Consider the following 56811-nt stretch of genomic DNA (forward strand, 5'->3'; position numbering starts at 1 on the left):
AGGGCGCGAAGCGGACATCACGAATGCTGAATTTGAAGAAGCTTGGGCTGCTGGACGCGAGCATCCTATAACCGGTTGTAAGTTCTTGCCGGTAGAGGTGCTACTATGTCCAACTCACTAACATCGATGCAGTCGGACCGTGTTCAGAAGATCGTATTAACAAACGATCGGATGAGCTTGCGCGCGTTTTGGGCAAACACTCAATCCCACGAGCATACTTTCCGCAAAGTCTTGCGTCGGATGGGTTTCGAACAATCCTTCCCAATAGAACTGGCAGGCGGTCACCGGTTCACAAATATAGCCGTAAGTGTGCTCGACTTCCAGCAGGCATCTGGATCGGGACCTCGGCTGCTCATTCCGATAGATCCCCAGTCCCATCCGGACGAGCGCGCGATTGAGGCATCGCTTGCCCGATCCATCGGACTGATGCTCGCGGACGCGGCGATGTACGATCAGATCTGGGTCGATACCTACAGCAAACTCCTGCCCCGGTTTGCAAAGAGGCCGGAAGCTTCCTTGGAGCGGATGGATTTCGCGGAAGGGCCTCATGACGGCCTTATGCTGCATGCCGAGTTTCTTCGGCTCGATCACGATTTTTCGACAACCCGATCGAGGCGGATTGCTTCGGATATCGAAGAGCTGATCGAGGCGATTGACTTCGACCTTCGCGAACATGATCGCAATGTCGCTGCCCTGACAGTTGACGAATCGGGATCTCATCAAAGAAAGATTACAGGTCTTACCGCCCATGTTCTCGAGCTCGCTGGCATCAGCCCGGACGACCTGCCGCTGCTCTTCAATGACGATGGTGATCAACCCTTCACATCGGTCGATGGCTCTCTCCCGTTTTCCGCGGGGCGGTTCTATTGGTTGAGAGGAACGCTCGAGTGCTCGCTCGAATTGCGCGAAAGCCGGTGCTGGATCGATGGCAAAAGGGTCATACTTTCGTACCCTTCCAATCTACCTGCGACAACCCTTTCGTCCTGTGTCGGACGGCCACTATATACCTTGCTACAGATTGAAGGGTTGCAATTCGACGCGACTATAAAAAAGGCCCACGCGGCAAGGGATTGCATTGTAGTTGAGATCGAGATGCCCAAGGATGAATTCCCAGATTAATTCGGTTGAGAAATAAAGAATAAACTCCGTTGACAATCATGCAATACGCGGCCGTTCGATCACGAACAGGTTGAATTCAGCTACGCCTGGTTAGATCCCGGCTGTGAAAAAACGCCGAATTTCTGAAGTTAGACCGTTGCCGGACTGCCCACTGTTGAAATGGGCGTTTCGTGAAAGCATACATTTCCTCACATTAATCGCGGCTGCTCGAGGCAGCAGCGATCAGGCTGTTCGCGGGTGAGGGGGAGACGAGCTCGGACGATGTCTAAAGCAGTGTTCGACACAACTAAAAGCGGCAGTGCCTCCCGCGCCGCTCCGGTTGTGGCCTCCTGCGCGGCTGCCGCATGCCAAATAGATTTGGCTAACGGCATCTTCAGGCATGCGGCCAGAAATCGGAACTGGAAGAGCATGCTGAAACGTTGCGCTTACCGGCGCCGGGCGCGCTCCCTCGATCTCGCATTCGAACGGGCGCTCGACGCGGTCGAAAAATGGATCGGCGAAATGAAGATCAGATAGGCAATAGAAGGCAACATAGCAGTCGCTGCGAGACAGGGCACAAGCAGGCTTTCCGCTAATGCAACGAAATATATCTGAAAAGCTGATCCGTTGTGTCCATATCTCTGTTGAAGGAGGCTGCAATGCGAAAAGTGCGCGAAAAGATCATGGCCCGGGCAATGATCAGCAGAAGCTGTGCGAACTTCCTTTCCGACGTCGATGTCAAGCCGGGGATCGCTCAGTCCGGAGGTGCCTTGAACAAGCATCAGCACCATAAGATAAGGTTTCGGTCCAAGTACGACTGTTGGTCAGAAACGGATATCGTGCTCGAAAAACGGGGCTCGTTATTAGCTGGATCTATGGAGCATGCACGGTTCGCAAAACGAGCAACGCTCGACCTCGAGTACAGGTGGTTTCGCTTCCGTGAAAGCAGGAATGGCTTTTCCATGCTTGCAATCTGGGACAAGGAGCTTCCCGCGACGATCTGTGCTGCGGGCTCCTCGGGGAACTACCGTTTGCTTGAACTGGTAGATTTTTCCGATTTCAAACCCTTGTTCTTCGTGCGTTCGAACCCGGTAGTCCATTCCTTGAAAAATGTTACGAGAATGCGCCGTAACCCCGAGATGCAGAGGTCTGGAGGGGAGCGACGGCGATGTAAAGCTCTTCTCGTTACCATGAAGGATGAATGGTCGAAGAGTTTTTGGGGCTATTGGTCTCCGGAAAAGGGCTACCTATCGACCATGGACGCTCCTTGAGCGAGAGCGAGAGCGCGACGCGAGAACAATTAGTGCATAATTTTATGTAAGTGCCTGAGAATGAATCCGGCAGCCCGATTATTCGTGCAGTTCTTAATCGAATAAGTCGACGTCAGCATGCGATCTGTTGATTTCCATCGATTGCATTTTTCGCAATGAGCGGTTGGTCGCATTGCACCAGGTTGTGTCCGGCTACACTCGCACGGATAAATGCTGTGGAAAGCGGTCGAGAATGGCGGGAAGTGGGCCTATTGTGTTGAAAAACTCGGCCTGACCCGATCCGCAGCCGATTTTCCGTAATAATCATTCAACGGGAGAAGGTGTCTTGAGGTAATGATGCAGGCATGAGCTCTTATGAGTTTTAATATTTCCCCCCGAAGGTGCCTGCGGAGTTTTTCAACACAATAGGGCCGGAAGCGGACTGTCAGCTTCGCAGCTAAAAAAGGTCCGGACAGACGTTCCTGCCAGGCACAAAACGATGTCGATCATCGCAAAAAACCGAAGGAGAAGCGGAGACGATATGGGGCGGTATCGGCCTGATCAGATGCTCAAGTCTTGCCTTCAGCAAACGCTCCCGGAAATTCGATACGGGTGTGAAAGCCTTCGTCGCTGCCCGTCTCGATGGTGCCGGATAAACGCGCGGTCATCGCTCGGATCATACGCCAGCCTAGGGAATCCGATCGCTCGGGCTTGACGTCTTCGGATAGGCCGACGCCATCATCCTTCACGGTCAAGACCCAGCGCTTCATGTTGTCCTCGTCGCTTTCCCGCTCGAAACTCACGTCGATGCGCCCGTTCTTCCTATTCTCGAACGCGTGTTTGTAGGCGTTCGTGATAAGTTCGTTGACGATTAGCCCCAAATCGATTCCTGCACTGCCGGAAACGCTAACCTCATCTCCGAACACGGAGATCGCGATGTCGAGCTCATCGTTGGAAAACGCATCCTGCGCGTGATTCGCCACGGTTTCGAGCAAGGGGACGAGCGCAATCCGGTCGGCCAGATTGGCGCGCTGAAGTTCCTGATGGACCTTGGCAACCGACAGTACGCGCGATTCGAGTTGCGCCATCGCCTGGCGTGTCTCTTCTGATTGCGCACCTCGCTTGCTGAGCTGGATGAAGCTCACGATAAGAGCGAGGTTGTTGCCGGTGCGATGATGGACCTCATCGATTAGCAATTCGCGTTCGGCCATGGCTTCGGCCAGTTCGCGGTTCTGCCGCGACAATTCGGCCAAGGGATCGGTGGAACTGAGTTCAGCGATACTGGCCATCACTCGCTCGCCAAGCTCGGATTCCTCCTCGGAGGCCGATGGTAGTTTAAACGCCAGTTCCGCTCGCGTCCCGTTTTTTGAGGTGTCCAGGTCGAACTTGTCGGCTAGCCGCTGAACGCCCGTGAGACCGAGCCCCATCCCTTGCGCGCGAGTGCCGCCAGATTGAGCCTTGAAGGGTCGGCGTCCTTTCACGAAATCCGCGCCTTTGGGCAGGCCCTCACCTTGATCGATGACCCGCACCACCAGCCAGCAGAGGTCGGTTTCCGGTCGAATGGCGAAATGCGCCCGACCTCCACCGCCATATTGCAGGGCGTTGCGGGCGATCTCGAGCACGGCGGTGACGACGCGCGTCTTGGCGAAGCTTGCCAGCCCGCAGGTGTCGGCGATCACACCAGTGACTTGGCGGATGCGAGCGATGTCCGGCTCGGCAGCAATCCTTACGCTCAGCAAATCCATTCTAGAGTGTCCTCGCCTGCGATACGCGAGACACGATAATGCTCGCATCGTCCCGCCCGCGAAGATTGTTGGCCATTAGGTCCGCCGCAATCACGGGGGCGCTGCGCTGTAGGAGAGTAGCTTGCGTGTCGAGTGAGCGGAGCGTGTTGAGCCCATCGGAATGCATAACGAGTATCGCGTTCTTTTCGAGCTCTACTGTCTCCTGATGCGGCGTCGTCAGGCGTCCTCCGAGCAAACCGTCGCGAACAACGAGCCGACGCACCGTTTTGCCCTGCACAATTAGCGTGCTGATGTTGCCGATACCTGCATAGCGCAGGCGGCCATGTGACCGATCCAGCGCAACGACCGCGCCTACCGCCCCACGCGTATCCTGCAGAGCATTGCCAACCTGCAGCAGAATTTCGGCAGGGTCATCACCTTTTGCGGCAAGAAAGGATTTCTTCGCTGCGGCCGCAGCCCCAGCGGCTTTGACCCCGTGCCCTAGCCCATCGGCAATGAAATAGAAGCATTCGTCATGGCTCGATCGCACCGCGACGATATCACCGCAACGCCGCTCTCCCGGAAAAGCGAGCTTGAAACCCGCGTGATCGACCGGATCGGCCTGCCGTATCGTCTGCCGCCGGAACTCTGCGGCAACGACGGTGCGGCCCGGCTCGCTGAAGATATCTAAACGATCTGACAGACGTTTAATCGCTCCGAGCCCGGTTCCGGCAGAACCCTTCGTCGTCTCTCCGTCGCGCATCATCCGGTCTACACGGCCGATCCCCGGGCCCTCGTCGTGCCCCACGATGTGGAGACGTTCGAGCGCGGGCGCGCCGAAGATTTCGACCAGGATCTGCCCGCCCCCTCCATGGCGAAGGATATTCTGCGCGATCTCGGTCGCCACGATCGCCGCGTGCTCGACCTTGGTCGAGTGCAAGCCCATCGCGTTCGCAGTGCGACGAGCTCTCCGCCGTGCTTCCGCGACGGCGCTCGTTTCCCTCACTTTTAACCAACCGATCATCGCAGGCTGCACGCTCCGATCATTCGCACCGTGGTGCCCTTTCCCGGCGAACTATCGATAGCGAACGTTTTAGAGAGGCGTTTGGCTCCGCCGAGCCCGCGCCCCATGCTTCCTCGACGTGTTGTGAACCCATCAGCCATTGCGGCATCGATATCTTCGATACCTTTTCCGCAATCACGACATTCGATCCCAACCTGACGCTTATTGGGCATAGCGTAGATCGCCAGCGTCCCACCGCCCGCATGGGTCAAGGCGTTGCGCACCACTTCGCTCACTGCGGTCACGAAGCGCGTCTGCATTAACTCGCTACTGCCGCACTCCTTCATTGCGTCTGCGACCCGCGACCTAGCCCGCACCACATCACGATCCTGTTCGAGTTCGATCGTCGCGATCCTATCAGCCTCGTCGAAGACCATCGATCAGGCCGGACTGGCGCATCTTGTCCAACGCATGGGACAGGGTGAGCGCCGTATGGTTTTCGGGAAGATACATGCCGAGTTCGACCAATGTCATTGCTACAGCCGGACGCATGCCGACCACGTAGGTTTCAGCATCTAGTAGACGGGCGACGCTGGTCAGCTGGGCGAGCACGCGGCCAACGAAGGTATCGACGATTTCCAGTGCCGAGATATCGACCACCACCCCGCGACACTCGGTATCAGCAATGCGCTTCGACAGCGCCTCCTGCAGGTCGATGATATCGGTATCGGTGATATCGCTGGTGATCGAGACCAGCAGAACGCCTTCTACGGCATAGATCGCGGCGGCATTCACTTCGCGTTCCGCTTATCGTCGTTGATCGGGCGGATCGCCACACCGACCGAGGTCAGCGCGTCCATCAGGGCACTACGTAGCGACGAGCGTGTGCGGACTTCGCCTACATCCACGCCCAGTTCGACCATCGTCTGCGCGATCTTCGGGCTAATTCCGCTGATGATGCAGCGCGCGCCCATCAGGCGTACGGCGGCGGCGGTGCGCAGCAGATGCTGGGCGACCTGAGTATCGACGGTCTTGACGCCGGTAATATCGACGATGACGACTTCGGCCTGCCGCTCGACAATAGCCTGCAACAGGCTTTCCATCACCTCTTGTGCACGCAGGCTGTCCAACGTGCCGATCAGCGGCAGGGTTAGCACCTTGTCCCACAGTTCCACGACCGGCGTGGACAGCTCCATCATCTCGTCGCGCTGACGCTCGATCACCTGCTCGCGTTCGGCGATAAAAACCTCGTTCGAGTAGATCGCGAATGCATCAATCGCCTTCGAAAGAAGCAGAACCTCTTCAATCAATCGTTCCGGATCGCTTTCGAGCTTTTCGGTGAGACGCTCGAACAGCGGGGTCTTGAGCGCCAAGATGAGCGCCGCCATTTCTCCCGGCAACACGCCGCGCTCGACACGCTCGTGCGTGATCTCCGACAAAATACCGCGCAGGTCGGCCCAGTGTTCGTCCTGCAGGTCGAACTCACCATCCTTCGAAGCGTCGCGCACGCCAAGGCGGAAGGATCGCAGCAGGCTGGCCGCCTGGTCGCGCTCTTCTTTTTCGGAAAACAGGTCGATGCGCTTCGCGCCGTCCTCGTCGGCCTGCTCAATCCAGTCAGCCAGGATGCCTTCGGCATCTTCTTTAAGGACTTCGAGGGTGGTTTCGAGTATTTTATCAGGCATATCCACTCCAGATTTCCGCTTCGTTCAAGCGCTTAGACAAAACGGCTCGAAGAGGAAAGGTTGACGAACTTGCTTCAGCTTTTGGGCCGCAAGCAGTCAGTCCGTTTCTATTCGGCGAAGCGCAGAAAGCGGACATTCCGATCAATCCAATCGCGGACCTGCCGCTGATCCTTACCACCTAATGAAAAGCGTCCGTTCATTGTGCATCCACCGCCCACCAGGTAACGGAAGCCGATGAAGTTCATTAATCTCAATCGCGCCTCAGCTTTTCCGCTTAGCTGATCTTGCCGGTTTTCCGGCTCGTGAAGCGGCAATGCCGCTCGATTCTACGCGCCTAATTGAGAGATATCATGGAAACTAAACTCGATCCTGCGCTTGGCGCAGATGAGATAGCGCGCTTCGTTCGCGACGGCTTCGTTCGGGTGGATGCGGCATTCTCGGCAGAGACTGCCGCAGATGCTCGCGCCATCTTGTGGGCGGCCACAGGATACGATCCTGCTGACTCGGCGACCTGGGCTCAGCCCATTGTTCGGCTCGATCAGTTCGATCAAAGTCCATTTCGCAAGGCCGCGAACACAGCCGTTTTGCATAGCGCGTTCGACCAGCTTGTCGGTAAAGGTCGGTGGCTGCCCCGGGATGGGCTCGGCACATTTCCTGTCCGGTTCCCCTCTTCCGAAGAACCGGGAGACGATGGCTGGCACATCGATGTCAGCTTCGGTTACGAGGAACCGGACTTCATGGATTGGCGGGCCAATGTGCAGAGCAAAGGCCGCGCCCTGCTCCTGCTGTTCCTGTTTTCGGATGTTGGTGCCGACGATGCCCCCACCCGCATTCGGGTCGGATCGCATATCGACATAGCGCAACAACTCGCGCCCGCCGGGGAAGCTGGCCTCACCCTTCGCGAACTCGCATCGGACGGATTTGCGGGATCCGCCCATTGCCGGGAGGAACTGGCAACGGGTCCAGCCGGCACGGTATATCTATGCCATCCATTCCTGGTGCATTCAGCACAGAAGCATCGTGGAAAGGAACCGCGCTTCATGGCGCAACCACCGCTGCTACCGCGCGAACCGATCTGTCTCGAACGGCCAGACGATGATTACTCCCCGGTCGAGCAAGCTATCCGGCGGGCTTTGGTCAAGTGACAGGCATATTTTGAAGAGTTGGTCCGTCCGCTAGGATGGAAAAGTTCCATGTAGCGGACGGACTGCTTCACACCCATGTTGCTGCTGTCCCGACGATCTTCGGACGATCCTGAAACCGGGCGTCAGCGGCGGATCGGGTCTTTGGTCCGGAATTGGGCCGCTAGCGGTCTGTCCGGTTTTGAACATGATTTGAGTTGAAGCGGACATCCATCCGTGCAGATTTAAGACCGATTACTTGTCTACCGGCGACTGATGCACTGCTGAAAGCTTCGCGAGATAACGCCCGCCGAAGCGCAAGACCAGTCGGCGCAGGACGAAGAAAAACCCGTTCGATGGCACGAACATCTGCGATTTGAGCCACACGGTCTTGCGCTGTTTTTCAATGTGGGGGCGCAAGCCCCTTCCCAACTTTTCAGCGCGGCGGGCACATTGCCGTTCTGAGCGGCAAGGGCTTCACCCAGTTGCTGCCCGCCCATCAACCCGGCTGTCGCGCCCATGCCGGAAAACAGCGTGAGGCACCATGCGCTGTCCCCCACCAGCACCACGCGGCCCTTGTGCCAGCGGTCCATCTCCACCGTGTGGACCGAATCGAACAGATAGTCGGGCGCGTTGGACAGATCCTCCAGCGCTTTCTCCACGATGGAGTGGGGCTCCACATCGGCAAAGACATCGCGCAGCGTTTCCACCGCAGGCCGTTCGAACTGCGCATCTACATCCTTGGTGCGATAGGCAAAAAACGCCGTCGGCGTATGATCCTGCAGCGGGAAGACCCAGAGCGAGCGTTTATCCTGATTGAGGATTACTCCGTCGCGCTGGCGGAATGTCTCCATCTGTTCTTCTACCTGATAAGCGCAGATCACCGCATCCAGCGAATGCATGAACTTCTCGTGCGGGCCGAACACCAGCTTGCGCACGGTGGAGCGCAGGCCATCGGCACCGATAACCAGGTCGAAGCGCTCGATCGTTGAACTACCGTCTTTCGTCTCCAGCGTCACGTCGATGACGTCGCCCCGCTCGACAATGGCGACGGGGCTTGTGCCGAACCGGATTTCGACCTGCCCGTCGACGCCGTTCCACAACCCTTCTTCGATATCACCGCGCAGCAGCGTGGCAGGCCGGGTCGGCTGGTCGGCGAACCCGGCTACGCGCACACGTCCGCCGTCTTTCGTCATGTGCCAATTCTGCGAGGCTTCGGGCGTGCGGATATGGAAGCCGGGTAACACTCCCAGCCTTTCCGCCGCATCCTTGCCCGCATCCTGCAGGCCGATGAAATAGCCTCCGGTGCGTCGTTCTGGCGCGCGTTCGACGATGACGGGTTCCCACCCGGCTTTCTTTAGCGCGATGGCGCTGGCCATTCCGGCGATGCCGAGGCCGACGATAAGGGCGCGTTGGGTCATGATTGCTGTATCCTTCCTGTCGGGGGTGAGGGGCGAAAAGCCCCTGCATCCGAATCGATATGAACACTGTATAGATACCTCGCGCGCTTTTGTCTAGACACTGTTTAGATTGCGTGCCAGATTGCCCTCATGACCAAGACGAAACGCGACAGCTATCATCATGGCGACCTGCGCAGCGCGCTGATTTCCGCCGCGGAAGAGATCATCGCCGCAGAAGGCGTGGAAGGCTTCACGCTGCGCAAGGCAGCGCGCAAGGCGGGCGTATCCCCCGGCGCGCCAACGCATCATTTCGGCAGCATGGCGGGCTTGCTGACGCAGGTGGCGCGGCGCAGTTACGAGGCACTGGGCAAGCAACTGGCAGGCGCGGCAGAGGGGCTGGAAGGCAACGCGGCGCTGCGCGCGCTGACCGCCGTCTATGTTAGGTTCGCGCGCGACTACACGGGCCGTTTCCGCCTGATGGGCCGCACCGACTTGATCGAATTGGAGGACGATGACCTGCGGGCTGCGGTCTATCGGGCGATGCGCCCGCTCGCCGCCGCCGCTGCCGGAACACGCGGCCTCGGCGTGCCGACCCCCGAGTTCGAGCGACTGGATCCGCGCCTGATCGCCGCCATCGCCCCCGCGCACGGACTGGCGCATCTGGCCACCGAAGGACGGCTGGCCGCGACAATGCGGTCGGGAGAGGTGGACGCGCAGGCGCAAGACGCGTTGGTGGACGAGGTTTTGCGCGCGCTGTGGCCTTGAAGCAAACCGCCCAAACCGATAGCCGCTACGCAATACTGATCACGCTGAACGCGAGCGAGCCATATGCTACGACTTCGGTTTCTTGCTGTGCCTCGATATCTGACGCTGGAGGCGCGCGCGTGTCCTACCCGCCTGCTCGGGCAAACAGGACAGCTCTCCAGCGCAGGAAGTTACCTGTACTACAATGGTGAGCACGTCTGCTGTTGAAAAACCGCCACTCGCGCGCCAAACATTCCCCCAAAATGCGTAAGATCCTCGCCTTTTTCCACGCTTTGCTGGCAACCGTACTGCTCACTTGCGGCGTCGCAGCTTTCGCCGCGACGTCGATTCTTCCGTCGTCCGGGGACGCCGCCGAGGCGCAGGTGGCGATGGATCCCTTCGGGCGGGAAACGCCGCGATCGACCGTGACCAATCTGCTGGGCGTGCTGGCGAGCGAAGATCTTGGTGCCCTCGATCCCTATCTCGACCTGCCTGCCGGTATGGATCGTGCAGAGGTCGTGCCGCGCCTGCGCGCTGCGCTCGATGCGGGCGGGACGCTCGCCACCTATCAGGAACTGGCCAACGAGCCCAACGGGCGGCTCGACGATGGCCTCGGCCCGACACGCGAACAGGTCGGGACACTCGCCGGGGGCGAGATACCCATCCTGCTGACACAGAGCAGCGGCACGGACGGGCCTGCCATCTGGCGGCTGTCGGCGGAAACGCTACAGGCGCTCCCGGATATCGAACCGCAGGCGATCCCGGAAGAAGAGGCTATCGTCGCCGGTGCCCCTGCGCTGGATTGGGTCAAGCTGCTGGGACTATTGATCGCCGTCTTCATCGCGACCCGGTTGCTGGCCGCGCTGGTCCTGCTCGGTCTGCGGCAGGTCCTCTCGCGCGATGGGGCGGTGTACCGGGTCCTCGATGCCGCCCTGCCGCCGCTGGCGCTGGTTGTCACCATCGTCGGTTTCCGGCTGTGGTCGGACGCTGCGCCGATCTCGATCGTCGCGCGTCAGGTCGTGCTGCGCTATCTCGGCATTGCAGCGTGGATCGTGTTCCTGTGGTTCCTGTTCCGCCTGGTCGATGCGCTCGCCCGGTGGCTGTCGCTGCGCATGACGCGGCGCGCGCGGTACCAGAGCGCGTCTGTCACCGTCTTTGCCCGCCGGGTTATCAAGGCCGGACTGTTGGTCCTGGGGGCGCTCGGCATCCTCGACACGCTCGGCTTCGATGTCACCGCTGGTGTGGCGGCGCTCGGCATCGGCGGTCTGGTCTTGGCGCTGGGTGCACAGAAGACGGTCGAGAACCTGGTCGGCACCGTATCCGTGCTGGCCGACCGGCCGGTGCAGGTCGGGGATGTGTGCAAGGTCGGCGATGTGCTCGGCACGATCGAGGATATCGGGATGCGGTCGACCCGGATCAGGACGCTGGAACGAACCGTCGTCACGATCCCCAATGGCGATTTTTCCTCACGCCAGATCGAAAACTATACCAAGCGCGAACGTTTCCTCTTCAACGAGACGATCGGCCTCGAATACGCCTTGGATGCGGCCAAGCTGCGTGAAGGGATTGGCCTGATAGCAGAGGCGCTCGCACAGAACGAGTACATCGCCCCGGAGCCGCGCCGGGCGACATTACGTTATTTTGCAACGGACTCGCTGGCGATCGAAACCTTTGCCTACATCATGACCGCCGATTTCGACGAAAGCCTGAGAATCCGCAACGATCTCATGCTCGACATCTACGAGCGATTGGAACAGGCAGGCATCGGGTTCGCCTTCCCGACACAGACCCTTTACCTGCGCAAGGACGAAACCGGGCAAGGGTGACGCGGTATGGTGGCGGTCACGCAACGCTATCCGGCTGACGGTTCGCCGAACATGATCTGCCTGAAGACCTTCACGTAACTTTCTTCCGGCTGGGTGCCGTCGCCCGATCGCAAGACCGCGGTATGCCAGAGTATGAGCAAGGTTTCGGTGATGACATCGGCGGGCAAGCGGAGTGGCTGCCCAAACTGGGCGGCCAGGCCTTCGATCAGAACCCGGAACTGGGCCGTTACACGCGCCTCCGCAGCCTTGTACTGCGCGCGGAATTCCGGGTTGCGAAAGGCATAGAGCTGCAATTCCAGCGCCAGCGCCGCCCAGGCCTGGCGATCGGGGATGCCGGCTAGCCACGCAGCAAGCGTTTGCATGGCCTGGTCGATATCGGCTTCCGGGATCGAGGCGGCGAGGTCTTCCAGTCGGTCCCGCTGTTCGGCCAAGTGACCTTCCATGACTTCGAGCAGCAGCAACTCCTTGCTCTCGAAGTTCGAATAAAAGGCGCCTTGCGTAAATCCGGCGTCGGCGCAGAGCTGGCGCACGGAAAGTGCCGGGATGGAATGGGCGATCATCAGCCGCTCGGCCGATTCGATCAGCTTGGCGCGTGTTTCCGCCTGGCTTTGCCGACGCGATTTGGTGGTGGTTTCGCCGCTCATGGTGCTCGATCCGTCTCAAAAGTTCTGATTTTCGGAACCAAATTTTCAGATATCACTTGATATTTCAAATGCCCGGCCAGAGGATCGGTTTCCCGTCGATCCTTTTCAGCAGGCAAAACAGGCAGGAGTTGTTGCCCATGCAGCCCATACGGTTCACCCCTGATGTCGAGCAAGTCGATCCCGACGAACAGCGGCTGACGCGCGAGATCGTCGAACAGATGAATGCGACGGCGCGCAACGCGTTCGAACGGCATCGGCACGCCCATCGCGATGCCCATGCGAAATCGCACGCGATCCTTAAGGGTAGCATGACCGTGCACGACGGTCTGTCGGCTGAGCTTGCGCAGGGCATCTTCGCTTCTCCGAAGACCTACGAGGTCGTCGCGCGGCTTTCGTCCGCGCCGGGCGATATCCATTCGGACGAGGTTCCGGCCCCGCGCGGTTTCGCGATCAAGGTGATCGGCGTTCCGGGTGACCGGCTTTCGCCCGACATCGGTGGCGAGAACCAGGATTTCCTGATGGTGAATTTCCCGGTGCTCGCCTTCGGCACGATCCCGAAATACAAGCAGATGCTGGGTCTGCTCGAAAAGAACGCGCATGCGCCCGATTTCTTCCAACGCCTCGTTGCCGGCGTGGCGCGCGGCGCGAAGGATGCGGTGGAAGCGGTGGGCAAGGTGCCGAGCGCGACGCTCGAGGGGTTGGCGCGCGACAACAATCATCCTCTCGGCGAAACCTATCATACGCAGGCTGCTGTCCGGTTCGGCGACCATGTCGCCAAACTGTCGCTCGCCCCGAAATCCCAATCCGTGCGCGATTTGACCGGTCGGGATCTCGAAGACGTCCAATATTCGACCATGCGCGACGTAATCGGCGATTTTTTCCGCGCGAACGGCACCGAATATGAATTGCGCGCGCAGCTCTGCACCGATCTCGAAACGATGCCGGTGGAAGATGCTGCCGTGTTGTGGGAAGAGGAAAAGTCTCCCCATCGTGCCATCGCCACGCTGCGCTTCGACAGCCAGGACCCCTACAGCCCGCCACGCCAGGTTTTCGGCGACGATGTGCTGTCGTTCAATCCATGGAACGGCGTCGAGGCGCATCGCCCGCTGGGCGGCATCATGCGCATTCGCCGCGCGGCCTACGAACGGTCCAGCACCTATCGTCACGCCCAGAACGATCGCCCGCGCACAGAGCCGCAGGCCCTGTCCGACATTCCCGATTGACCACCAAGCGCAAAAGGAGCGCGCCATGACCAGAAGCACCGATCCGCGTCTCGCCGATGAGAGCAAGCCCGAAGAAATCCGCCGCCGCGCGCGAGAGCTGGCAGAAGACCTGCCGCAGCTCGCGAAAATCGCGCTGGAAGCGATGATCCGCGACCACAATCCCGATTACAAGGGTACCGCCAATAAGGCGGGTCGCGCAGGCATGCAGTCGGGCAATGTGTCCGAACTGACCGCCATCGCCAAGGTCAAGCCCGGCGGGGCGGACCGCCTGCGCCGCATCTTCGACCTCACCAACGGCAATATGGACGGCGCGCAGCGGGTGTCGACCTTGCACGATATGCGCTTCGTATTTTTCGACGACGACACGCGCATCCTGTTCGCCACAACCTATGATGGCGACTGGGACACCTATATCAACGATTTCGCCACCAAGATTCCGGGGTTGATGGACCTGCTGTTCGCCAATGTCGAAGGCTGGCCGGGGATCGACAGCCCCAAGGTGAAGGACTTTATCGCCGATCACCAGATCGATGCATCGGGATGGTTTGTGGCCAATCCGCAAGTGACGGTTGTGGATACACGTCGGTACCAGCGGATGGAGCACGCGCTGGAGGACTTCCTCGAAAAATCCCGGGCGAATGCGGATACGGACCCCGCCACGCGCAAGGCTCTCGACGAGCTGAGCACGGCCATCGCGCAACCCGAAGGCGTGGATTATTGACATGGGCATTCTGCAAGAACTTTCCGCCCGCTTCCGCCCGGACAAGGTCAAGCTCCAGCTCGACGATATCCAGGCGCTGATCCTGCGATCCCGGCCCGAACCCTATGTCGGCATCCATTCGATGATCCATGTCGACGAGCCTGCCGGCGGGCGGGATCTTTTACGCCGTTTGGCCGACCATATTCCTGCTGCATCGGGTTGGACGGACGAACTGGATTCGTGGACCGGCGTCGCCATCAGCTATGACGGCTTGGAGGCACTCGGGCTGCCCCAGACCTCGCTGGCGAGTTTTCCGCTGGCCTTCCAGCAGGGCATGGCCGCTCGTGCCGAGCAGCTGCGCGATTTCGGCGAAAACGCGCCCGAAACATGGGAGGATCCCTATCGCCCCGGCACTTGCCATATCGCATTGACCATTTATGCGCGCGACGACGATGCGCTCGACGACGTGCTGGCAAAGGCCGAGGCCGAACTGGAAAAATCCACCGGCATCACGCTGATCGGTACGCACCGTTTCGGTGCCGACGAGGACGCAAAGAACCCCTTCGGCTTTCGCGACAGCATTTCGCAGCCGTTGGTCGACGGGAGCGGGGTCGACCCCTTGCCCGGTCAGGAGCGCGCGATCGCGCCTGGAGAATTCATCCTGGGCGAGAACAGCGAGACCGGTAGCCCGCTCGCCATGCCGCAACCCGCACCGCTTGGGCGCAACGGGTCATACATCGTGCTGCGAAAATATCAGAGCCGCGTCGGCGCGTTTAACGACTTCCTGCGCGAGCAATCCGCCGACGAAGGAGAGCAGGATTATATAGCCGCGAAGATGTTCGGCCGGTGGCAGAGCGGTGCGCCATTGCCGTTAGCGCCGGACCGGGACGATCCGGAACTCGGCGCCGATTCCCGACGCAACAACGACTTCTCCTACGAAGACGATCATCGCGGCCTCGTCTGCCCGCACGCCGCGCATATGCGCCGCCTCAATCCGCGCGACAGCCAGCTTACGATCCTCAGCGATGTGAACATCCACCGCATCATCAGGCGCTCATCTACCTACGGTCCGAAATGGAGCCGCGACGTGACGTCGGAGTCCGATGCGCAGGAGGATCGCGGGCTGTTCTTCATTTTCATCAGCGCCAGGGCATTCGATACGATCGAATTTCTCCAGCAGGAATGGATCAACCGTGGCAACTTCGTCGACCTGGGCGAAGAACGGGATCCGATCGTCGGTCTGCACCAGACGCCCGGGACTTTCACCATTCCCGAAACGCCGGTGCGCCGAAAAATCGATGACGTGACCACCTTCAACCGGCTGCGCGGCGGAGAATACATGTTCATGCCCTCGCTCACGGCCCTGCGCTGGATTGGCGACGGCGCATGGGACGAAGGCGCGAGCCCATGAACCCACAGAGGGGGCAGGAGGGCGGTTCGGCTTTCGTCTATCCCATCACGGTCGGCCCTGATGCGATCGACGAGCTCGATCACGTCAACAATGCGGTCTATCTGACCTGGGTGCAGCAGGCGATCACCGCCTATTGGGTCGCACATGCGCCGGCGGAGGAGGTCGTAAAGATCGCATGGATCGCCCTGCGCCACGACATCAGATATCGCAGCGAGGCGTTTCTCGGCGACCAGCTCGAGGCGAAAGTCCTCCTCAGGGGCTTTCGTGGGTCCCGCTCGCAATTCGAAATACAGTTCAGCCGCGGCAGCGTGTCTGTCGCCGAAGTGGACACGACCCTGTGCTGCATCGACCGAGAAACACGGCAGCTGCACCGCATCACGCACGAGTTGGCGAGGCATTTCGCCATTGTAGCTTAATGCACACGGCTTCTTGCCCTTTTTCTCCGAGCCATTTGACAATCCCAACGCGAAGGCGCGAGAATTGTATAAGTTCTATTAATCGCAGCCTCACAACTATCCCCGTTCTAGCGAGGATACCGACCCGTTATCGTTGCATTTGTTATGCAATGCCTCGGCGCTGCCGACCAAGGCGGTCGCAATAGGAGCGCACATTTGCAGCAATCCCTTGTGCTGAACCGACGCCCACTCTCGGGGGGGTCAGCACGCCGATCGCAAGGAGTGGTTGCTAAGGTGCGAAGCTGCCATCTGGGCTGATGCTGACGACAGGCAGCTTTCGGAAAAGATTCAAGCGAGCTCAAATGGCCGACATGGGGCGTATTGTGTTGAAAAACTCCGCAGGCACCTTCGGCGGGAAATATTAAAACTCATAAGAGCTCATGCCTGCATCATTACCTCAAGACGCCTTCTCCCGTTGAATCATTATTACGGAAAATCGGCTGCGGATCGGGTCAGGCCGAGTTTTTCAACACAATAGGGCCGTGAGGGGACTGTCGGCTTTCAATTCCCAAATTGCAGAAAGCCGTCATTCTGGAAGCGATCCCAACTACCGATGTAGATGCCGTCGTAACTCTAATCCGAAACCAGACCCTGGAAGCGCAGCTCTTCGGCGCTTCTGGTTTTCGGGGAGGTCAATGGGAAGCACCTACAGGTGAGCGGATCACCTAATGTCTGTTGTGAGTTCGATTGCTACGAGGTGCCAGCTGAGCCCATCCCGCTCGAAGCGATAGCTGTTGCCCCTTGCTTCGCTGCGGCCCGAAGGCGTCGCCACGATTGTATTCAGCGCGGACCAGTCGAACGACCAGCTATCGGTGGTTTCCATTATGCGGGGCATGGGGCCGGCGGGCTCTTCCTCGGGAAAATCTGCGGGCAGTCCGGCGGCGGCTGCGAACTGCCATTCGCCATAAGGTTCGTTGACGAACATCCGCACTGCACGCAGGTCCGACATCGCATCCAGAATGACGTCCTTAGTGTAGGGCGGCTCATAGGTATCGACCTGAGACAACATCTGATTCTCGAAGGCTGCTCGCACGCGCGCCCGGTCGAATAGAGCGAGCAACTCTTCGGGCGCAGTTTCCCAATCGCTGAGTGCTGCAATCGCCAGCCTGGGCGAAAAAGCATACCAGCTTCCCCCGGCCACAATTACGATTGCGGCAATAGTTGTAACCAGCCAGATGAAGCGAGAGCTCTTCATGATCGAAAACATAGCAGTCCAAGGAGGCTACACTCAACGGATTATCCCGGATCCGGAAATTCCAACATAAGCGGAAGCTTTTGCTTTCAAGAAAACGTTTCGTTTCAGTGCCGTTCAGCGAGAACGCTCCATGATACATCATCACACTGGGAGATGATGTATTGATTCGACTTGCTGTTGCCCTGTGCGCCAGTCTGGCGGCTTGCTCTGCACAGAATTCGGGCGCGGATCGTGACGGCTATGCCACGATCGTAGAGGCGCCGCCTTACACGCCGATCGAAACGCTTGGCCCTGCCGCCTACACGCCGACCGTGGAAGACCGGCGAATGCGCTTTGGCGACCAGCTGGAGCAGCAACATCTGCCGATGCTGCGCCGCCTCAAGAAGGGCGAAATCGGCAATTTCGGTGGGATCGAGTGGCGCTGGAGCGATGGACCGGAAAACGATGGCCTCGGGACCGTGCAAGGCATTGCCTGGTTCCTGCGCGAGCCGGCGGCCTCACTGGCGCGTTACACATCAGATCCGCTGTTCCGCGCCGAACAAGCTGGTTTTTCGCGTTCGGATCAGGACCGGATCGTTCGCGAATGGGCGGAACGCATCGGTCCCGAGCGGGCCTATCCCGGTTTCGGGAACATGAGTGTGCCGTGGCTTTCCATCGTCATGCCGCGTACTGAATTCGACGCGCTGCGAAAGGAGAAAGGCTGGAAAATTCCAGTCAACCTGCTGCTGCGTTTCGAACCGCGCGCCAACCCCGACTTGCCGTCGATTGCACCCGATGTGGCAGGCCAGATCCGATACTTCGCGCAGGCAGACATATCCTCTGTCCCGCCTCCGGACCTGGCGAGTTTCGATGCTATCGTCCTGCGCGATGGTTGTTTCTTCATCGACGAAGGCGGGGATGATGATCCGCTCGTCCTGTTCCCGTTCGAGGCTGGTGTCTGGCGTGATGAGCAGGGGCACGTCGCCTTTCGCCCCCGCGTTTCAACCGATACCCGCCGGTTCGGGCGTGTCGGGACGCGCCTGCAATTGGGCAGCAGAGGTGAAATCAGCGATCCGCCGGCAGAGCTGATTTCGGCCTGCGGCAACCATCGCGTTGTTGCCGTGACTTCGCTCGATCAGGCGGCGGGGTATGGCAATGACTGGTTCGCCGTGCGCGAATATCGCGACCGCGAAGGGATCAGCAGCGCTGAGGCCATGCGCCGCGCGAACGAATGCATGCTGGCGCAGGAGCAGACCATGGCGGACAATCGCCTGCGCGGCGGGCGCGAACATCCGACACAATGCGCCAAACTGTTCGGCATCTGGGGTAACCCCGTAAACCCGCCTCCGCCGTCGCCGCCGCCCCTGCTGCCCGGAATGCAGACGCAATCCGCCACCGAACCGCTTTTCCCTCCATCGTCTCCCAAGAAGCTGGTGCCGACCCGTAACGGCGTGTGCCGGTTCGAGGAACGCAACCCTGCCGAACGACCCGGAGAACTGATCGCGACCAACCGCGATTCCAATATGATCTTCTGGGCCGATGAAGGCGCGGCGCTGTGGGATCACCCCAACGGCTTCATCGACGAAGGCATGGTGATCCCCGGCAAGCGCATCGTCGCGGCGCGCGAAGGGATGAAGGATCTGTGGATCTTCCCCAATCGCGACGGCCCGATCTACCTCCATTCCGGCCCGGAGATATTCGCATGCAGCCAGCCCGAAGACTGGTGAGGATTGCAGCGCTCGCCCTGGTCATACCGCTGACCGCTTGCCAAGGCGCGCCATCATCGCCGCACCTGATTACCATCGCGAAGCCTGCACGTGCGGGAGAGGCGCTGATCCGGGGCGAACTGGCGGTGGTGCGCGGCTGCGTCGTGATGAAAGGTCCCCGCCGCAATTCGACGGTCCTGTTCGATCCGGGCGTCACCTTGCTGCCATCGGTTGAAGGGCTCCACGATCCACATTCCGGCAACGACATTCCTTTCGGCCAACGCATTAGCGGCGGAGGGGGCTTTTTGCGCGAGAATGCAAAGGGATGGCCGATTTCGGATATCGAGCGTTTCTATGGAGTTACGATCCCTGCGGCCTGCCCGAAAGACGACATCATGCGGCTGCGAAACATGGAAGTTCTGGAAGGATGACTGAGCGAAAGATCTTCTCCCCCGCGTTGTCCGGCTTGCTGGCCGCCAGCCTTGCCGGTTGCGCTTCGCAAGATGCTGCATCGCCGCCATTGTCCGATGGCTTACCGTTTCACGCGGAAATCGGGACGAGCGGTTTCGCCACGATCCTGTCTGCGCCGCCTGCATCATTTGATCCGGTCGAACCCCCGGTGCCCGCACCCCGTACGGCAGAACAGGATGCGGCGGACGCGGATTTCATGCGGGTCGCGGACTACCAAAACAGCGTGATGGACGAAGTGCAGGCGCTGGCTGAACGACTGCGCCGGGAAGAGCGCGGAAACTTCCAGACCTTGCATTATGACAATGAGGGCGAACTCGGCGTCGTCTTCGAATTTCTGCGCGATGGCCCGGCCACGCTGCGCAAGTATAGCAAAAACCCGACCTTTCGCGGGGAAACCGTGCGCTGGTCACAGGAGGAACTGAGGGCTGCCGCTGATTTCATGTGGGAAACGTTCCGCGAAGATCGCGTGATCCAGTCAACCGGTGTTGGCACGCAGGTCGCCACTGTCGAGATCAGCGTCTCGGAAGAAGAATTCCGGGCGCTGGTGAAACGCAAGGGCGTGATCATTCCCGAGCCGGTTGAGTTGGTGTTTCGCGCGACGCCGATGGTGCCCCTGGTCAACCCGCCACGCCCGGCTGCGCAGGATCAGGCGGTTCCGGACGAAGTCGCACCCTATCTGCGTATCTTCCCTCAACACGATCGCCCTGCAGGCGCGTTGCACGCAATAAACAGCCGCGTGACCGTGGTTCTGAAGGACGGCTGCTTCCGCGCCGCCGACAGGGACGATGCGCTGGTGCTGTTTCCCTTCGGCGCAAAACTGTTCGTCGATAGTGCAAACTACCTCGCTTTCGGCAGTGGCGAGCGTCCCGGATACGCGCGCGTGGGCGAAGCGGTCGAGTTCATGGGCTCTGTCAATGAGGTAACGACGCCAGAGCTGGTCGATCCGATCCACGCCGCTTGCGGACCGGGCAAGGTCATCAAGGTGGAGGGAATGGAAAGCGCCGCCGCAGGCGATGCGCAGAGGAAAGTGACCGACCGTGCCAATGCCATCCGCAGCCTGGGGGACCGATACGGCCTGGATGCGCGGCAGGCCGGACGTGCGCTTGACTGGCTCGATGCAAGGGGTGAGGCCAATCGCCAAACCAGCCCGGAAGGCATCGCGCTGCCGCCAATCACGGGTACGATGATGGTCGAAATGCCGCCGCGCCCAGTGATGGATCCGTCCGAATGCCCGCCCGGCAGCAGCCTCAACGCCGGTCTTTGCCGAACCCCTGAAGGCCATCTGCGACCACTGCCGGATTGGCTGGTCGAATTTCTGGAGCAGGATCGATGAAGCGCGCCGGCAAATCACAGGCGCGACTATGGCTTGCCCCGATGGGGGCTGCACTTTTGAGCGGTTGCGGCGGCGCATATCGTTCCTGCCGAATCTTCGTTGCAGGCTTTCGAGGATGTGAAGGCGCGGGCTCGCGGTATGCTCGAGACGCAGCACACCATCGCTCATGCAACTTTCGAAGCCTGTCTCGCTGCAGACTGTGATCCGGACATGGTCCCGGACCATCAGGTCGAGAAGAACCATCATCACGACCATGACCACGACCATTGACAAGCGCGGCGATCGGGTTGGTCGCTGTGGGCAAGCAGCTTGGCAGCGCACGACATGAACCGCCCTGCAACTCGTAAAATGAGGACCAACGAATGAAAGCATCCGATCTCATGGTCGCCGCACTCGAAGCCGAGGGGGTCGAGTATGTTTTCGCCGTTCCAGGCGAAGAGAACCTGGATCTTCTGGAATCGCTGCGAACATCCACCATCAGGCTGGTTCTGGCCCGTCACGAACAGGGCGCTGGCTTCATGGCGGCGACCTATGGCCGCCTGACCGGCAAGGCAGGTGTGTGCCTGGCAACGCTCGGGCCTGGTGCGACGAACCTGACAACTCCGGCGGCCTATGCCGCGCTCGGGGCCTTTCCGCTCGTCATCATAACCGGGCAGAAACCGATAAAGACATCGAAACAGGCCCAGTTCCAGATTGTCGACGTCGTTTCCCTGTTCAGGCCTTTGTGCAAGGCTTCGACCCAGATCGTGAACGGCAACCGCATCCCGTCGCTCGTTCGCGAGGGATTTCGCCTGGCGCAGGAAGAAAGGCCAGGCGCTGTGCTGCTCGAGCTGCCCGAAGACATTGCTGAAGAGCAAACGGTCGAACCTGTCATACCGCCGCATGACAGGCGCTATGCCGTAGCGGGTGACGCCGCTCTAGATGAGGCAGCGAGACGTATCCTCGCTGCACAGAGACCTCTGCTACTGATCGGAGCCGGAGCGAACCGCCGCCGCGCTTCGAAGGTGTTGCGCAAATTCGTGTCTGATACCGGCTTTCCATTCTTCGACACCCAGATGGGCAAGGGCGTGGTCGATGAAGATAGCGAGCTCTATCTGGGCACCGCGGCGCTATCGTCGGGCGATTATGTTCACTGCGCAATCGAAAAGGCCGATCTGATCGTCAATATCGGTCACGATGTGGTTGAAAAGCCGCCCTTCTTCATGGAGCCGGGCGGGCAGACCGTCATCCATATCAATTACAAGGCAGCCGAAGTCGATCAGGTCTACTTCCCGCAGCTCGAGGTCATCGGCGACATCGCCGGATCGGTCGAGCGGCTGGGAAACCGTCTGGATGGCAAGCTGCAGTGCGATCGCAGCTATTACACTGTGCTGCACCACGAGATTGCTTCGCACATTTCCGAGACCAGCGACGACGAACGTTTTCCGATGGTCCCCCAGCGCGTGGTTGCCGACGTACGCAGCGTAATGGCGCGCGATGATATCGTTGCGCTCGACAACGGTATCTACAAGATCTGGTTCGCCAGAAACTACATTGCGAATGAACCGGGTACCATCCTTCTCGACAATGCATTGGCGACGATGGGCGCAGGCCTTCCATCGGCCATGATGGCGGCGATGCTGTCGCCGGGGCGCAGAGTGCTCGCGGTATGCGGCGATGGCGGGTTCATGATGAACTCGCAGGAACTGGAAACGGCCGTCAGGCTGGGCCTGAACCTCGTCGTACTCGTCCTGAACGATGCAGCATACGGCATGATCCGCTGGAAGCAGGACCAGCTCGGCTTTCCGGACTACGGCCTAACCTTTTCCAATCCCGACTTCGTCACCTACGCACAAAGCTATGGAGCGACCGGTCACCGGGTCGAGCGGAGCGCAGATCTTGTGGCGGTCCTGAACGCCGCATTCGAGGCGGGCGGCGTGCACCTTGTCGATCTGCCCGTCGACTACTCCGAAAACAAGAAGGTGCTGATCGACGAACTCGGCGCAAAGGTGTGCGAGCTATGAAGACGATCGTTCGCAATCCCTTCGACCGCGAGCCGGTTGCAGAAGTGCCGCTTGTCGACTGGCCTCAAATCGATGAATGGCTGAGTGAAGCGCAGTTGCTCCACCGCGACCGCCATGGCTGGCTTGCCGTGCACGAGCGTATCGCCATCCTCCGGCGGGCTGCGGATATCATGCGCGAACGAGCCGAGGATCTGGCTCTCCAGATCGTCAGGGAGGGCGGCAAACCGCTGGTCGATGCGCGCGTGGAAGCCGGTCGCGCGATCAACAGCGTCGACTTATGCGTTCAGGCGCTCCGCGATGGCGGCGGTCACGAGATCCCCATGGACCTGACAGAAGCGGGTGCGGGAAGGACGGCATATACCTTCCGCGAGCCGATCGGTCCTGTCGTGGCGATCTCGGCATTCAATCACCCGCTCAACCTGATCGTCCATCAGGTTGGACCGGCGGTAGCAGCCGGGTGCCCCGTTCTCATCAAGCCTGCGCTGGAAACGCCTCTGTCATGCCAGAGCTTCGTGAGCATTCTCCATGAAGCCGGCCTGCCCGAGGCCTGGTGCCGGTTCGCACCTTGCGGCAACGATATCGCCGAAAGAATGGTAACCGATCCGCGCACGGCGTTCTTCTCATTCATCGGTTCTGCGAAAATCGGCTGGATGCTTCGCTCGAAGCTGGCGCCGGGGACCCGCATTGCTCTCGAGCACGGCGGCGCGGCGCCGGTAATCGTGGACAACGGCGTGGAGCGCGCAGCAGTGATCGCCTCGTTGCTTAAAGGCGGGTTCTATCATTCGGGTCAGGTCTGCGTTTCCGTACAGCGCGTATTCGTCCCTGCTGCAGAATTGAAAGACTTCGCCAATGACCTAGGGCGAGCAGCCGAAAAGCTGGTCGTGGGCGATCCCGCCGATGCTCAGACCCAATGCGGACCCCTGATCCGGACGGAGGAAGTTGACCGCGTCGAACGCTGGGTCGATGAAGCCATTGCAGCAGGCGGCACCCTGGTGTGCGGGGGAAGCCGTCTGAGTGATACTCTTTTATCCCCGACCGTCATTGTCGATCCTCCCGAAAGTTCCAAGGTATCCCAGGAAGAAATCTTCGGCCCCGTGATCTGCGTGTATGGCTATGACGATATCGACCTGGCTATCGAGCAGGCCAATGCCCTGCCTTACGCCTTTCAGGCCGCTGTATTCACGGATCGCCTGTCAATCGCCAATCATTGCATACAGTCTCTGGCGGGATCGGCTGTGATGGTGAACGACCATACGGCATTCCGCGTCGACTGGATGCCTTTTGCAGGGCTGCGCCGCTCCGGGCTTGGCGTCGGCGGGATCGCCTATACTATGGCGGATATGAGCATTGAAAAAATGGCCGTCTTGAACTGGCCGACAGCAGCATCATAACCCGTTCGACAGACCCGGGATGGCGACACGGGCAGCTTCGCACCCGTCGGCCTTTCCCGAAGTTAAGTCTCTTAGGGGCGGCGGACAAAAGCCGTGCATCGGCGAGCCTGACCGAACTGGCGCACGAGGCGCGGGCATCAAGGCTCGGTGGTACCGGCAAGTGCATCGATGATGCGACAATCGCCTACCGTGTCTTGCTCGCAGGCAGCGATCATGCGCCCAAGCTCCGTCCGCAACGCCTCCAGGCTGGCGATCTTGCGCTCGACTTCGCCGAGATGGCTTCTGGCCAGAGCGTCAATGCCCGCGCAGGACCGGTCGGCATCATCGGAGAGATCGAGCAATTCCCTGATGCGTGCCATCGAGAAGCCGAGATCACGCGCGCGCCGTATGAAGTTAAGGCGCGCTTCCTCTGCAGGTCCATAGTCGCGATAATTGGCCTTCGTGCGCGGAGGGGCAGCGAGGATACCTTCGCGCTCGTAGAAGCGGATTGTTTCGGATTTGACGCCGGTTATCCGGGCAAGTTGACCAATTCTCATGACAAAGGCTCCTGCCGCTTGACCTTGTAGTTACTACAAGGTGCATAGGGCGGATCGACGCAAGGAGTCGAGTAAATGGGAAAGACCTGCTGCGGCCCCGATGAGGCCGGTGCAAACAACAACGATCCGACATGGCGGCGCATTCTGTGGATCGCGCTGGGCCTTAATGCAATCATGTTCGGTGTGGAGATCGTGGCAGGCATTGCTGCGGATTCGCGCGCCTTGCAGGCCGACGCGCTCGACTTTCTCGGTGATGCGGCAAACTATGCTATCAGTCTTGGCGTAGCGGGGATGGCGCTCGTCTGGCGCGCACGTGCGGCTCTCGTAAAGGCGGCGACCATGCTGGCTTTCGGCCTGTGGGTGCTCGGCTCGGCCATCTGGGGTTTCTTTGTCGGGGCGTCGCCCGACCCGGGAACGATGGGCGCCATCGGTTCTCTTGCTCTGGCGGTAAATCTCGCCGTCGCCGCGATGCTGTTCCGGTATCGCTCGGGCGATGCGAACATGCGCTCGGTGTGGATTTGTTCGCGCAACGACGCGATCGGTAATATCGCCGTGCTGGCGGCAGCGATTGGCGTTTTCGGCACCGGCCGTGCGTGGCCCGATCTGGTTGTGGCGAGCATCATGGCAGGACTGGCGGTGTGGGGAAGTGCCGAAGTCTCCAAACAGGCCCGTGGCGAACTGCGCTCTACCTAAACTCCAGAATATCCCCGCGATCGGGGGTTGGAGGAAATACATTTCCGTCTACACCCTGCTATTGCGAATTAATTGCAACAGATATAGAGACCCCTCATGCATCGCATCGTCTCCGCCACCGTCCATCCGGCACTGCGGCTCATTCTGCTGGCGCTTGCGCTGTGTCTGTCCGTCACCGCGAACGCGGAAGAACCCGACGTGCGAACCACCTGGCGTCTGCTCGATTATATCGCGGTCGACTACGCCTCCGCCGTTTCCGAGGGACGTGTTGCCGACGAATTCGAATATCGCGAAATGGTGGAGTTTTCCGATGTCGTGGCGCGGCAGATCGCTGCATTGCCGGATACTAAAGACAATCAAGCACTCATCCGCCGATCGGACCAGCTGCGAGCTCTGATCGCCAATAAGGAACCCGCCGAGCGAGTTGGGCGCTTAGCGCGCGCGCTGGCAGCCTCGTTGCTGACAGCCTACCCGGTTCCGCTTGCCCCTTCGCAAGCGCCCGACCTTGACCGCGCCCGCACTCTCTTCGCGCAGAACTGCGCCTCGTGTCACGGCGCCGCCGGAAGTGCGCCACCGGCCGCAATGCAGGCACTTGATCCCCCGCCGATCGACTTCACCGATATCGACCGGGCGCGGCAGCGCAGTGCGTTCGGGCTTTACCAGGTCATCACGCAAGGGCTGGAAGGAACGTCCATGGCCAGCTTCGCATCGCTGTCCGACGAGGATCGCTGGGCGCTTGCATTCCTTGCCGGCAGCATTGCTTTTGAAGATGTGGCCAAGGGCGAGCGTATTTGGCGGGAAGATGATGGCATACGCCAGCTTGTCCCCGATCTCGAGACGCTCGCCGCGCTCACACCGGAAAGTCTGGCCGAGCAGATCGGCGAGGACCGTGCGCTCGCCGTCATGGCCTATCTTCGCGCCAATCCCGATGCGGTGGGACAGGCAAATGACGCAGGTTCGCTCGCCTTCGTTCGCGATACGCTCGATCGCAGCCTGTCAGCTTATCGGGCTGGCAACCGAGAGGAAGCGCGGCAGCTTGCCCTGTCTGCCTATCTCGACGGGTTTGAACCCCTGGAGGCCCTCCTGGCAACGCGCGATGGCGGTTTGATGCGGGAGGTAGAACAGGCGCTCGGGCAATTCCGGGCCGGAATAGAGTCCGGTGCGAATCCATCCGAACTACAGCAACTAAGGGCTCGCATCGATAGTCTGCTGGCAAGAGCCGAGGAAGCGTTGGCTCCTGAGGCGGCCAGCGAAATCTCGACCTTTCTCGGGGCGTTCACCATCCTGCTGCGCGAGGGGATCGAAGCACTTCTGGTTGTGATCGCCATGATCGCCTTTGTGAAAAAGTCGCAGCGCTCCGAGGTATTGCCCTATATCCATGGTGGGTGGATCGCTGCTCTTTTCGCAGGTGTCGCCACCTGGGTCGTAGCAACCTACTTCGTAAGCATCAGCGGGGCGAGCCGCGAGATGACCGAAGGGATCGGCGCGCTGCTTGCGGCTGTCATTCTCGTATCGGTCGGGATCTGGATGCACGGCAAATCCCAGGCCGAGGAGTGGCGGCGCTATATCCAGGAAAAAATGGGCAAGGCGCTTTCGCGCGGATCGGCATGGTTTCTCTTTGGTCTTGCATTCGTGGTCGTCTACCGGGAAGCGTTCGAGACTATTCTGTTCTACGCTGCCCTGTGGAACCCGCAGAGCAGCGGCATCTTATTGGCAGGTGCCTTGTCCGCAGTCGCGCTGCTAGCGTTCATCGCATGGGTTATGCTGCGCTACAGCCGCAAACTGCCGATCACCCAGTTCTTCCGCTATAGTGCTATCCTGATTGCGATCCTTGCGGTCATTCTCGCGGGCAAGGGCGTGGGCGCTTTCCAGGAGGCCGGAGTTCTTTCCGCCACTTTCATTGCCGGCTTGCCGCGCCTCGCCGAACTCGGCTTCTTCCCGACTGTCGAGACGATCGGCGCGCAATTGCTCACGCTGCTCGCTCTGATTGCCGGATTTCGGATAAGTCGATCACCATCGGGACCGCAGCCGGCAGCTGTCGAGGGATAGGTGATCCCGGTTTGCGATCAGCGGGGTCCGGTGCCGAGACGGCGCGCGAGCCACAAGGAGGCTGTGGGAACCGCGACCCACATCGCGATCGGTATGAGACCGATTTTGGTTCCGGGCACAAGCGGCATGATTGCACTATAGGACCACCCCCAGTCGGCACCGACAGCCAGCACTTCGACCATGGCAGTAATGGCCAGGCCGATTCCCAGGAACCCGACAAAACGCGAGATCGGCCAGTCTACGAGCCACGGCGTTTTACCACTGCCGACAGAGGCGCCGAGATAAGCGGCCACCATGATCCCGGCATCGCCGAACGAGGCCAGGCCGCAGCGACGTGCTGCCTCGGCAGGCGACAGACCTCCCGACTGGTAGAAAGGAAGCTGGAGCATCTCCCAGGCGAAAGCGATGAGAATTCCGAATATCGCGATCCAGAGGGCTGGATGAGCACCGCGCCATTCGCGCGATTCCTCAGAGATTTGGTCCTGATCCTGCATCGTCTGATTCGTCACTCCTGCGATCTCCGTCCCGTCCCCATCGCTCAGGTATCGAATTTGGGAAGAGCGAGGCCGCGCAGGCGCAGGGCGTTGCCGATCACCGATACCGAAGACAGGCTCATCGCTGCGGCCGCGATCATCGGGTTCAAAAGCAACCCGGTCCATGGATAGAGGACACCTGCTGCGACCGGTATGCCGAGCGCATTATACGCAAAGGCAAAGAACAGGTTCTGCCTGATGTTGCGCATAGTGGCCCGAGACAGGACGAGCGCCTGAACAACGCCGACGAGGTCGCCGCGCACCAATGTCACGCCCGCGCTTTCGATCGCGACATCGGTACCCGTTCCCATCGCGATGCCGACATGCGAAGCGGCAAGCGCGGGTGCGTCGTTTATGCCGTCGCCGGCCATAGCGACCCGGCGACCATCGCTCTTCAACTGCTCGATCTTGCGATGTTTGTCCTCGGGCGAGACGTTCGCTTCGACTTCGTCGATACCGACCTGGCTTGCTACCGCACGCGCGGTGGCTTCGCTGTCGCCGGTAAGCATCACGATCTTGATGCCGCGCTCATGCAACGCGGCAATAGCGGTGCGGCTGGTTGCCTTGATCGGATCGGCGACCGCGATAAGGCCTGCCGGTGCCCCGTCCACGGCCACGAACATCACCGTCTGTCCGAGGCTTCGGCCTTCGTCCGCCGTTGACCGCCAGCCTTCTTCGAGCGCCCCTATACGCTCCATCATCTTTTCATTCCCGATCGCGACCAGGCGCTTGTCGACATTTGCCTGGATACCTTCGCCGGTCACGGATTCGATATCGGAAGCGTCGAGAATGGCAGCGCCCCTGTTTTGAGCCCCTTCCACGATCGCGTGGGCGAGCGGATGCTCGCTTCCTCTCTCAACGGCAGCGACAAGGCTCAGCAATTCCTGCTCGTCGAAATCTGACTGCGGTTTTACGTCGACAAGATCGGGCTTGCCCCGGGTCAGTGTGCCGGTCTTGTCGACCACCAAGGTATCGATCTTTTCCAGCGTTTCGAGCGCTTCGGCGTTCTTGATCAGGATGCCGTGCTGGGCTCCCTTGCCGGTGCCGGTCATGATCGACATTGGCGTCGCCAGTCCGAGCGCGCAGGGACAGGCGATGATCAGAACGGCGACCGCGTTGACGAGCGCGTAGGCAAGGGCCGGTGCCGGTCCCCAGATGGCCCAGACGACAAAACTCACGATAGCGACAAGGACGACGATGGGCACGAACCATCCGGTGACTTGGTCGGCGAGCCGCTGGATCGGTGCCCGGCTGCGCTGCGCCTCCGCCACCATCTGCACGATCTTCGAGAGCATGGTGTCCGCGCCGACCTGCGTCGCGCGCATGGTGAAGCTGCCGGTCTGGTTGACAGTGCCCCCGATCACGGGATCGCCAGCGCTTTTCTTGACGGGAATGGGCTCGCCACTGATCATGGATTCGTCGATGGCACTGCTTCCATCCTCGAGCGTGCCATCGACGGGGACCTTGTCGCCCGGACGCACGCGCAGCAGGTCCCCCGACGTCAATTCGTCGAGCGGAACTTCGCGCTCGTCCCCGCGACCGAAGATCTTCATCGCGGTCGGGGGCGCGAGTTCGAGAAGCGCCCGCAAGGCGCTCGATGTCGATCCGCGCGCCTTGAGTTCGAGCACCTGCCCGAGCAGCACCAAGGTCGTTATAACCGCTGCTGCCTCGTAATAGACGCCGACCCGGCCCGCATGATCGCGGAAAGCCTCGGGGAAGATGTCCGGGGCGAGGGTTGCCACAAGGCTGAACAGATAGGCGATGGCGACGCCGAAGCCGATCAGGGTGAACATGTTGAGGTTCATGGTCCGGACCGATTGCAGCGCGCGGGTGAAGAAGGGCCAGCCGCCCCAAAGCACCACCGGAGTGGCCAGCAGAAGCTGCAGCCACTGCGCGGAAGCGGGTTCGATGAGCTGATCGAACGGCCGCGACGGGATCATGTCGCCCATCGCGTAGGCAAAGAGCGGCAGCGTGAAGAGTGCGCTCCACCAGAACCGTCGCCGCATGTCGACGAGTTCAGGATCGGGGCCTTCATCGAGACTCACCGTTTCGGGTTCGAGCGCCATTCCGCAGATCGGGCAGGAGCCCGGGCCTGGCTGGCGTATTTCAGGATGCATCGGGCAGGTATAGATTGCGCCTTTTGGAACATCTTCGACCGCATCGAGGTGCGCGTTCGAAAGGTAGAGCTCAGGATCGGCCCGAAATTTGTCAAGGCAGCGCGAGGAGCAGAAATAATGATGTGAGCCTTTGTGCTCGTGGACGAAGCTGGCGCCCTCGATTTCTACGCTCATGCCGCAGACCGGATCGACGGCAGTTCCGCTGGGGACCGGCTTGTCAGCCGTGTCGGAAAGAGTGTCGGTCATCTGTCATTCCCTATTAAGAGCGCGTCGTTCGAATACTCTGTCGAAGCACCAGGCGTTCCACAATGGCCGAATAGCTGATCCCGCCAGATGTTTGTCTGCAGACGCCACGAGGACAGCTCATGACTTGAGATATTATATGAGTGCGAAGTTCCCGAGTATTATTAAGCCCAGCAATCCAATCCAGACCGCACCCATGGCCAGCATCATCATGGGGTTCTGCATCATTCCATCGCAGGTCATCGTCATCTCCAGTATCAATGGTCAGGTCGGATTTCAGAAAGCTCGGAAGCCAGCGCCGCGCCCATCTCGGCACGGCGCTGTCTGATCCTTACTGCTTGGCAATCGCGGTCAGTTCGCCGCCGCCGCCTTCCGTGGTTTGAAATTCGAAGGTGACGCGATCGCCGACCGCGACCTTGTCCATGCTGTCCTCATCTGCGGAGAAGGCCATTGTCATCGCCGGCCAGCCAACCGCAGCGATCGGACCGTGATCGATCGTGATCTTGCCCTCGGCCTCGTTAATTTCCGTAACCGATCCTTCGCCGCTTCCGGCTTGTCCAGCTGCGGCGGAATCCATCATCGGCATGTCGTCCGACATCGGCATGGCATCGGCATCCGCCATGTCGTCGGACATCATCGTTCCAGGCTGTTCGGTTGTTTCGGCGGCATTGTCGCAAGCTGCCAATGCCAGCGGAGCTGCGAGCAAGATCATATAGGTTGTGGTACGCATTCTTCTTCTCCTTGGGGATCGACCGGTTTTTCCGGACGGGGCCGCCGCAACAGCAAATATGCGGCGGGAAGTACGAACATGGACAGGAGCGGCGCGGTAATCATACCGCCAATCATCGGTGCCGCGATCCGGCTCATCACCTCCGAGCCAGCTCCGGTTCCGATCAAGATCGGGAACAGACCCGCAAGGATCACCGCTACGGTCATCGCCTTGGGCCGGACACGCAAGAGCGCCCCTTCGCGGATCGCCTGATCCACTTCCTCGGCACTCAAATCACCACTTCGTTTCTCGAGGGCTGCCTTGAGATAGATCAGCATGATCACGCCGAACTCGGCCGATACACCGGCCAGGGCAATGAATCCGACGGCAGTTGCGACCGACTGGTTGTAGCCCATCAGATAGAGGAGCCAGTAGCCGCCTGACAGGGCGAATGGCAGCGTACCCATGATAAGCATTGCCTCGTCCCACCTTCTGAAGATCAGATAGAGCAGCAGGAAAATGATGACGAGCGTGGCGGGTACGACGATCTGCAGCCGTTCGTAGGCGCGGGTAAGGTACTCGAACTGACCCGCGTAGGACAGACTGACGCCGGCCGGGAGATTGACGCCTGCGGCAACGGCTTCCTGGAGGTCGGCGACCACCGATGTAAGATCGCGGTCGCGCACATCCACATAGATGTAGCTGGTCAATCGGCCCTGCTCGCTCTTGAGCATGGGGGGGCCATCGCTGACGCCGATCCGTGCGACCGTGCCGAGTGTAATCTGTTGTCCCGAAGGGGTCAGCAGGGGCAAGGTTCGCAATTCGTCCACGCTGTCGCGAATTTCACGGGGGTAGCGCACATTGATCGGATAGCGCGCCAAGCCTTCGACAGTCCGCGCGACATTGGCCCCGCCAATCGCGCCCGAAACGATCTGCTGGATATCGGAAATGTTGAGGCCGTACCTGGCCGCTGCGGCGCGATCGATGTCGACATCGACGTAGCGCCCGCCGGAAAGTCTCTCGGCCAGAGCCGAACTGACCCCTGGAATCGTCTTTGCAACACCCTCGACCTCGAGCGCCACCCGTTCGATCTCGGCAAGATCCTCGCCTGAGACCTTGACCCCGATCGGGCTCTTGATTCCGGTCGCCAGCATATCGATGCGATTACGGATAGGCGGTACCCAGACATTGGCGAGTCCCGGCACCTGCACAATTCTGTCGAGTTCTTCGATCAGCGCATCGGTCGTCATGCCTTCGCGCCATTCCTCCCGCGGCCGGAACCGGATCGTGGTCTCGAACATGGTGAGCGGAGCCGGGTCGGTAGCCGTATCTGCACGGCCGGCCTTGCCGAAGACTGTTTCGACTTCCGGTACCGATTTGATGAGGCGGTCGGTCCGCTGCAGCAGCGCCGAGGCCTCGCCTGGCGATAGACCGGGAAGGGCGCTCGGCATGTAGAGCAGATCGCCCTCGTCGAGCGGCGGGAGAAACTCTCCGCCGAGCTGCGAGAAGGGGATCAGCGTGGTGAGGAAGATTGCGCCTGCAACCGCGAGCGTGGCTTTGGGCCAGCGCATCACCCAATTAAGCCCCGGTCGGTAAATCCTGGTCAGCCAGCGATTGAGGAAATTGGAGTCTTCTGACGGTATCTTACCCCTGATCAGCCAGCCCATCATCACCGGAACCAGCGTAACCGACAGCAGCGCAGCGGCCGCCATGGCATAGGTCTTGGTGAAGGCAAGCGGTGCAAACAACCGGCCTTCCTGGGCTTGCAGGGTAAACACGGGCAGGAACGACAAGGTTATGATCAGAAGGCTGAAAAACAGCGCGGGTCCGACCTCTTTCGAAGCATCGGCAATGATGCGCCAGCGTTCGTTGACCGAAAGCACCGTCTCGGGATTTTCATGCTCCCATCGCTCGAGATGCTTGTGCGCATTTTCGATCATCACAACGGCTGCATCGACCATGGCGCCGACCGCGATAGCGATCCCGCCCAGCGACATGATATTGGCATTCACCCCCTGGAAACGCATCACGATGAACGCCGCCAGCACGCCCAGGGGAAGGGTTATGATCGCGACCAGCGCTGAGCGCGCGTGCCACAGGAAAAGGGCGCATACGAGCGCGACGACGATGAACTCCTCGATCAGCTTGGTCGTCAAATTCTCCACCGAGGCGTCGATAAGCTGCGATCGGTCGTAGGTGGTGACGATCTCGACGCCCTCGGGAAGGCTCGCCTGCAATTCGTCCAGCTTTTCCTCGACCGCCTGGATTGCGCTGCGAGCGTCCGCGCCCTGTCTGAGAACGATGATGCCGCCGGCGACCTCTCCTTCGCCGTTGAGCTCGGCAATGCCGCGGCGCAGCTCCGGCCCGACCTGGATTGTGGCGACATCGCCAAGGGTAACCGGAACCCCGCCAGTTGCAGTCCTGAGGGGAATCTCGCGGAAATCGTCCAGCGTCGTCAGATAGCCCGACGCGCGTACCATGTATTCGGCCTCACCCATCTCGACGATCGAACCGCCGGCCTCCTGGTTGGACGACTGGATGGCGTTTACGATCTCGGCATGCGTGACGCCGAACGATGCCATCCGGTAAGGTTCGAGCACGACCTGGTATTGTTTGACCATGCCGCCGACACTCGCCACTTCGGCGATGCCTGGAATGGTCTTGAGCTCGTATCGCAGGAACCAGTCCTGCAGGCTTCGCAGCCCCGCCAGATCATGTCCGCCGGTGCGGTCGACAAGCGCATATTCGTAAATCCACCCCACGCCCGTCGCATCCGGACCGAGCGTGCTCGTAACACCCTCGGGCAGGCGGTTCTGCACCTGATTGAGATATTCGAGCACCCGCGACCGTGCCCAGTAAAGGTCGGTACCGTCCTCGAAAATGATATAGACGTAGCTGTCGCCGAACATCGAGTAGCCGCGTACGGTCTTCGCTCCCGGCACCGACAGCATGGTCGTGGCCATCGGGTAGGTCACCTGGTCCTCGACAATCCGGGGCGCCTGGCCCGGATAGTTGGATCGGACGACAACCTGGACATCGGACAGATCGGGCAAAGCATCGACCGGAGTTGTGCGGACGGCCCAGAACCCGCCAAGGGTCACAGCTATGGCGGCGAGGACGATGAAAAGCCGATTGGCGATCGAGGCATCGATAATGCGCGCGATCATTGCCCGGCACTCCTGATGGTCTCGATACGGGGGCCGGCGTCCTGCTGGGTGAAGGTAAAGCGCACTCTATCGCCTTCCTCGAACCCGCTGATCTGCGCTGCATTCTTCGTGCGGAAACTCATCGTCATGGCGGGCCAGTCTAGCCGCGGGACAGGTCCGTGCCGCAGCGTGACGGAGCCATCGGCAATCTTCTCGATCGTCCCGATTGCGCTGAATGTCGCTGGTTGGTCTTCACCGTCCCGGTCCGGGCCTGCCTCATCGATCGCACGAACATCGAGCCCTGCCAGGCTTGCCTCGGAATCGAGCAGGAACTGGCCCGAGGTCACGACCTCTTCGCCTTGCGAAAGGCCGGCTAGCACTTCGGTCCTGCCTCCCGCCTCACGGCCGATCCGGACTTCGGCAGGCATGAAGCCGCCCTCGTCCTGCTTGATCATGACGATGGTGCGGCGCCCGGTCCGGATCACCGCTTCGGAAGGAACCAGCAGAGCGCGCCGGGTGTCGGGGGTCAGCGAGACCTGCGCGAACATGCCCGGCTTGAGCCGTCCGGAAGGATTGGGCAATTGCGCGCGGACGGTGATTGTCCGGCTCGCGTCCTGTGCACTCGGCAAGATCGCGATGATCGGTCCGGAAAACCTCTCATCGGGAAATGCGGTCAGAGTTGCGCTGACAGGTTGGCCGACCCGGATATTCGCAGCCTGGGTCTCGGGCACCGATGCCTCGAGCCAGATCGGCGAAAATCCGGTTATTTCCGCCAGGGTCTGACCTGCCATCACGGTCATGCCGGGTCGCACGCCGAGCATGGTGATGGCCCCGCCGGTCGGCGCGGTGACCGTGATCGTCGCCTGCGCGCGGCCGGTCCGGCCCACCGATGAAATTTGCCCATTCGACATGCCGAGCAGCCGCATCCGCTCGCGCATGGCCTGTGCAAGCTGTTCATCGCCGCTGTTCAGGACGGCCAGATATTCCTGCTGCGCTCCTCCCCATTCGGGTACGAGAATATCGGCCAGCGGCGCGCCTCGGCTCACCACATCGTCTGGAGCACGCCCATAGGTTCGTTGTACAAAGCCGCCAGCCCTTGGCTGGACAATTGCAACGTCCCGCCCGTTGTAAGCGAGAACACCGGTAACGGACACGTCCGGCTCGAGTACGCCGTATTCGGCCTCGGCGGTGCGGATGCCGAAGTTCTGGACAAGCCCCGCGTCGATCTGAACCCCGGAGGTGGCCTCCTCGCCAGCGCATTTGGGAACAAGTTCCATATCCATGAACGGCGATTTTCCAGGCTCGTCGAAACGCTGTCCCGGCACCATCGGATCGTACCAGTAAAGCACGTCCTCACATTCGGCGCTGGATGATCCCCCGTTGCCATTTGCCTGACTTCCGCTCTCACCCAGCTGCGATAACCCGTATCCTGCGGTGACGCTGATCAGGGCGACCGTTGCCGCCATCGTCCAGGATTTCTGGCGCGGCGACAGTTTGTCCCACGCGGCTCCCATTTTGGCTCTCATGGCTGGAACTCCGTATAGGTCAGTCGCAAGGTCGTAGCGGCTTCAACTGTCGCCTCCTCACGCTCAAGGATCTCGATTTGTAAGAGCGCCAGCGCCTTGATCGCTTCGATGACGTCGAGCAGTTCGGCGCGGTTTGCCGCGAAGCTGGCCCTTTCCAGATCAGCACGGCTTTGGGCGAGGGGTAGCAACTCCTCCGTGGCTCGCTGCCACTGCCGGTATGCGCTGCGCCAGGCGGCAAGGTCGGCCTCGAATTGCGCTTGCAGTTCGCGCAAACGATCAAGCTGAATCGCTTGCGCTGCGCTCGCTTCGGTTTCAGCGGCGGCAATCCTCGGATTCTGCCGCCTGCCCGCAAAAATGGGGAGCGTGATCGAGCCCATGACCGAGACGACATCGCCGAACATCGGATCGCGCCGGCCATAGCTGACATTGATGCCGAAATCGGGTCGCTTCTCCGATCGGGCGAGATCGATGCTCGCCTCGGCCTGGCGCACCTGTGCGACAGCGAGAATAATTTCAGGATTAGATTCCAGGGTCGCCCGAAGTTGTTCAACATCGACATCGGGGGCCGGAATGCTTCCAGTCGCCGTTGCGTTTTGCACGGCAATATATCGCGCGAGCATGGCCTGCGCCGCTTCACGGTCAGCGTCGATGCGCGTCCGCATATCCTCGACTTCCAGAACGGCACGGCGAATCTCGAGGCTTTCACCCGGCCTGGCCGATCCCGCGGCAACGGCGCTACGCGCCAGTGGCACCAGCCTTTCGATCTGCGCAAGTGCCTCATCGGCAACATTCAGGGCTTGTTGGGTATAAGCGAGCGAAATCCACGCTTCCCCCGCGCCAAGCCGCGTCATATGGCGCGTGTGGGCGAGTTGCGCTGTGGCAAAGTCGATATCGGATACTGCCATCGCGGCTCGTGCACGGCGTTTCGCAAGATTTGGGATTTCCTGCTCGATCCCCACCTGAATCTGCGTGGGAAGCTGTCGATCCAGTTCGAATGCGGCCGGGCCGCTTATCGGCAGGTTCTGAATGCCTGCGCGCAGCCTCGGATCAGGGAGTTCATCGGCAGCATCCGCGACCTGGCGGCGGGCATCGAGTTGTAGTTCTCGCGCTCTCACCTGGGGCTGTTCGGCCACGGCGACTCTCAAAGTTTCTTCATACCCAATCGACTGGGCATAACTTGCGGGCGCCAAGGCCAGCAGAACCGGAAGTGCGGTCCAACGTAGTCGTTTCATGATTCTCATTCCGCTAGAGTGCGCCACCAGTACGCGTTCGGGACGATCAGCCAGCGACTTTGGTGCCAGCAGAATGTCCAGCCAAAATCTGCATAAATCCCCCTGCATCGATTTCAGGCCTCAGCTTGCGGAGGTGGCGGTTCCGGTCCTGCTCCAGTCTCACCCGGTGTAGAGCTGCCGAAACCGGCGAATCGCAAGCGCGTGGCTGACAGCGTCCGTACTTCCGACGCATCGTTGTCAATCGCCATCGGCGCGATACAGCCGAGCGAAACAAGGCAACCAGCGCCTAGCTTATCACAAGGCGATTCTTCACCTTCGTTTGGACCCCCAGACGTGGGCAGTTCATCGCACTGGCGCTCGATTATCGGCTCCTGCGAAAGCATCGACGCATGAGCTGCCGATTGGACGAAAAGTCCAAATCCAATCAGAATGAGGCCGAATGCGCGCAGCATTCCAATCACCCGGTACCAAGACGGCGCGACTTGGCGGTCAGGCGCAAGTCAAACCGCGTCAGCCAAAGGGGAATCGTTGTTGTCGGGCTAGCTGTTATCATGAAGTTTGCTGGCCCTTATGAGCAAAAGGCTCCCGCCCCGCAGGCTAGTGCGGGGCAGGTGGGGGAGGGTCGAAGCATTCGACAAAGATTGGCGACCGGTTTTAACCGTCTTCGCTCTGCGACATCTGCTCCTGCTTTTTCTTCATCATCTCGTTGCAGTTGCGCATCATCTCCATCATTTCGGCGCGCATTTCGGGATCGTTCATCATGGCCATCATGCCCGACGGCTCCATTCCGGACATATCGCCCTGCATCTGGCCCCGCATCTCGCCGCGCTCCTGTTGCTGCGCGCTTTGCGCTCTGTCGGGCTGATGATCGACCTTCGGCTGCGCTATGGCCGCTGATGCGAGGCCAATCGTTGCAAGAGCACCAAGCGCGGTAATTTTGAAGTTGTTCATGGGGTTTTCCTTTCAGTTATCAAATAGCACGCTGCACAAATCTTCAGGTCATCGTGCGAGCACACATGCAAAATCATATCGACATCACGTCTCGGTCGATGTCCCGTTCTTGCGCATGCACATTGCAAGCATGGCCAAGCAGGGCAGTACATAAAGAAAAGGAAAAATTGCTGCGAAGCCGAGCCACATGGATCCGAACGCAAGCGCAGCGAGTGCCAAAACAGCGCTGGCTGCGAGCAGCCATTTGCGCCGCTGGCTCGAAGCACCCGAACAAGATTCGCCCGCCTTCCTATTCGAGGTACTGGCAGTCGCAGGGACCGGCACCAGGGCGCGGGACGACGGGATGTTCATTTCTTTTCCTTCATCGAATCAACCAATACGAAGAAAATAGGGCCTCCCATCATTGGAAGGTCAAGGGCTTTCGGCAGAATATATTGATCTTGAGCCAAACACCTTGCATTCCCACCATTGGAAGGTTAGGTCGTTCTCATGAAACACACAAACACGATCGGCGAGGCTGCCTCTGCAAGCGGCGTCTCGGCCAAGATGATCCGCCATTACGAAAAAATCGAATTAATCGAGGCGGCGGAACGGACAAATTCCGGCTACCGGCTCTACACGCCCGCCGACATTCACACTTTGCGCTTTATTCGTCGCGCACGGAATCTGGGCTTCTCAGTGGACGATATTTCCGAGCTTCTGGATTTATGGAAGAACGACACGCGCACGAGCAAGGACGTTCGGCGAGTGGCCGATGGCCACCTCGTCGCTTTGCGCGCTAAGGCAGCAGAAATTCATTCGATGATCGATGCCCTCGAACAACTATTCGATGGTTGCACGAATGATGAACGCCCGGATTGTCCAATCCTCGACGACCTGGCGGACGCGGCCAAACCGGCCCGACCCAAGCAGGTCGGGCACAAGTTTGGCTTCGAACGCGTCTGCTAGCTTCGCGCATCTCTCTTAGTAGCGTGCGTAGACACTGGTCACGCCAGCGGCAGCGACACCCGTGATCGTCCAGGTGCCTGTCTTTGCGCCGCCCATTCCCGGTGAACCCGCCGGCATCCCGGGCAGGGTAATGCCGGAGATCCGGGGCCGCTCCTGGAGCAGGCGACTGACGCTGTCGACCGGCACATGACCGTCCACGAAATAGCCACCAATGAGCATTGTGTGGCACCCCTCGAGGCCGGCGGGCACACCCTGTCGCTCCTTGATCAGCGCCAGATCATGCGTCGCGACCATTTTGACCTCATATCCGCTGGCTTCAAGATAATCGCCGTAGCTCTCGCAGCAACTACACTGCGGATTTTTGAAGATTGTTGCAAATGGCCGTGCTTCCTGGGCCACCGCAACCGATGGCATCATGGCTAGCGCCGCAAATGACATCGCGACCTTGTGTAAGAAACGCATCAGATTTTCCTTTCTTTTCAGTTCACTCGAATCGTGGCCATCATTCCCGCGGCCTGGTGCTCGAGAATATGGCAATGAAACATCCAGTCGCCGGGATTGTCCGCGACAAACGCGATTTCGACGCGTTCCTGCGGAGCCATGAGGACGGTATCCTGCCATTCGCGATATCGTGTGGGTCGTCCATTGCGAGACAGCACGCGGAAGCTGTGTCCGTGCAAGTGGATTGGATGCCACCAGGCGGTATCGTTCGACATGTCGAGGAGAAGTGTCTCTCCCCGCGCGACGGTAATAATCGGATCGTGCACATGACCGGTCGCCGAAACGCCATTTACCGTCCAGCCCATCATGCCTCCAGACATCATCCCCGAGCCGCCCATGCGGCCTTCCATCATTCCGGAGCCGCTTCGGTTCCGCGACATCATTGAGCCCCCATCTCCGCTCATCATCCCCATCATTCCGCCTCCGAAAAGGATTTGATGACGCTTCGCAGAGGGGAGCCGGGGCTCAGGAAGGGGATTCGAGGGCAGCGGCGCGGGCTCGGGCAGGCGGGCCCCCCGGATCGGTTCGCCCTTGCAGATGACCGCGCTGAGGTCGTATTCGAGACCTTCATAAAAGACATCGCGGATAGAGTGCTCGGTGGGATCATTGAGATCGATGATCAGATCCGCCCGCATCGCGGGGCCGAGGAGCAGGGGGTCGGTGAGACGGTGAGGTTCGACGGGCTGGCCGTCAAGCGCGATGACCACCGGGTCGAGCTGGCCGAAGTCGAGCCCGAAGATCCGGGCATTGGCGGCGTTCACGAGCCGCAGCCTGATCCGCTCATTCGGCCTCGCGATCAGTGGTGCCGACGGCTTTCCGTTGATTGTGATCGTGTTGCCGATCCGGCCTGCCATCATCGCATCGTGCCGACTGCCGAATCCTCCACTGATTTGCCCCTGGTCATTGAGCCTCCAGTCGTCGAGCATCCAGACGAGGTCGCGATCGACCTGCGGAGGATCTGCCTCTTCGATAATGAGCGGTCCGTAAAGGCCGCGACCGACCTGCTCGAAGCTGCGCTGGTGCGGATGGTACCAGAATGTGCCCGCATCCTGCGGGGTAAACGCGTATCGAAACGAATCTCTTGGTTCGACCGGTGGCTGGGTGAGATGGGGAACGCCATCCATGGCGTTGGGAACGCGAACCCCGTGCCAGTGAATGGTCGTTTCCTCGTCGAGACCGTTGTCCAGCATGGCCTCGAACGCTTGCCCCTGACGGATCCTGATTTCGGGACCAGGCACCGAGCCATTGTAACCCCAAACGGGTACTTCCGCGTTCTCGCCCGCAAGCGGCGCGCTCGTTTTTCCCGCCTTAAGGACAAGATTATCGGTGTCGGTCCCAGCAACTACCGGCGCCCTGCCTCCAGCTCCGAATATCGCCGCCGCGCCGCCGCCCAGCGCCAGAACACCGGAACCTGCGAGGACTGCACGGCGTGTAGTAAGCAATTCCTTTGCCGACATGTCGAACGTCTCCATAGCGCCAGATTGAGTTCAAGCGGTTATGTAGGCCTTCCCATCATGGGAAGGTCAAGCCCGCCCATTGGACATCGGCCATCAAGGGCACGGAAGGCCCCGAAACTCGTCTGTATGAAGGATGTGCTGGCAGGTGCAGGACAATTATCCTTCACGACGAAATTTCACGCGTACCGTTCGCCGGTCCAGCGCCGCTTCTCTTGATATGCGGATTCAGAGTTGGCGCTCGGTCATCGTCGCCGTTAGCTTCTTGGCTGCTGCAATTTCTTGGCCAGCTCTTTCCAACGACCGGGGCGTGGCAGCAGCATCGGAACCTTGCGCATATAAGCGCGATACTCGTCGCCAAATTTATTGATCATGTCGCGTTCTTCCTTGCGCGCGAGAAGATAGTAGGCAAGCACGATGACCGGGAACAGAACGGTCGAAAAGATTGTCGGCCAGTGAATGACGCCTTCTCCGAACAGAGCGAGAAACAGCCCGGTATACTGCGGGTGCCGTACGAAACGATATTGTCCATCGGTGACAAGCCGGTCATCGTGACGCGCCTTATAGACCGCGCGCCATCCGTGAATGAACATTCCCACGCCGATGATCGCTAGCGAGTAGCCTACCAGCATCGAGACAAACATCCCGGTTTCGCCCAGACCCACGAGTGTCGACCACAGATTGGCGCTGATATACTCCCGGTCTAGTCCGAACGTCCGTATGAGCACATAGACTGTCAGCGGAAAGCCGAACATTTCAGCGTAGAGGGCGATGATGAAAGCCTGCACGAGGCCGGCGCCGGTCCATTCGCGCCATCCGCGCGGGGCGAAGTACCGGTAGAAAACCCACGATACGATGACGACCATGATCGCCGCTAAACCCCAAGCCATCGGTCTTTCCCCCTTCGCTTGCCTATGCCGACAGAGTTTCCTGTCTTGCGTAATGCAGCCCGCTGCCACGAAGTTCTGGCATCGCCACAGACCCGAATATGCTGGGTCGAGTTCCGTAGCTCCAAACCGAACAGCCTACGAAGATCCACTCACCGGGCCCTGGCCCCACGGTGCCGCTTGCCATCGTTGGAGGGTCAAGAGGTATTTGCATCGAGCACGAATAAACGTCTCTATTGAGACAAACCAATGCTTGATCGTTTCAGCCTTGGGCCATGGAAACCGACCCGGCGCCAGATTGTTGGAAGTCTGGAATCTCGCAAGCCGGCCTTGACCTTCCAATGATGGCAAGCACTAGGTTTGCTGGACCCGATGATTCGATGCGGCGGTCACGTCCTCCATTTGCTTAGGCGGAGATGGCTTCCCATTGAACGGAACGCCGAACTTTTGGAGAGACAGATGAAAACCAGCGAAATTATGACTAGCGATCCGGCATGCTGCAAGGAAAACCAAAGCCTTCAGGACGCCGCCAGGCTTATGATTGACAATGATTGTGGGCAAATTCCGGTCGTCGACGATGAAGGTGGTCTTGTCGGCGTGATCACGGATCGCGACGTGTGTTGCAGGGCCGTGGCCGAGGGAATGTCGGCGGAGACACGCGTCGGAGACGTGATGACCCGGTCGGTTGTAAGCGTTACCCCCGACACCTCTCTGGAAGACTGTCTAGCATCCATGGAGAAAAACCAGGTTCGCCGTGTCCCGGTTATCGGCGATGACGGGAAATGCTGCGGCATGGTTTCGCAAGCCGATGTCGCCCGTACCGGTAACGATGCAAAGACGGCCGAGCTCGTGCAGGAAGTTTCCCAGTCACGCGCAGATGGGAAATCCTCCGGCTGTTGTTAGGGCGACGATATACAGCAGCCGCTCTTTGAAAGGGGGCGGCTGCCGTCTGCTTCGTACCGAAGTGGAACATCTTCCGGCTATTAAATCGAAGGCACTCCCATGGACAAGCGTATCGTTCTGATTACTGGCGCGAACGGATATATTGGCCGCGCGCTGACGCAGCGCCTTGGCAGCGCATATCGCGTCATTGGTCTCGACCGGTCTCCCGTCGAGGACAATCCCGGTCTCACAGCCTCCTATTCCATGGATCTCGGCGATGACGCGTCCGTGGCTGCTGCCCTCGAAAAGGTCAGGGGCGATTTCGGAAACGAGCTTGCTGCCTGTATCCATCTGGCCGCCTATTTCGATATCACCGGCGAGCCCAATCCTCTCTACGAGACGGTCAACGTTGAGGGTTCACGCCGACTGATCACGGCGCTGCAGGCCTTCGACATCGAACAGTTCATCTATGCAAGCTCAATGCTTGTACACGAGCCCAAACCGCTGCCGGGCGTACGTATCGACGAATCGAGCCCGCTCGGACCAACCTGGCCTTACCCCCAGTCGAAAGCCGACGCCGAGCAGGTACTGCGCGAGAACCGTGGCGACATTCCGGTTGTGTTCCTGCGGTTCGCCGGAGTCTATGACGATAAGGGGCACTCCGCCTTTCTCGCCGAACAAATTGCCGGTGTCTATGAGCACCGCGTGTCGGCGCATCTGTATCCCGGCATGTTGTGCGCAGCGCAATCGGCACTGCACCTCGAAGATCTGACCAGAGCGGTAGAGCGTACAATTGCAAATCGCGCTGACCTCGAGGGCGAGACGCCGATACTTGTCGGCGAGCCCGAAACGCTGGGCTACGCCGAGATTCAGGACATCGTCCATTGCCGGATCCACGGCGAGGAATGGACGACAGTGCGCATTCCAAAGAGCGTGGCGAAACTGGGCACGTGGATCGAGGAAGAAGTCCTTGGCCATGACGGATTCATCAAGCAATGGATGGTCGATGATGCCAACGCTCACTACATCCTTGATATCTCCCGTGCCCGGAACCTGTTGGGGTGGGAGCCAGAGCACTCGCTCCGCGAAACGCTTCCGACCATCATCGACGCGTTGCAAGCCGACCCGCAGGACTGGTACGAAACGAACAAGCTGAACACGTCCCGCGTGGCCTGGCATCCAAAGAGTTCGGATGCAGCGAAGACCGAACCGGCGCGACTACCATCGCATGACACCGACATGGCTCATGATGGGCACCAGATGGACGGCAACATGCACGACATGGACGGCCCCCAGCGCGGTACCCGTTGGACGCAGTTTGCTGTCATCGGGCTTGGCCTGTGGCTTGCTGCAAGTCCTGGTGTTTATGACGTCGTATCCGCCGATACTGCGCGTGCTTCGGTCGTAGCGGTCACTCTCGAGCGGGGTTTGCCGTCGATCGAATGGCGGGCCAATGCTCTTGCCCTAAGCGATATGCTGAGCGGGATCGCATTGATGATCTTCGGCGCGATGTCGCTTTCGAAGCGCACCGCCTGGTTGGGGCAGTGGGCTACGGCCTTTGTCGGCATCTGGCTGCTTTTCGCGCCCTTGTTCTTCTGGAGTCCGAGCGCGGCCCAATATCTGACCAATCTCCTGGTTGGTACATTGGCGATCGCATTCTCGGTGCTGGTGCCAATGATGCCCGGCATGAGCATGGAAGGGATGATGGACAAGAAGTCCATCCCGCCCGGGTGGACCTACAGTCCCTCGACCGATGCCCAGCGATTCCCGATCGTGGCGATGGGCATCATCGGCCTTCTGATATCGCGCATGCTTACCTCCTACCAGCTTGGCCATATCGATGTGGCGTGGGAGCCGTTTTTCTCCGGATCGCTTGGCGATCCCAAGAACGGCACCGAGGAAATCATCACGTCGGATGTATCCAAGGCGTGGCCGATCCCGGATGCCGGACTAGGGGCGGTCAGCTATGTGCTTGAAATCCTGATGGCGGTCATGGGAACCCGCACGCGCTGGCGCACGATGCCGTGGATGGTTACCTTCTTCGGCATTCTGGTCATTCCGCTCGGTGTGGTCAGTATCTATTTCGTGATCATTCAGCCGATAATGATCGGGACGTGGAGTACGCCGGCTCTGATTGCTGCGCTTGCGATGCTCATCATGATCCCGTTCTCGCTCGATGAAGTCATCGCCATGGGACAGTATCTCTACTGGTCGAAAAAGGAAGGCAAGTCACTCGTTCGTACCTTCTTCAAGGGCGGCGCAGTGTCAAACGGTGAAATCGACGATACCGACTATATGACCGACGCGCGTTCGATCTGGAACAACACGGTGCGCGGCGTGACCTTCCCGTGGACCCTGGTGGCCAGCACGGCTCTGGGAGCGTGGCTGATGCTGACAAGGATAACGCTTGGCAGCGAGGGGGCGATGGCCAACAGCGATCACGTGGTGGGTGCTTTGGTGATTACGGTGGCAATCATCGCGACCGCGGAAGTCGCGCGCGCCTTGCGCTTCATCAACGCTGCATTCGGTGCCTGGCTGGTCGCAGCGCCATTCCTCCTAGCGGGAGCGTCGTCTGCCGGAACGGTGGCGTCGGTTGCGGTCGGCCTGCTCTTGATCGGACTGAGCCTGCCTCAAGGCAAGCGTAGCGGTGAGCATTATGCTGGCTGGGATCGGTTTGTCGTATGACCGGTTGACCCGAGCAAAGCGGATCTGGCGCTCTTCCTTTAGGAACAGGATGAAGACGAGGTCGGATCCGCATTTTTCTCAGAGCATCGCTAGAAATGTGCCCTGAGTACCCACAAAATAAGCAGGAGTATTTTACATGACCCTTTCAATTGGCTCGACAGCCCCCGATTTCACAGCCCAGACCACACAAGGAAACATTCACTTCCATGATTGGATGGGTGACAGCTGGGCAATCCTCTTTTCCCATCCCAAGGCATTTACACCGGTTTGCACGACCGAGCTTGGTTATATGGCCGGGCTTGGCGAGGAATTTGCCAAACGCGACACCAAGATTATTGGCCTTTCGGTCGACAGCAGCCAGGATAATCGCGATTGGCTTCCCGATATCGAGGAGGTGAGTGGAAATAAGGTCGACTATCCCGTGGTCGGCGACAGCGACCTACAGGTCGCCAAGCTTTATAATATGCTGCCGGCCGACGAAGCGGGTAATGCGGAGGGGCGAACCGCAGCCGATAACGCCACCGTCCGCGCTGTCTATATCATCGGGCCAGACAAGAAAATTCGCGCCATGCTGCTTTATCCGATGAGCAGCGGGCGGAATTTCGATGAAGTGCTCCGGCTGCTGGATTCGGTCCAACTCACCGAACGCAAGGGTGTAGCGACACCGGTTAATTGGCAGAAGGGTGATGATGTGATCATTCCGCCTTCCTTGTCGGACGAAGATGCGAAAGCCAAATATCCCGATGGCTGGGACGAAAAGAAACCGTATTTGCGTGTGATCCAAGAACCGATCGACTAATTGCGCGAACAGGTTGCCAGCAATTGCATGTCGGCGTGAATATAGCATGCTCATGCTAGAATTTGAGCGCGTCGCCACACCTGCGAGTGGATCTATCTGTTCGATATATAGATTGGCAAGAAGCGTAAGCGATTAGGTGTACGGTGAAACCAAATCCGGTCCTGATCGGTTTTCTCCTCGTTAATCGAATGGCTGCCCCACCTCCCCCTGAACCCTGCGGATCGCAGGTGTTCCGGGGCCGTTCAGGAACCCCGCGCTTCACCCAACCCTGGCGCGGGGTTCCGTCTCTCAGGTACAATGGCTGTTGAGCGCGGCTATGTTGGTCAAAGGACTGCGGCGTCCGCCGAGCTTGGACACCTCAGCTGCGTGACGGGGTTGAGGAGCTGTCAGAAAGTTTGACGCAATTGACCTCGACCTTCATTTGGTGGAGGGCTATGCCACATCCGCGAAATACAATGAATCCTCGCGTGTGAAGCCTCTGTTCGGAAGAGTACTATGGCAGACCTATTTGATGACTTCATATGGGTAAGGGCCGTTCGTGGTTGCTAGTCGCTTGATGGCCGAACCGACTCATGCTGTCGAACCACTACCTTTGCACGACGGCAAGACGACCGTTGTTAGCATCATAAGCAGTTCGGCTGCTGTTTTGGCAGCTTGCTCTTGCTGCATTCTACCGATGGTGCTGGTTGCCGCCGGGCTGAGTGCGAGCCTGAGCAGTGTTTTGGCACCTCTGGGTTCGCTCCATTGGCCAATGACCGCATTTTCGATGATTGCGGTGGCGGCTAGTTGGCTCATTGTTCTGCGCAAGTATCGGCATAAGAGTCATTGCCACTCCCGGGCCGCAGTTAAATGGCTCAAGAACCGTCAGATAATTTTGCTCCTGGTTGCAACCGTGATGAGCTTCATCGCGGCCGCTTGGGGCTATTTCGAGCCAACTCTCATGAAAGCATTTATGTAATCCGAGGTTCTGAGAGAACGACACTCGGATTGGCTCCTTTTACTGCGATAGCGAAACTTTGCGGGGGTCTATAAAGCGCCACCGGACAATGAGGGTTCAGACGATCTTCTGCGCGCAACGTCCTACAGACAAATGCGCCTTGGCAATGTTCGAGGGGAAGCATTTTCGGAATCGAGCGAAAAAAAAGCGGTCTTAATTGCGACAGGTTCAAAAAAGCTCCCCAATCCCGAAGGACTCCAATTCGATTGTCATCCCGGTGTGGTTCTGATGATAGCCTCCCGGTTCGTTCAAATGATTGGGAATGCGGATAGCGCGCAATAGCCCGCACATGGCTCCGCGGTGGCCAAGGCAATCCAACCTATCCCTGCGGTGATTTCCCGCCGAGCTCGTGCAGTCGCTCGACAGCATCTTCAGAGCAATTTCCGCATTTCAGATTGGTAGGCACGGCCACGTCGATTTTTTCAAGGTAGGGCAGGTCCAGCACGGCCCTGATCTGCTGGAATTCGAAAAAGTGAGACATCGCCATTCAAGCGGGGGTTGCGTTTGCCTGCCTGTATGATCGTCGAGACGCGCCCCCCTGCACAATCAAGCGCAGGATAGACCAGCGTGTCTTCCGGTAGGCCAAACAGCTTTCGCGCACGGCCCTGAAGGGATCGCGGGTTGGCCATTTTCGAGGTTTTCCGGCTTTTTAGCCCTGCGCGTTTGTCCATGCGCCCATGGAGCCCAGATAGACGTCGAGGTGTTTGAAGCCTTGGCTTGCGAGCCAGCCCGCTGCTACGCTCGCCCTCATGCCGCTGGCGCACATCAAAGTGTAATGACGGTCGCGATCGAGCTCTTTCCAGCGGGTGTTGAGCTCGCCGACATAGACATGTTCGGATTCATCGATGCTGCCTTGCTGCCGTTCGTCAAGGGCGCGCACGTCGAGCAAGGTCCAATCTTCGCTGTCCTCAGCGAGCCTGCGTGCGACTTCCTCGGTGTCGATCATGGCAATACTTTGCATCGCTTTGCCCTGTGCGGCGGCTGGGATCACGCCGACATAACCGCCGACAATATTATCGAGACCAATGCGCACCAAATGCGCCATAGCTTGAGCGAGCTCGTCTTCTTCGGAAGCGATTAGGGCTATCGTGTCGCCTTCGCTGATGAACCACCCGGCAAAGGCGGGTATCATTCCCACTGGAAGGCACACGGCACCCTGCATATGACCGGCGGCATAGGCGAGCGGCTCGCGTACATCGACCAGGTGATCGGCGCCGCTCTCGCCGAGGTCTTCCAGCCCCAGAAGCCTTGGCCGCATGACTCGCGGCGCGGCATTGGCGCCTTCGAGATTGAGCCGCTCCATTAGCCGAAAATAAGGTGGCTGGTAATGATGCTCTTCTACCTTCGCCTTGATGAACTCGTCGCGGTCAGCAATGCGCAGCCGCGGGTTGTTGCGCCGCTCATGGCCGATTGTCGAGAATTCCCGGTCTGCCATTTCGGACCCGCAAACTGATCCGGCACCGTGCGCCGGGTATATGATTGTCTGGTCACCCAGAGCGCAAATCTTTTGCAATGAATCGTACAGGAGGCCCGCGACCTCCCGCGCGCGCTCGGGATAGAAATCGGTTCGGCCGACGTCGCCCACGAAGAGCGCATCGCCGGTGAACACGCCGACCGGTCCTTCGGGATAATCGTCGTCGTGAAAGACGAAGGCGAGATGATCGTCGGTGTGACCGGGGGTTTCGAGCACTTCGACCCTGATCTTACCGATCTCGAAAACATCGCCCTCTCGCGCGGTGTCGGCGAACACAACCTCATCCGCAGGGTTTGGACCGTGCAGAACCCGGGCGCCGGTCATTTTGGCCAGTACCGGCGATCCCGTGATGAGATCCTCATTCCTGTGCGTTTCGAAGATATGCGTGATCTCCAGCCCTTCGGCGCGGGCTCGCTCGAGATATATCTCGCAGTCGCGGCGCGGATCGATGACCGCTGCCTTGCCCTGCGAACCGATCAGATAGGAAAGGTGCGAAAGGCCGGGGGTCTTTATCTTCTCGAGCAGCATATCTTACCTCGTTGTTTGAATGTTTCCGCAAGTCCGCATCGATCTAGTCGATCCCGAGTTCGGCCTTGAGCGCCGAGACGTTCTCGAAGCGGTCTTCTTCTGGCCGGGCGATAGCGGGTTTAGCGTTGACCCAGGTGTTCTCGCAGACGAATTCGAGCATCGCTGCCGCGAGGTCGGCGTGCCTGCAGCGAAAGCAATCTTGGGCAAGGCGCTCGTCGGTAATGACGGCTTCACCCGTATAGGGTTCGTCGAGGAGCCAGCCCGGTCGCGCAGCCGTCCATTTCAGGCCTTTCGCGCGCTCCAGAAGATCTTCCATGGCGCGCATCTGTTCGAGAATATTGTGCAAGGCTGGTCTTGCTGTGAGCTCGAACCATGCAGGAACGCTGGGCTGCGGCTCTACGAACGCCGCCGATATCACGACGATCCGGGAAATGCCGGTCGCCGACATCGCTTCCACAAGCCTGCGGGTTCCCTCCGTGTAAAGCGGAGGCGGATCGATCGCCGTGGATGGGCTAAATCCTATACCGAGTGCGGAAATAACAGCACGGCAACCTTCGAGCTCGCTGCTGAAGTCGTCATTGAGTACATCGCACTGGAGGTACTCGACGTTGTCGACCCGGTCCGATGGTTCGGGCAAGGTGTGCTCGAACGCTCGAACTTCGATGCCCTTGTGAACCGCATGGCGCAGTATTTCCGTGCCGGTCTTTCCTCCGGCACCGAAGACCGCAAGGGGGGCTGCATCGCTCACAGGCTCAGCTTCCACTGTAGCACCTCATTATAAATTCGGCCGCGCGTGCCGGGCCGAACATGATCATAGAGCGGGCACCGACGCACGCTGGCGCCCGCTCGCTCGTGTTCACGCCTCGCTGTTGCCGCAGGTCGTGTACCCCCAGAACCCGAACTCGTCCTTCATCCGGGGGCCGGCGACGATGAGTTCCTGCATCTGCAGGCCCGCGTCTCCTTCGTCATCGAGAAGGCGCGTGCGGATACGAAGCTCACCATTCGCATACTCACCCGAGGCGCTTGCTGTGACAGGGATCAGCTTGCCGTTGATCTTGATCGCGCCGCCACCGCTGTTGTCGTAGACGAACGACGGAAACGCGACCTCAGTCAGGCGAAACTGACACGTGTTCTCGGCTCCCAGCGTGGCGAGGTCCGCGTCGCTCATGGTCTCGGGCAGCATGAGGCCCGGGCTGAGGTTGGCAAGAGCGCTCGCAGCACTCTCTATCGGCGCCGCAGTTGCCGGGGGATCGAGCTGTGCTTCGCGATCATTGCCGACCGCGGTATTGGTGTTGCAGGCCGCCAGAGGGAGGGCTGCAAGCGTCAGGATTGCGATCTTGTTCATTGCTGCATCTCCTCGGGCAGGCGTTCTTCGGTGCGCGGACCGTTTTCCTCGATGTCCTGGATGAGATATTTCATCTCGGCGATCTCGCGCCGCTGCGCGACGATGATGGCCTGCGCGAGTTCGCGAACCCGCGGATCCTTCAGGCTCGCCCTCTCGCTAGTCATGATCGCGATCGAGTGGTGCGGGATCATCGCGGCCATGTATTCGGTATCGTCCACCGTGGTCTGGCTGCGTACGAGCCATAGCGCGAGCGCGAAGACGACGGCTCCGACACCCAAGATGATGAAGTTCTTGGTCCGGTCCTTGTACATGCCCCACATGAAGAGAAGCATGACCACCATCATCATCGCGCCCATGACGAACATCATCCAGAAGCGCGTCTCGCTCCAGAAAACGTCGTCCATGTCGAAGCTGTTGGCATACATCAGGAAGAACATGATCACGGTCGAGGTCGATACCATTGCCATGAACCGCCAGTAGTTGCCGCCCCCTCCACCTTTTTCGTGTGCATCGTGCCTAGCTTCAGCCATATCAATTCTCCTTTTCGCTCATGGTTTGATAGACATATTGGGCGGTGCAACTGATCATCAGGAACCCGGTAAGGGCGGCGATGCCGGAAATGGCGCGCATGTGCCCGGCGGGCAGAATATCGCCGAGACCGACCGTCGAGATCGTGATCAGCGCGAAGTAGTAATAATCCATCCAGCTGTTGATGACGTCCTTCTCGAGCCCGCCAAGGCCCCAGACGGAAGCGAGATACATTCCGCCCGCGAATATGCCGGCGATGACCAGATGGCTGAGAAGAACGAGGCTGGAGCCTGCAAGCAGCCGGAAATGGCGTGGGTCCTTGCCTGGCGGAGAAACGGCTTTCGCCCCGCGCAGCATCAACATGTGGAAGTAGAGAGAGATCGCGAACAGCGCGAAACCGAGAAGCAGTGCCCAAATCATAGCGAGACCCAACCCAGGGCCTTGGCACCCATCCAAAGACCCATACCGATCATGAACAGGTTCTCGGTCAACGATACGAAGCCGAGCGGCACGTTGCTGCTTCCGCCGACGCAAGCGCATTTCAACTCGCGCTTGTCGATGTAGACCGCCTTGAACACGCTGACCGCGCCGACCGTCCCTATGAACAGCGATACCGGAACCGAGACGATCGGAAGCGCGTGCGCGACCATTAATATTCCAGCCAAACCCTCACCGAACGGATATAGAAATCCATATCGTACCCAGCGTCGCGCCAGCAGATCGTAGTTGAGGAACATGGTCGAGAAGCTGCGCACGTCCTGCAACTTCTGGATCGCGAGCAAGGCCATCGATAGGCTGACAAACCATTCGACCGCTTCCACCGTGAAAATCGTGTCGAAAACGTACCAGCTAATTGCCAGACCCAGGAGGAAAGCGACGCCGAAAATGGCAATGACGGGCTGGTAGCTGGTCTCGTCATCACCGGCTTGCGTTCTTTTCTTGCCGACATGCTCACGGACATCGTCGTAACCTCCGATGCGCTTCCCGCCGATGAAGGTTTGGGGGGTGGTTTCTACCCCATGCTGCTCTTTGAACGCATCGGTCTCCTCGCGCGTTTTCAAATGGTGGTCGTCCACCTCGAAACCTTCGCGTTTGAGCAAATCGACCGTTTTCAATCCATACGGACAAACGTGGTCCGGCATGACCATTCGGTAAACGGTGGCAGTTTTAGTCGTCACGATATGCTCCGTCTTGAATTTCTTTTGATCCGCGAACTTGGCGCCTCGATCCTCGTCGGCTTTTGGTCGCTGCCTTTGCGCTCGTGTTCTACTAACGGGGTCACCGCCTCTCTTCCGCCGGTCTTTCTGAAGCGGAGTCCATCGCTTGCGAACGCCTGGACAAATAGAACCATTCGGCGATGAAAACGGCGGCAATGCCTGCGACCGCATAGGCGACGACCGCAGGGTCGGTTTTGAGCTTGGCGAAGGCAAAAGCTGTCAGGACTACGCTGTCCGCCACGAGTGCCGACCATAGCACCCAGGCACGCGCACCGATCTCTTCCCGCAAACCGCGCAGCACGCCCCAATGCACAAGCATGTCCATTACGAGATAGAAAAATGCTCCGAGCGAAGCGATCCGCGACAGATCGAACAGGACCGCGAGCGTGCCGGCAATCACTACGGTATAGACCAGCATGTGACTGCGGATCGGTCCGCTCATGCCGAAATGGCTATGCGGGATCATCTTCATCTCGGTCAGCATCGTCAGCATTCGCGAAACGGCGAAAACACTGGCGATGACACCCGAGGTCGTGGCTGCGATCGCGATTGCGACTGTGAAATAGAAGCCAAGCTCTCCGAGCGCGGGGCGCGCAGCTGCCGCAAGAGAGTAATCGCGCGCCTCGGCTATTTCTGAAGTGCTGAGGCTGGCGCCGACCGCCACCGCGACGAGAAGGTAGACGACCACGCATACTGCGATCGAAATGATAATGGTTCTGCCGACATTCCGATGCGGATCGATGATTTCGCCGCCGCTGTTGGTGATGGTGGTGAAACCCTTGAAAGCGAGGATCGAGAAAGCGACCGAAGCGAGCAACGCGTCGAGGCCCGAAAGCGCGACCGGCTCTGCGAAGGCACCGCCTGAAAATCCGGTGGCCCAGATCGCCGCAATTGCGAACAGGGCGATGCCGCCGATCTTGATTGCCGACATAATGAGCGAAAACCCGCTGACCGATTTGTTGCCGGCAGCATTCACGAAATAGGCGAAAACGATGAGGGCCAGTGCCGCGACGGAGACCAGAATGCCGCTGCTTTCGAGCCCAAAGGGCCGCAAGGCATAGGTCGCGAAGGTCCGAGCGACCAGGCTTTCGTTGATGACCATCGACAGCGCCATCAGGAGCGATGCCGATGCTGCAACGACGCCCGGTCCGTAAGCCTTCTGAAGGATCATCGCGATGCCGCCAGAGGAGGGCCAGCGGTTCGACATCTTGATGTAGCTGTAGGCGGCAAGCGAGGTAACCAGCGCGCCGACTATGAAAGAAAGCGGAAATAACGGTCCAGCCAGTTCGGCAATCTGGCCGGTCAGTGCGAAGATACCTGCGCCAATCATGACGCCGGTCCCCATCGCGACACCGCCCAGCAACGTTATCGAGCCCGCATTCTCGCTATGTTGATCGTCGCCATCTGTCTGCAAGTCTTTCCCCTGTCTATGTCATCCCGTCCGAGAAGCATCACGACAAGCAGTACGTTGGGCAGAGGTTCACCCCTTAAAAAGATCCAGCATTTCTGACCGAGCTTTTGACTATCGCATTTCTCCTATTTCGTGCGTGCTGCAATCATACAAATTGGAAGGGTCCGGGACTGTGGGGGCAGCCAGCCCGGACCCGGCGAGAAGTTCGACAGGCTTCTGTGTCGCTTCCCGCAATTAGTCCTCATCGCCTGCAACCTTTCATGCCGACGCATGGAGTGGCTTCACCCCCTTACGGAAAGGACGCGAAGACGCTCTGTCCGGTTGGGCCAAAGGCGATGACGTCGTAAGGCTGGATCCGGTTTCCGGCCTCCATGCCGGGCGATCCCAGAGGCATTCCCGGAACCGCAAGGCCGGCAACGCCGGCGGGCCGCTCGCGCAAAAGCTGGTCTACTGCCTCGGCGGGCACGTGACCTTCGATGATGTATCCATCGACCTCCATCGTGTGGCACGACCACAATTCTTCCGGTACGCCGCGCGCTGTCTTGATCGCCGCCATGTCGTTGCTATCGACCGATGCCACCTTCGCGTTCATCCCATCTTCAAGATGGCCTGCCCAGTTGAGACAGCATCCACATCCGGGGTCCCTGAACATCGTATAGGTCGCTGCCTGAGCCACGTTCGAACAGGCTGCCAGCACGAGCAAGGCCACGCCGCTAATCGGTCGCCGGAACAGGGCAGGCTTTTTCCAGATCATTGTGCAATTCCTTTCTTGTATCCGCGCCATAGCGAGATCGTCCCGGTCACCGTCGGGAACCGGTGGAGCAGGCATGGCTCGGTGAAGATTTCGGCGAACAGTTTTTCGACTTCGCCGTCGGCGCTGGGCTGCGTGTCGCTAATGCCGTCAAGCGACTGGACGGTCGCCCGGAAGAGGCTCCGCATGAGTGGGCTATCCTGCTTCATATAATCGGCGATCAAGACGGTTCCGCCTGGCACGAGCAAGCTTTCGATGGTTTCCAGGATTGCCTGCTTCTTGCGCAAGGGAACCTGGTGAAGGACGAGGCTGCTGACGATCTTGTTCGGCTGCCACCCTGCGGGCAGCTCGAGGCTTTCGAGAAAGCCATTGTGCCATTTCACGAGATCGGCTCCCGCACCAAACTTGCGCCGCGCAAGCGCGAGCGCCTCTTGGTCGGGTTCGACACCGATCAGACCCGCTTCCGGACAATCCGTCATCAAAGCCTTGAGAAGAGTGCCGGTTCCGCTGCCAACATCGATCACCCGGTCGCCGGGGATAAGGTGCAGTTCTTCGACAATCCTTTGTCGCCAGAGATGTTCGCGGGTGAACAGACCGATCGCCCGGTCGTAAAGGGGCGTCAGAAAGCTCTTGCCAAGAAGAGGCGTAAATTCGCCGTGATCTTCAGATGCGGTGATATTGCTCACGAGTTGGTTCCCATTCATCCCGGGTTCGACCCGATTCTGACAGACCCGTCTCGGTTACGTATGGCGGTGGACATTCCCTCAAAAAAAGAAGTTTAAGGGATTGTGCAGGCGAGCGCGTATAGGACACGTGCAACCCACAGGAGTTTTTCGGATGCGTGACAATCACTCTCTTGATGCGGTGCTCGGAACGCTTTCCACCACCGCCGCCAACGAGGTCCCAGCCGACTTCATGGATGGCGTTTGGCAGCGCGCCGGACAGCTTGGCGAAATCGCCGACCGACGCCGCCGGACGGCTCTGTTCGTCGGTCTGTTCGTCGTCGGGCTTGGAGCTGGCGCCGGAACGAGCGGTTGGCCCGGCGGCTATGGCACGTCTTCCGCGTCATTTGGCGAGAGTCTTATCCTCGGCGAACAGCTGTCCCCATCGGCGCTCCTCCATGTGGAGCAATAGGGTTTGAAGACGACGCATATCGTTCTCGCGGTGCTTCTCGCAGCACTTGCAGGATGCCTCGGCGCGATTGCCGCGGACCGCTGGGCCAATCACGAGGCTGGCTCCGGCCTCCACGATTTCGTGCACGACGAACTCACCCTGACGGCCGACCAGGAGCAGCGTCTCGATGCGCTCGAGGCTCGTTTCGCTGTCGAAAGGGCACGGCTCGAAGGATCGGCGCGTGCAGCCAATGCCCGGCTCGCCCAGGCGATGGAAACCGAGCATGAGTACGGTCCCGAGGTCTCGGCCGCGATCGACGAGGTGCATGCACGCATGGGCGATCTGCAGAAAGCAACGGTGCGCCATGTCTTCGACATGCGCGAAATTCTCGAACCCGAGCAGCAACGCCAGTTCGACCGCAAGGTCTCCGACGCCTTGACCCGCGACCCTCGCGACTGAAGCGCCATGTCGGGGGCGGGCGACAATCCGGATGAGGCCCTTGTTTCGCAGGCGAGGGCTGGAAACAAGCGGGCTTTCAGCCAACTCGTCGAGCATGAAACTGGTCGGCTTCTCGCGCTCGGGACACGCATGCTTTCCTCTCCTTCTCAGGCCGAGGACGTTGTTCAGGACAGCCTCGCTTCGGTGTGGCTGACGCGCCATCGGCTTGATCCAGACAAGCCGATCGGACCCTATCTGACAACCGTCGTCCTCAACCGCTGCCGGGACCGTTTGCGCAGGCGCAAGGTCGCGGGCTTTTTCGGACTGTCGGGTGATGACGAACTCCATTCCATCGCCGACGATTTGCCTGGTCCTGAAGCGTTGGCCGTTTCCAGGGAAGAGCTCAATCTCGTTCAGGCCGAGATCGCGCGAATGCCTGTAAGGCTGCGCGAAGCGCTTGTGCTCGTGACCATCGAGGGGCGTAGCCAGGCCGAGGCGGCCGATCTTCTCGGAACGACCGAAAAGGCGATCGAAACCCGCGTATATCGCGCGCGCAACAGGCTGAAGGAGCGCTTCGAAAAACTTTGAGGGGTTGGCTGGGCGCGCGCGTAAGTAACGGTAAACGCCAAGTCAGGAGCCCTTTATGATCGCCGTCAATCGACGCAAGTTTCTCGGAGCCGGAGCAGGAGGAATGGGTCTGCTCGGCCTTGCCGGGGCGATGCCTGCCTGGGCACGGGGCGCGGACATCCTCGCAGGTAA

The 56811-nt window shown here is 59.7% G+C and carries 58 protein-coding genes (1 of these 58 only partly in view); 27 read left to right on the forward strand and 31 right to left on the reverse strand.

Annotation, left to right across the window (positions count from 1 at the left end; genetic code table 11):
• Positions 1-105: 105 nt before the first annotated feature.
• The 3 genes from GRI55_RS11955 (at position 106) to GRI55_RS11965 (ending at position 2369) form a co-directional block, all read left to right on the forward strand.
• The gene (locus tag GRI55_RS11955; protein ID WP_156494035.1) at positions 106-1119 is read left to right on the forward strand and encodes a hypothetical protein; all 1014 of its coding nucleotides are present in this window, start codon (positions 106-108) and stop codon (positions 1117-1119) included.
• Between the two features lie 261 nt (positions 1120-1380).
• Positions 1381-1635 carry a hypothetical protein gene (locus tag GRI55_RS11960; protein ID WP_156494036.1) on the forward strand — a complete coding sequence of 85 codons (255 nt, stop codon included), beginning with the start codon at positions 1381-1383 and terminating at the stop codon, positions 1633-1635.
• 122 nt (positions 1636-1757) lie between these two features.
• Positions 1758-2369 (forward strand): hypothetical protein, encoded by a 612-nt coding sequence (locus GRI55_RS11965; RefSeq protein WP_063510799.1) that lies wholly within the window; start codon positions 1758-1760, stop codon positions 2367-2369.
• Between the two features lie 548 nt (positions 2370-2917).
• Here the strand turns inward: GRI55_RS11965 and GRI55_RS11970 are convergent.
• From GRI55_RS11970 to GRI55_RS11995, 6 genes are all read right to left on the reverse strand, one after another.
• Entirely contained in the window at positions 2918-4093 is a 1176-nt protein-coding gene (locus GRI55_RS11970; RefSeq protein ID WP_160767329.1) for an ATP-binding protein, read from the reverse strand.
• 1 nt (position 4094) lies between these two features.
• The gene (locus GRI55_RS11975) at positions 4095-5096 is read right to left on the reverse strand and encodes a SpoIIE family protein phosphatase (protein WP_269149447.1); all 1002 of its coding nucleotides are present in this window, start codon (positions 5094-5096) and stop codon (positions 4095-4097) included.
• Entirely contained in the window at positions 5093-5512 is a 420-nt protein-coding gene (locus tag GRI55_RS11980; RefSeq protein ID WP_160767331.1) for an ATP-binding protein, read from the reverse strand. Before GRI55_RS11980 ends, GRI55_RS11975 begins: the two co-directional genes overlap by 4 nt.
• Complete coding sequence (locus GRI55_RS11985) at positions 5493-5870, reverse strand: STAS domain-containing protein (RefSeq protein WP_160767332.1); 378 nt, start codon at positions 5868-5870, stop codon at positions 5493-5495. The genes GRI55_RS11980 and GRI55_RS11985 overlap by 20 nt, the downstream gene beginning before the upstream one ends.
• Complete coding sequence (locus tag GRI55_RS11990; protein WP_160767333.1) at positions 5867-6757, reverse strand: STAS domain-containing protein; 891 nt, start codon at positions 6755-6757, stop codon at positions 5867-5869. The genes GRI55_RS11985 and GRI55_RS11990 overlap by 4 nt, the downstream gene beginning before the upstream one ends.
• A gap of 107 nt (positions 6758-6864) precedes the next feature.
• The gene (locus tag GRI55_RS11995; protein ID WP_160767334.1) at positions 6865-7002 is read right to left on the reverse strand and encodes a hypothetical protein; all 138 of its coding nucleotides are present in this window, start codon (positions 7000-7002) and stop codon (positions 6865-6867) included.
• A 105-nt stretch (positions 7003-7107) separates the two neighbouring features.
• Here GRI55_RS11995 and GRI55_RS12000 point away from each other — a divergent pair, with 105 nt between their 5' ends.
• The gene (locus tag GRI55_RS12000) at positions 7108-7902 is read left to right on the forward strand and encodes a phytanoyl-CoA dioxygenase family protein (RefSeq protein WP_160767335.1); all 795 of its coding nucleotides are present in this window, start codon (positions 7108-7110) and stop codon (positions 7900-7902) included.
• Positions 7903-8141: 239 nt separating this feature from the next.
• On the opposite strand, the gene GRI55_RS12005 is transcribed toward GRI55_RS12000, so the two are convergent.
• Positions 8142-9299: an FAD-dependent monooxygenase gene (locus GRI55_RS12005; protein ID WP_160767336.1), complete on the reverse strand. Its 1158-nt coding sequence runs from the start codon at positions 9297-9299 to the stop codon at positions 8142-8144.
• A 129-nt stretch (positions 9300-9428) separates the two neighbouring features.
• On the opposite strand from GRI55_RS12005, the gene GRI55_RS12010 reads away from it, so the two are divergent.
• Together GRI55_RS12010 and GRI55_RS12015 are read left to right on the forward strand one after the other, a co-directional pair.
• Entirely contained in the window at positions 9429-10043 is a 615-nt protein-coding gene (locus GRI55_RS12010) for a TetR/AcrR family transcriptional regulator (RefSeq protein WP_160767337.1), read from the forward strand.
• Positions 10044-10285: 242 nt separating this feature from the next.
• Entirely contained in the window at positions 10286-11848 is a 1563-nt protein-coding gene (locus GRI55_RS12015) for a mechanosensitive ion channel family protein (RefSeq protein WP_160767338.1), read from the forward strand.
• A gap of 26 nt (positions 11849-11874) precedes the next feature.
• On the opposite strand, the gene GRI55_RS12020 is transcribed toward GRI55_RS12015, so the two are convergent.
• The gene (locus tag GRI55_RS12020) at positions 11875-12492 is read right to left on the reverse strand and encodes a TetR/AcrR family transcriptional regulator (RefSeq protein ID WP_160767339.1); all 618 of its coding nucleotides are present in this window, start codon (positions 12490-12492) and stop codon (positions 11875-11877) included.
• A complete protein-coding gene (locus GRI55_RS15020; RefSeq protein WP_237452527.1) occupies positions 12489-12770 on the reverse strand; it encodes a hypothetical protein in 282 nt (93 codons plus the stop codon). Before GRI55_RS15020 ends, GRI55_RS12020 begins: the two co-directional genes overlap by 4 nt.
• A gap of 30 nt (positions 12771-12800) precedes the next feature.
• Between GRI55_RS15020 and GRI55_RS12025 the strand changes: the two genes are divergently transcribed.
• Genes GRI55_RS12025 through GRI55_RS12040 form a run of 4 tightly spaced genes read left to right on the forward strand, consistent with a single transcriptional unit; the run spans position 12801 to position 16242 of the window.
• Positions 12801-13715, forward strand: coding sequence for a catalase family protein (locus tag GRI55_RS12025; RefSeq protein ID WP_237452528.1), 915 nt, complete (start codon positions 12801-12803; stop codon positions 13713-13715).
• 25 nt (positions 13716-13740) lie between these two features.
• Positions 13741-14436 carry a hypothetical protein gene (locus GRI55_RS12030; RefSeq protein ID WP_160767341.1) on the forward strand — a complete coding sequence of 232 codons (696 nt, stop codon included), beginning with the start codon at positions 13741-13743 and terminating at the stop codon, positions 14434-14436.
• 1 nt (position 14437) lies between these two features.
• Positions 14438-15826 carry a Dyp-type peroxidase gene (locus GRI55_RS12035; protein WP_160767342.1) on the forward strand — a complete coding sequence of 463 codons (1389 nt, stop codon included), beginning with the start codon at positions 14438-14440 and terminating at the stop codon, positions 15824-15826.
• On the forward strand, positions 15823-16242 hold the full coding sequence (locus GRI55_RS12040; protein WP_160767343.1) for an acyl-CoA thioesterase: 420 nt from the start codon (positions 15823-15825) through the stop codon (positions 16240-16242). The genes GRI55_RS12035 and GRI55_RS12040 overlap by 4 nt, the downstream gene beginning before the upstream one ends.
• A gap of 700 nt (positions 16243-16942) precedes the next feature.
• Here the strand turns inward: GRI55_RS12040 and GRI55_RS12045 are convergent.
• The gene (locus GRI55_RS12045) at positions 16943-17488 is read right to left on the reverse strand and encodes a hypothetical protein (RefSeq protein ID WP_160767344.1); all 546 of its coding nucleotides are present in this window, start codon (positions 17486-17488) and stop codon (positions 16943-16945) included.
• Positions 17489-17637: 149 nt separating this feature from the next.
• On the opposite strand from GRI55_RS12045, the gene GRI55_RS12050 reads away from it, so the two are divergent.
• From GRI55_RS12050 to GRI55_RS12075, 6 genes are all read left to right on the forward strand, one after another.
• Entirely contained in the window at positions 17638-19182 is a 1545-nt protein-coding gene (locus GRI55_RS12050; RefSeq protein WP_160767345.1) for a hypothetical protein, read from the forward strand.
• Positions 19158-19592 carry a hypothetical protein gene (locus tag GRI55_RS12055; protein ID WP_237452529.1) on the forward strand — a complete coding sequence of 145 codons (435 nt, stop codon included), beginning with the start codon at positions 19158-19160 and terminating at the stop codon, positions 19590-19592. The genes GRI55_RS12050 and GRI55_RS12055 overlap by 25 nt, the downstream gene beginning before the upstream one ends.
• 35 nt (positions 19593-19627) lie before the next feature.
• On the forward strand, positions 19628-20965 hold the full coding sequence (locus GRI55_RS12060; protein WP_160767347.1) for a hypothetical protein: 1338 nt from the start codon (positions 19628-19630) through the stop codon (positions 20963-20965).
• Positions 20966-21103: 138 nt separating this feature from the next.
• Positions 21104-21235: a hypothetical protein gene (locus tag GRI55_RS15170; RefSeq protein ID WP_269149445.1), complete on the forward strand. Its 132-nt coding sequence runs from the start codon at positions 21104-21106 to the stop codon at positions 21233-21235.
• 92 nt (positions 21236-21327) lie between these two features.
• On the forward strand, positions 21328-22968 hold the full coding sequence (locus tag GRI55_RS12070; protein ID WP_160767348.1) for an acetolactate synthase large subunit: 1641 nt from the start codon (positions 21328-21330) through the stop codon (positions 22966-22968).
• Positions 22965-24359, forward strand: a complete 1395-nt coding sequence (locus GRI55_RS12075; protein ID WP_160767349.1) for an aldehyde dehydrogenase family protein — start codon at positions 22965-22967, stop codon at positions 24357-24359. The genes GRI55_RS12070 and GRI55_RS12075 overlap by 4 nt, the downstream gene beginning before the upstream one ends.
• 137 nt (positions 24360-24496) lie before the next feature.
• Here the strand turns inward: GRI55_RS12075 and GRI55_RS12080 are convergent, their stop codons facing one another.
• Entirely contained in the window at positions 24497-24895 is a 399-nt protein-coding gene (locus GRI55_RS12080) for a MerR family transcriptional regulator (protein WP_008603824.1), read from the reverse strand.
• 75 nt (positions 24896-24970) lie between these two features.
• On the opposite strand from GRI55_RS12080, the gene GRI55_RS12085 reads away from it, so the two are divergent.
• Both GRI55_RS12085 and GRI55_RS12090 read left to right on the forward strand, forming a co-directional pair.
• On the forward strand, positions 24971-25588 hold the full coding sequence (locus tag GRI55_RS12085; RefSeq protein ID WP_010240550.1) for a cation transporter: 618 nt from the start codon (positions 24971-24973) through the stop codon (positions 25586-25588).
• Between the two features lie 96 nt (positions 25589-25684).
• Positions 25685-27637 (forward strand): cytochrome c/FTR1 family iron permease, encoded by a 1953-nt coding sequence (locus tag GRI55_RS12090; RefSeq protein WP_160767350.1) that lies wholly within the window; start codon positions 25685-25687, stop codon positions 27635-27637.
• Positions 27638-27654: 17 nt separating this feature from the next.
• On the opposite strand, the gene GRI55_RS12095 is transcribed toward GRI55_RS12090, so the two are convergent.
• The 8 genes from GRI55_RS12095 to GRI55_RS12130 form a co-directional block, all read right to left on the reverse strand.
• Entirely contained in the window at positions 27655-28146 is a 492-nt protein-coding gene (locus GRI55_RS12095; protein ID WP_307020226.1) for a hypothetical protein, read from the reverse strand.
• 29 nt (positions 28147-28175) lie between these two features.
• A complete protein-coding gene (locus GRI55_RS12100; protein WP_160767351.1) occupies positions 28176-30533 on the reverse strand; it encodes a heavy metal translocating P-type ATPase in 2358 nt (785 codons plus the stop codon).
• 328 nt (positions 30534-30861) lie between these two features.
• A complete protein-coding gene (locus tag GRI55_RS12105) occupies positions 30862-31260 on the reverse strand; it encodes a copper-binding protein (RefSeq protein WP_231679377.1) in 399 nt (132 codons plus the stop codon).
• Positions 31239-34406, reverse strand: a complete 3168-nt coding sequence (locus GRI55_RS12110) for an efflux RND transporter permease subunit (protein ID WP_160767352.1) — start codon at positions 34404-34406, stop codon at positions 31239-31241. The genes GRI55_RS12105 and GRI55_RS12110 overlap by 22 nt, the downstream gene beginning before the upstream one ends.
• Positions 34403-35899: an efflux RND transporter periplasmic adaptor subunit gene (locus tag GRI55_RS12115; RefSeq protein WP_008603832.1), complete on the reverse strand. Its 1497-nt coding sequence runs from the start codon at positions 35897-35899 to the stop codon at positions 34403-34405. Before GRI55_RS12115 ends, GRI55_RS12110 begins: the two co-directional genes overlap by 4 nt.
• An 8-nt stretch (positions 35900-35907) precedes the next feature.
• The gene (locus tag GRI55_RS12120) at positions 35908-37143 is read right to left on the reverse strand and encodes a TolC family protein (protein ID WP_160767353.1); all 1236 of its coding nucleotides are present in this window, start codon (positions 37141-37143) and stop codon (positions 35908-35910) included.
• A 654-nt stretch (positions 37144-37797) separates the two neighbouring features.
• Positions 37798-38094: a hypothetical protein gene (locus GRI55_RS12125; RefSeq protein WP_160767354.1), complete on the reverse strand. Its 297-nt coding sequence runs from the start codon at positions 38092-38094 to the stop codon at positions 37798-37800.
• Between the two features lie 84 nt (positions 38095-38178).
• Positions 38179-38445: a hypothetical protein gene (locus GRI55_RS12130; RefSeq protein ID WP_160767355.1), complete on the reverse strand. Its 267-nt coding sequence runs from the start codon at positions 38443-38445 to the stop codon at positions 38179-38181.
• 138 nt (positions 38446-38583) lie between these two features.
• Between GRI55_RS12130 and GRI55_RS15175 the strand changes: the two genes are divergently transcribed.
• Positions 38584-39042, forward strand: coding sequence for a Cu(I)-responsive transcriptional regulator (locus GRI55_RS15175; protein ID WP_160767356.1), 459 nt, complete (start codon positions 38584-38586; stop codon positions 39040-39042).
• 15 nt (positions 39043-39057) lie between these two features.
• Here GRI55_RS15175 and GRI55_RS12140 read toward each other — a convergent pair whose 3' ends face one another.
• The 3 genes from GRI55_RS12140 to GRI55_RS12150 all read right to left on the reverse strand — a co-directional run bounded on the left by GRI55_RS12140 (position 39058) and on the right by GRI55_RS12150 (position 41887).
• Positions 39058-39504, reverse strand: coding sequence for a DUF411 domain-containing protein (locus GRI55_RS12140; protein WP_160767357.1), 447 nt, complete (start codon positions 39502-39504; stop codon positions 39058-39060).
• A gap of 17 nt (positions 39505-39521) precedes the next feature.
• Entirely contained in the window at positions 39522-41000 is a 1479-nt protein-coding gene (locus GRI55_RS12145) for a multicopper oxidase family protein (protein ID WP_160767358.1), read from the reverse strand.
• 254 nt (positions 41001-41254) lie between these two features.
• Positions 41255-41887, reverse strand: a complete 633-nt coding sequence (locus tag GRI55_RS12150) for a methyltransferase family protein (RefSeq protein WP_160767359.1) — start codon at positions 41885-41887, stop codon at positions 41255-41257.
• Between the two features lie 456 nt (positions 41888-42343).
• Here GRI55_RS12150 and GRI55_RS12155 point away from each other — a divergent pair, with 456 nt between their 5' ends.
• From GRI55_RS12155 to GRI55_RS12170, 4 genes are all read left to right on the forward strand, one after another.
• Positions 42344-42787 carry a CBS domain-containing protein gene (locus tag GRI55_RS12155; RefSeq protein ID WP_160767360.1) on the forward strand — a complete coding sequence of 148 codons (444 nt, stop codon included), beginning with the start codon at positions 42344-42346 and terminating at the stop codon, positions 42785-42787.
• Positions 42788-42886: 99 nt separating this feature from the next.
• Positions 42887-45451, forward strand: coding sequence for an NAD-dependent epimerase/dehydratase family protein (locus tag GRI55_RS12160; protein ID WP_160767361.1), 2565 nt, complete (start codon positions 42887-42889; stop codon positions 45449-45451).
• 136 nt (positions 45452-45587) lie between these two features.
• Entirely contained in the window at positions 45588-46250 is a 663-nt protein-coding gene (locus tag GRI55_RS12165) for a peroxiredoxin (RefSeq protein ID WP_160767362.1), read from the forward strand.
• Positions 46251-46806: 556 nt separating this feature from the next.
• Positions 46807-47208, forward strand: a complete 402-nt coding sequence (locus GRI55_RS12170; protein ID WP_156323799.1) for a hypothetical protein — start codon at positions 46807-46809, stop codon at positions 47206-47208.
• 688 nt (positions 47209-47896) lie between these two features.
• Here GRI55_RS12170 and GRI55_RS12180 read toward each other — a convergent pair.
• The 9 genes from GRI55_RS12180 to GRI55_RS12220 form a co-directional block, all read right to left on the reverse strand.
• On the reverse strand, positions 47897-49249 hold the full coding sequence (locus GRI55_RS12180) for an MBL fold metallo-hydrolase (protein ID WP_119511736.1): 1353 nt from the start codon (positions 49247-49249) through the stop codon (positions 47897-47899).
• Positions 49250-49292: 43 nt separating this feature from the next.
• Positions 49293-49997 carry an NAD(P)-dependent oxidoreductase gene (locus tag GRI55_RS12185; protein ID WP_119511735.1) on the reverse strand — a complete coding sequence of 235 codons (705 nt, stop codon included), beginning with the start codon at positions 49995-49997 and terminating at the stop codon, positions 49293-49295.
• A gap of 108 nt (positions 49998-50105) precedes the next feature.
• Positions 50106-50594 (reverse strand): DUF6692 family protein, encoded by a 489-nt coding sequence (locus tag GRI55_RS12190; RefSeq protein ID WP_009823998.1) that lies wholly within the window; start codon positions 50592-50594, stop codon positions 50106-50108.
• Positions 50591-51055 (reverse strand): DUF305 domain-containing protein, encoded by a 465-nt coding sequence (locus tag GRI55_RS12195; RefSeq protein WP_008603933.1) that lies wholly within the window; start codon positions 51053-51055, stop codon positions 50591-50593. Before GRI55_RS12195 ends, GRI55_RS12190 begins: the two co-directional genes overlap by 4 nt.
• Before the next feature lie 70 nt (positions 51056-51125).
• Positions 51126-51542, reverse strand: coding sequence for a potassium channel family protein (locus GRI55_RS12200; protein WP_008603934.1), 417 nt, complete (start codon positions 51540-51542; stop codon positions 51126-51128).
• Positions 51539-52270 (reverse strand): glutaredoxin family protein, encoded by a 732-nt coding sequence (locus GRI55_RS12205; RefSeq protein ID WP_009823997.1) that lies wholly within the window; start codon positions 52268-52270, stop codon positions 51539-51541. Before GRI55_RS12205 ends, GRI55_RS12200 begins: the two co-directional genes overlap by 4 nt.
• A gap of 130 nt (positions 52271-52400) precedes the next feature.
• Entirely contained in the window at positions 52401-53753 is a 1353-nt protein-coding gene (locus GRI55_RS12210; protein WP_009823996.1) for an APC family permease, read from the reverse strand.
• A 286-nt stretch (positions 53754-54039) separates the two neighbouring features.
• Complete coding sequence (locus tag GRI55_RS12215) at positions 54040-54504, reverse strand: DUF411 domain-containing protein (protein WP_160767363.1); 465 nt, start codon at positions 54502-54504, stop codon at positions 54040-54042.
• Positions 54501-55205, reverse strand: coding sequence for a class I SAM-dependent methyltransferase (locus GRI55_RS12220; RefSeq protein WP_160767364.1), 705 nt, complete (start codon positions 55203-55205; stop codon positions 54501-54503). Before GRI55_RS12220 ends, GRI55_RS12215 begins: the two co-directional genes overlap by 4 nt.
• A gap of 133 nt (positions 55206-55338) precedes the next feature.
• Between GRI55_RS12220 and GRI55_RS12225 the strand changes: the two genes are divergently transcribed.
• The 4 genes in view from GRI55_RS12225 to GRI55_RS12240 are tightly spaced (at most 55 nt apart) and all read left to right on the forward strand, a layout consistent with a single transcriptional unit that may run on beyond the window.
• Positions 55339-55635 (forward strand): hypothetical protein, encoded by a 297-nt coding sequence (locus GRI55_RS12225; RefSeq protein WP_160767365.1) that lies wholly within the window; start codon positions 55339-55341, stop codon positions 55633-55635.
• A gap of 3 nt (positions 55636-55638) precedes the next feature.
• Positions 55639-56073: a Spy/CpxP family protein refolding chaperone gene (locus tag GRI55_RS12230; protein ID WP_009823993.1), complete on the forward strand. Its 435-nt coding sequence runs from the start codon at positions 55639-55641 to the stop codon at positions 56071-56073.
• Positions 56074-56079: 6 nt separating this feature from the next.
• The gene (locus GRI55_RS12235) at positions 56080-56640 is read left to right on the forward strand and encodes an RNA polymerase sigma factor (RefSeq protein ID WP_151884812.1); all 561 of its coding nucleotides are present in this window, start codon (positions 56080-56082) and stop codon (positions 56638-56640) included.
• Positions 56641-56695: 55 nt separating this feature from the next.
• On the forward strand, positions 56696-56811 hold the 5' end (the start) of the coding sequence (locus GRI55_RS12240) for a copper resistance system multicopper oxidase (RefSeq protein WP_054523313.1). The gene runs 1693 nt beyond the window's last position; only the first 116 of its 1809 coding nucleotides appear in the window; its start codon is at positions 56696-56698; the stop codon falls past the right edge of the window.

It is taken from the genome of Qipengyuania citrea (genome assembly GCF_009828015.1).
In the GTDB taxonomy this organism is placed as follows: Bacteria; Pseudomonadota; Alphaproteobacteria; order Sphingomonadales; family Sphingomonadaceae; genus Qipengyuania; species Qipengyuania citrea.

Coding starts and splice junctions, on each gene's coding strand:
- GRI55_RS11990 (WP_160767333.1), bottom strand. CDS start 6,757: ATGCCTGATAAAATACTCGAAACCACCCTCGAAGTCCTTAAAGAAGAT.
- GRI55_RS12090 (WP_160767350.1), top strand. CDS start 25,685: ATGCATCGCATCGTCTCCGCCACCGTCCATCCGGCACTGCGGCTCATT.
- GRI55_RS12070 (WP_160767348.1), top strand. CDS start 21,328: ATGAAAGCATCCGATCTCATGGTCGCCGCACTCGAAGCCGAGGGGGTC.
- GRI55_RS12085 (WP_010240550.1), top strand. CDS start 24,971: ATGGGAAAGACCTGCTGCGGCCCCGATGAGGCCGGTGCAAACAACAAC.
- GRI55_RS12120 (WP_160767353.1), bottom strand. CDS start 37,143: ATGAAACGACTACGTTGGACCGCACTTCCGGTTCTGCTGGCCTTGGCG.
- GRI55_RS12035 (WP_160767342.1), top strand. CDS start 14,438: ATGGGCATTCTGCAAGAACTTTCCGCCCGCTTCCGCCCGGACAAGGTC.
- GRI55_RS12025 (WP_237452528.1), top strand. CDS start 12,801: ATGACCGTGCACGACGGTCTGTCGGCTGAGCTTGCGCAGGGCATCTTC.
- GRI55_RS12130 (WP_160767355.1), bottom strand. CDS start 38,445: ATGAACATCCCGTCGTCCCGCGCCCTGGTGCCGGTCCCTGCGACTGCC.
- GRI55_RS12215 (WP_160767363.1), bottom strand. CDS start 54,504: ATGATCTGGAAAAAGCCTGCCCTGTTCCGGCGACCGATTAGCGGCGTG.
- GRI55_RS12225 (WP_160767365.1), top strand. CDS start 55,339: ATGCGTGACAATCACTCTCTTGATGCGGTGCTCGGAACGCTTTCCACC.
- GRI55_RS15170 (WP_269149445.1), top strand. CDS start 21,104: ATGCTCGAGACGCAGCACACCATCGCTCATGCAACTTTCGAAGCCTGT.
- GRI55_RS12220 (WP_160767364.1), bottom strand. CDS start 55,205: ATGAATGGGAACCAACTCGTGAGCAATATCACCGCATCTGAAGATCAC.
- GRI55_RS11970 (WP_160767329.1), bottom strand. CDS start 4,093: ATGGATTTGCTGAGCGTAAGGATTGCTGCCGAGCCGGACATCGCTCGC.
- GRI55_RS12190 (WP_009823998.1), bottom strand. CDS start 50,594: ATGAACAAGATCGCAATCCTGACGCTTGCAGCCCTCCCTCTGGCGGCC.
- GRI55_RS11960 (WP_156494036.1), top strand. CDS start 1,381: ATGTCTAAAGCAGTGTTCGACACAACTAAAAGCGGCAGTGCCTCCCGC.
- GRI55_RS12055 (WP_237452529.1), top strand. CDS start 19,158: ATGCAGCCAGCCCGAAGACTGGTGAGGATTGCAGCGCTCGCCCTGGTC.
- GRI55_RS12100 (WP_160767351.1), bottom strand. CDS start 30,533: ATGACCGACACTCTTTCCGACACGGCTGACAAGCCGGTCCCCAGCGGA.
- GRI55_RS12045 (WP_160767344.1), bottom strand. CDS start 17,488: ATGTTTTCGATCATGAAGAGCTCTCGCTTCATCTGGCTGGTTACAACT.
- GRI55_RS15020 (WP_237452527.1), bottom strand. CDS start 12,770: ATGGGCATCGCGATGGGCGTGCCGATGCCGTTCGAACGCGTTGCGCGC.
- GRI55_RS12020 (WP_160767339.1), bottom strand. CDS start 12,492: ATGAGCGGCGAAACCACCACCAAATCGCGTCGGCAAAGCCAGGCGGAA.
- GRI55_RS12235 (WP_151884812.1), top strand. CDS start 56,080: ATGTCGGGGGCGGGCGACAATCCGGATGAGGCCCTTGTTTCGCAGGCG.
- GRI55_RS15175 (WP_160767356.1), top strand. CDS start 38,584: ATGAAACACACAAACACGATCGGCGAGGCTGCCTCTGCAAGCGGCGTC.
- GRI55_RS12080 (WP_008603824.1), bottom strand. CDS start 24,895: ATGAGAATTGGTCAACTTGCCCGGATAACCGGCGTCAAATCCGAAACA.
- GRI55_RS12000 (WP_160767335.1), top strand. CDS start 7,108: ATGGAAACTAAACTCGATCCTGCGCTTGGCGCAGATGAGATAGCGCGC.
- GRI55_RS11995 (WP_160767334.1), bottom strand. CDS start 7,002: ATGAACTTCATCGGCTTCCGTTACCTGGTGGGCGGTGGATGCACAATG.
- GRI55_RS11965 (WP_063510799.1), top strand. CDS start 1,758: ATGCGAAAAGTGCGCGAAAAGATCATGGCCCGGGCAATGATCAGCAGA.
- GRI55_RS12195 (WP_008603933.1), bottom strand. CDS start 51,055: ATGGTATCGACCTCGACCGTGATCATGTTCTTCCTGATGTATGCCAAC.
- GRI55_RS12200 (WP_008603934.1), bottom strand. CDS start 51,542: ATGATTTGGGCACTGCTTCTCGGTTTCGCGCTGTTCGCGATCTCTCTC.
- GRI55_RS12180 (WP_119511736.1), bottom strand. CDS start 49,249: ATGCTGCTCGAGAAGATAAAGACCCCCGGCCTTTCGCACCTTTCCTAT.
- GRI55_RS11955 (WP_156494035.1), top strand. CDS start 106: ATGTCCAACTCACTAACATCGATGCAGTCGGACCGTGTTCAGAAGATC.
- GRI55_RS12145 (WP_160767358.1), bottom strand. CDS start 41,000: ATGTCGGCAAAGGAATTGCTTACTACACGCCGTGCAGTCCTCGCAGGT.
- GRI55_RS12125 (WP_160767354.1), bottom strand. CDS start 38,094: ATGAACAACTTCAAAATTACCGCGCTTGGTGCTCTTGCAACGATTGGC.
- GRI55_RS12165 (WP_160767362.1), top strand. CDS start 45,588: ATGACCCTTTCAATTGGCTCGACAGCCCCCGATTTCACAGCCCAGACC.
- GRI55_RS11980 (WP_160767331.1), bottom strand. CDS start 5,512: ATGGTCTTCGACGAGGCTGATAGGATCGCGACGATCGAACTCGAACAG.
- GRI55_RS12150 (WP_160767359.1), bottom strand. CDS start 41,887: ATGGCTTGGGGTTTAGCGGCGATCATGGTCGTCATCGTATCGTGGGTT.
- GRI55_RS12205 (WP_009823997.1), bottom strand. CDS start 52,270: ATGGTCATGCCGGACCACGTTTGTCCGTATGGATTGAAAACGGTCGAT.
- GRI55_RS12015 (WP_160767338.1), top strand. CDS start 10,286: ATGCGTAAGATCCTCGCCTTTTTCCACGCTTTGCTGGCAACCGTACTG.
- GRI55_RS12075 (WP_160767349.1), top strand. CDS start 22,965: ATGAAGACGATCGTTCGCAATCCCTTCGACCGCGAGCCGGTTGCAGAA.
- GRI55_RS12030 (WP_160767341.1), top strand. CDS start 13,741: ATGACCAGAAGCACCGATCCGCGTCTCGCCGATGAGAGCAAGCCCGAA.
- GRI55_RS12105 (WP_231679377.1), bottom strand. CDS start 31,260: ATGCGTACCACAACCTATATGATCTTGCTCGCAGCTCCGCTGGCATTG.
- GRI55_RS12115 (WP_008603832.1), bottom strand. CDS start 35,899: ATGGGAGCCGCGTGGGACAAACTGTCGCCGCGCCAGAAATCCTGGACG.
- GRI55_RS12005 (WP_160767336.1), bottom strand. CDS start 9,299: ATGACCCAACGCGCCCTTATCGTCGGCCTCGGCATCGCCGGAATGGCC.
- GRI55_RS12140 (WP_160767357.1), bottom strand. CDS start 39,504: ATGCGTTTCTTACACAAGGTCGCGATGTCATTTGCGGCGCTAGCCATG.
- GRI55_RS12170 (WP_156323799.1), top strand. CDS start 46,807: ATGGCCGAACCGACTCATGCTGTCGAACCACTACCTTTGCACGACGGC.
- GRI55_RS12160 (WP_160767361.1), top strand. CDS start 42,887: ATGGACAAGCGTATCGTTCTGATTACTGGCGCGAACGGATATATTGGC.
- GRI55_RS12010 (WP_160767337.1), top strand. CDS start 9,429: ATGACCAAGACGAAACGCGACAGCTATCATCATGGCGACCTGCGCAGC.
- GRI55_RS11975 (WP_269149447.1), bottom strand. CDS start 5,096: ATGATCGGTTGGTTAAAAGTGAGGGAAACGAGCGCCGTCGCGGAAGCA.
- GRI55_RS12040 (WP_160767343.1), top strand. CDS start 15,823: ATGAACCCACAGAGGGGGCAGGAGGGCGGTTCGGCTTTCGTCTATCCC.
- GRI55_RS12155 (WP_160767360.1), top strand. CDS start 42,344: ATGAAAACCAGCGAAATTATGACTAGCGATCCGGCATGCTGCAAGGAA.
- GRI55_RS12110 (WP_160767352.1), bottom strand. CDS start 34,406: ATGATCGCGCGCATTATCGATGCCTCGATCGCCAATCGGCTTTTCATC.